Origin of the sequence: Streptomyces calvus (genome assembly GCF_006782915.1) — a bacterium.
Taxonomy (GTDB): Bacteria; Actinomycetota; Actinomycetes; order Streptomycetales; family Streptomycetaceae; genus Streptomyces; species Streptomyces calvus.
This window is the reverse complement of sequence record NZ_VCNP01000006.1, coordinates 1-56,360: the sequence shown is the minus strand read 5'-3', so window position 1 is coordinate 56,360 and position 56,360 is coordinate 1. Positions and strand designations below refer to the sequence as shown.

The window sequence follows — 56,360 nt, the reverse complement described above, 5'->3', positions numbered from 1 at the left end:
GGGCCCGCGCCTCCAGTTCCTGCCGGGCCTGCTCGATCTGCAGGTTCTTCGCCTCGATGTCCCGGTTCTGCGCCGCCAGCAGCGCCGCCTTGTCCTCCAGTTCGGCGTTGGAGTGCCGCAGTTCCTCCTGCTGCGACTGCAACTCCGCCGAACGGGCCTGCAGTTCGGCGGTGAGCCGCTGCGACTCGGCCAGCAGCTCGTCGGTGCGCGCGTTGGCCACGATGGTGTTGACGTTGACCCCGATGGTCTCCATCAGCTGGGCCAGGAAGTCCTGGTGGATCGGGGTGAACGGGCTCACCGACGCCAGCTCGATGACACCGAGCACCTGGCCCTCGACCACGATGGGCAGCAGCACCAGCGCGGTCGGCACCACCCGGCCGAGCCCGGAGGAGATGGTCACGTAGTCCGGCGGCAGCTCGTCCACCACGATGGTGCGGCGGCTGCGCGCGGCCTGGCCGACGAGGGTGCGGCCGAAGGGGATGCGGGTGGGCCGGGCCTCGTCGTCGGGGTAGCCGTAGGAGCCGACCAGCCGCAGTTCGGGGCCGCTCTCGCCGTCCTCCGCGAGGTAGAAGGCGCCGTACTGCGCCGACACCAGCGGCACCAGCTCGTCCATGACGAGTTCGGCGACCACCGGCAGGTCGCGGTGGCCCTGCATCAGACCGGAGACCCGGGCCAGGTTGGTCTTGAGCCAGTCCTGCGCCTGGTTGGCCCGGGTGGTCTCGCGCAGGGACTCCACCATCGCGTTGATGTTGTCCTTGAGCTCGGCGACCTCGCCGGACGCCTCCACGTTGACGGAACGGGTCAGGTCGCCCTCGGCGACCGCGCTGGTGACCTCGGCGATCGCCCGGACCTGCCGGGTGAGGTTGCCGGCCAGCTCGTTGACGTTCTCCGTGAGCCGCTTCCAGGTGCCGGAGACACCCTCCACCTCGGCCTGGCCGCCGAGGCGTCCCTCGGTGCCGACCTCGCGGGCGACGCGGGTGACCTCGTCGGCGAAGGCGGAGAGCTGGTCGACCATCGTGTTGATGGTCGTCTTCAGCTCCAGGATCTCGCCGCGCGCGTCGACGTCGATCTTCTTCGACAGGTCGCCCCGGGCCACGGCGGTCGTCACCAGCGCGATGTTGCGGACCTGGCCGGTGAGGTTGTTGGCCATCGAGTTGACGTTGTCGGTGAGGTCCTTCCACGTGCCCGCGACATGGGGCACGTGCGCCTGGCCGCCGAGGCGCCCCTCGGTGCCGACCTCACGGGCCACGCGGGTGACCTCGTCGGCGAAGGCCGACAGCGTGTCGACCATGGTGTTGATCACGTCGGCCAGCGCGGCCACCTCGCCGGCGGCCTCGACCCTGATCCGCTGCGACAGGTCGCCCCGGCCGACGGCCGACGCCACCTGGGCGATGGAGCGGACCTGACCGGTCAGGTTGGACGCCATCACGTTGACGTTGTCCGTGAGGTCCTTCCAGGTGCCCGAGACGCCCCGCACCTGCGCCTGGCCGCCGAGGCGTCCCTCGGTGCCGACCTCGCGGGCGACGCGGGTGACCTCGTCGGCGAAGGCGGAGAGCTGGTCGACCATCGTGTTGATGGTGTTCTTGAGTTCGAGGATCTCGCCGCGTGCGTCCACGGTGATCTTCTGCGACAGGTCGCCCTGTGCGACCGCGGTCGCCACCAGCGCGATGTTGCGGACCTGGCCGGTGAGGTTGCCCGCCATGAGGTTCACCGAGTGGGTCAGGTCGCGCCAGGTGCCCTCCACGCCCTGCACGTCGGCCTGGCCGCCGAGGCGTCCCTCGGTGCCGCCCTCGCGGGCGACGCGGGTGGCCTCGTCGGCGAAGGCGGAGAGCTGGTCGACCCTCGTGTTGATGGGGTTCTTGAGTTCGAGGAGCTCGCCGCGTGCGTCCACGGTGATCTTCTGCGACAGGTCGCCCCGGGCGACCGCCGTCGTCACCTGGGCGACGTTGCGGACCTGCGCGGTGAGGTTGCCCGCCATGGCGTTCACCGAGTCCGTCAGGTCGGCCCAGGTGCCCGAGACCCCCGGCACCTCCGCCTGCCCGCCGAGCGCCCCCTCGGTGCCCACCTCCCGGGCCACGCGCGTCACCTCGGAGGTGAACAGCGACAACTGGTCCACCATGCCGTTGAAGACCGTGGCGATGTCGCCCATGAGCCCGTCGGCGCCGTCCGGCAGCCGGGTGCCGAAGTCTCCGTCCCGCACGGCCGTCAGCCCCGCCAGGAGCTGCCTGAGCTCCTGGTCCCCCGGAGTCGCTTCGGTGCCCTCGGGGCCCTTGCTGGTCATGCGCATCCTCGTTCCGGCAGAAGCAGTGTGCATGTCCGCAGTTCACGGATCTGCAAGATGAGAAAAATACGCCGAAGGCTAACCCATCCGGAGGCCCCGCAACAAAGCCCGGACGAACCGGGCGACCGGCCCGGAACAGGCACGGCCCGCGGTTCGGTCCGTTCCTTTCGAATGCGCTCGCGCCTGCCGGGTATCTGCTGCTGTGGAGCCGGCGGGCACGACCGGGCCCGCTCCGGGATCCGTCGTCCACCGGGAGGCAAGGAGCAGTGCCCATCGACAGCATCTGGTCGTACGCGCCGGACCTCGGCCCCGTCGAGGGCCGGGACCTGACGGGCTACACCGTCGTCGCGCGCGACGGCACCATCGGCCACGTGGACCGGCAGGCCGACCACCACGGCATGCGGCACCTCGTCGTCGACACCGGCGTGTGGGTGTTCGGCCGCAGCCTCCTGGTGCCCGTCGGCCTCGTCGCGTCCGTCGAGGCCGGGGAGCGGAGGCTGACGGTGTCCTGCACCAGGGCCGAGGTCAAGGCGGCCCCCCGCTTCCGCACCGACAGCGAGACCATGGACCCCGCATACCTCACCGCGGTCGGCGACTACTACCACCGACTGCCGCCGCGCGAGAGTACCGCCGGGTGAACGCCGCCCCGACGCAGTGGTCGCCGGCCGCGCACGTGGACAGTGCCGCCGGCGCCCGCGCGCACGCCGAGGCGGTGGTGCGCGCACGCTGGGAGTCCGACGGCCGCACCCCGCACCCCCAGGACATGATCGACCTCTCGCTCGTCGTGTCGGAACTGGTCACCAACGCGATCCGGCACGGCGCCGGACTGGCCGGCTTCGAGACCCGGACGACCGAGGAAGGCGTACGCATCCTCGTCCACGACCACAGCGACGTCGTCCCCGAAGCCGCCACCGGATCCGGCACCCTCCCGCCCGCGGACCGGATCAGCGGCTACGGCTGGCCCCTGGTGATCAGGCTGGCCCGGGACATCGACATCCGCAGGCGCGCCGGGGGCGGCAAGACGATCAGCGTGCTGGTGCCGCTGCGCGAGGCGCCCGCGTCCTGAACGCCCGCCGACGGCTCACCACGGCAGGAAGACGTGGATGTCCTTGCCGTGCTCGTCGGTGACGACGCTGACCTGGTCGCACAGCGTGTGGATCAGATGCCAACCGATGCCGCCCGCGCCGTGGCTCGGATGGAACGGCCGCGGGGCCGGCTCGGTGGTGCTGGTGTCGTGCATCACCACGTGCACACCGTCGAACGTTCTGCGCAGACGCAGCTCGAACGGTCCGGGGGCGTACTGGACCGCGTTGGCCGCCAGCTCCGTGACCACCAGGAGTATGTCGTCCCAGTGCTCCGGGGCCGACGGCGCCGACACGCGGGCCAGGTCGAAGAGGAACTCCTCCGCGACCAGGCGTGCGTCCGTCACGTCGTGCAGCTCCCCCGGGAAGCCGGCAACGCGGCTCGTGATCTCCTCGCCAGCCAGTGTCCTGTCCCTACGCGGCTCGGGTGCCATCTCGCCTTCCGGGCCCCGCCGTCACGGGGCGGTCGTGTCCTGTGCCCTGAACCCCCCTCGAACAGTGGGTTCCCGCGCGCCCGGAGCCTACGCGCCCGCATGCCCGTGCCCGGACGGTGACAAACACCTCACGCACCGGAAGCCGCGCCGGGGTGGTCAGCGGAACACGTTGTCCGCGTCGTCCCAGCCCGACGACGGGTCGGGCTCTGCGGTGCGCCGCGGACGCGGACGCGACTGGTACATCGCGTCGATCTCCAGCGCGTAGCGCCGCACGATCTCGTCCCGGCGCAGCTTCATCGACGGCGTCAACAGCCCGTTGGCCACGTCGAACGGCTCCGGCAGCACCCGGAACACCCGGATCGACTCCGAGGGCGACACACTGCTGTTGGCCGCGGCGACCGCCCGCCCGATCTCCTCGCGCAGCGCGTTCTCCTCCCGTGCCGCCCGGGTCACCGCGTCGCCGGACAGCGACAGCGCCGCCCGCCAGTCCGCCAGGAAGTCGGGGTCCAACGTGATCAGGGCACCCACGCACGGCCGGTTGTCGCCGACGACCACGGCCTGGTGGACCAGCGGATGCATCCGCAGCCGCTGCTCCAGGGCCGCAGGCGCCACCGACTTGCCGCTGCTGGTGATGACCACGTCCTTCTTGCGGCCGGTGATCGTCAGATAGCCCTCGGAGTCCAGCCGGCCGAGATCCCCGGTGGCCAGCCAGCCGCCGTCGAGCGCGGCCCGCGTGGCGGCCGCGTCGCCCACGTAGCCCTGGAACACCGACGGCCCGCGCACCAGGATCTCGCCGTCGTCGGCCACCTTGATCTCGGTGCCCGGCAGCGCCCGCCCGACGGTGCCGGACTTCTCCTGCCCGAACGGCTGCATCGTCACCCCGCCGCTGGTCTCCGTGAGCCCGTAACCGTCGTGCACGTAGATGCCGATGCCCTCGTAGAACAGGCAGAGGTCGCGGCTGAGCGGCGACCCGCCCGACGTGGCCCGGCGCACCCGGCCGCCCAGCGCCGCCCGCAGCTTGCGGTAGACGGTGCGCTCGTACAGCGCGTGCTGCAGCCGCAGGTCGAAACCCGGCCCGGGGCCCAGGCCCAGCCGCTGCCGCTCCTGGGCCGCGGCGAAGTCCCGGGCCGTGCCCGCGGCCCGCTCGAACAGGGCGCCGCGGCCCGACTGCTGCGCCGTCCGCAGAAAGTTCTTGTAGATCTTCTCCAGCAGCGAGGGCACGGCGTACAGATAGGTGGGCCGGAAGGTGCGCAGGGCCGAGGACAGGGCCTCCCCGCCGATGTCCGGCTCGTGCCCCATCAGCAGACCGCCGCGCACGCACAGTCCCTGGATCATCAGGCCGTACACGTGGGAGAACGGGAGGAAGGCCAGGACGGCGCCCTGCTCCCCGGGTTCCGCCACCGTGTGGCCCCAGCCCGCGATCAGCGTGTCGCAGATGAAGGCCAGACCGCGGTGGCTCAGCGCACAGCCCATCGCGTGGCCCGAGGTGCCGGAGGTGTACGCGATGACGGCGGTGGAGTCCGGCAGCACGAGCCGGCGCATCGAGTCCACCGTCGCCGTCGGGATGTACGCACCGCGTTCCACCAGCCGGTCGAGCGCGCCCGCGTCCAACTGCCAGACGTGCCGCAGCAGCGGCAGCGCCGTGCACACCGAGCCGACGGTCATCACGCCCTGCTCGTCCTCCACCAGCACGGCCACGCACCCGGAGTCCCGCAGGATCCACTCCACCTGGTCGCGCGAGGACGTCGGATAGATCGGGACGACCTCGGCGCCCACCGCCCACAGGGCGTGGCACAGGACGGTCCACTCGTACCGGGTGCGCGCCATGACGGCCACCCGCAGGCCCGTCGAGACACCGGACGCGATCAGCCCCTTGGCCAGGTCGACGACCTCGTCCCGGAACTCCGCGGCGGTGACCTGCTCCCAGGTGGCGGAGGCCGGGCCGGCCCGGCGGGCGAGCACCGGCAGGGCCGGGCTCTCGGCCGCCGTCCCGAAGAGGCTGTCGGCGAGGCCGCCGGTCAGGTGCGGGGCGGACGGGGGAGCGAGAGCGAGGTCGCGCATGCACTGCTCCTGACGTGTACGGGCTGTGACTCGGCCGATGGGCACCGTCACCGGCGGTGCCTGAATCTAGCCGAGCCGACGCGCCCCCGCGCCGGGATCGGGCCAAGTGTGTCCGCACCGATGATCCCCGCGCATTCGGGGACCCGGACGGCATGACGTACATCAATCCAGACCCCGAACCGGAACGCAGCACCGGCCTCGAACCGGGAGGCGGTGTCCCCCCGGGCGAGACCCCGCCCGCGGAGAGCAGCATGCCCGAGGCGGGCCCCCGGGAGACCCACAACCCGACCAAGGGCTGGGCCAAGGGACCCCTGACGGCCATCCTCGCCCTGGCGGTGCTGGTCGCGGCGTTCTTCCTGGTCTACGCCCTGATACTCATCTTCTGAGTGCGGTGCGGCTCACGCCTGCGTGTGCCGCACGCACTCCGTCACGACGTCCCTGAGGCTCCCCGAGCGGTCCATCAGGGCCCGCTGCACCTGCGCGCCGTTGCCGTCGCGGAGCAGCCGCGCGCAGCCCTCGCGGGCGCGCTCCAGGTCCCCGTTGGCCTCCAAAGCCCCGGCGGCGTGCTCGAGGAGCGTGCGGACGACCGCCTCGGCGGGCATGCGGCGCATGGTCCGCGGGTCGAGCAGCTCTCCCGTCAGTCCCGAGCGGGCCGCCTGCCAGGCGGCCAGCCGCAGCAGGCTCACCCCGGGGTCCAGCGGCTCACGGCCGTCCCGCCACTCGCCGGCCGCGGTGTCCACCAGCGCGCGGGCGAAGGTGGCGATCAGTGCCGCGGTCTCGGCGTGCAGACAGACGTCGGAGACGCGGATCTCCACCGTGGGGTACCGCTGGGACAGCCGCGCGTCGAAGTAGATCATCCCCTCGTCGAGGATGGTGCCGGTGGCCACCATGTCGGCGACCCGCCGGTGGTAGCACTCGGCAGAGCCGAAGATCTCCGTCGGGCCGGCCGACGGCCAGCGCTGCCAGACCCGGCTGCGGTAGCTGCTGTACCCGGAGTCCTTGCCCTGCCAGTACGGCGAGTTCGCGCTGAGCGCGGCCAGCACCGGCAGCCAGGGCCGCAGCCGGTCCACGACACCGACGCCCTCCTCGTCGGACTCCACGGACACATGGACGTGGCAGCCCAGTACGAGCTGTTCCCGGGTGGCGATGCCGTACTGCTCCTCCATCCACCGGTAGCGCCGGTTCATCCCGATCGCGGGACTGACCGGCAGCGGGGAGGTGGCGAGGGCGGCGACGGTGCAGCCGATCTCCTCGGCGTGGCCCGCGGCCTCCTTGCGGCAGCGGACGATCTCCGCGTGCAGGCTCTCCATCGAGGACTGCGGATGCGTGGCGAACTCCAGCATCTGCTCGTGCAGTTCCTTCTCGAAGACGTCCGGCTCCGCGCCGTCCCGCTCGGCTCGGGCGAGCACCGCGGCGGACATCGCCCGCGGTTCTCCCGTTTCCGGATCCACCAGGAGGAGTTCCTCCTCCACTCCGACGGTGCGCACGTGATGCCGCCTTTCTGTGACCTGCCGCGACGACGCCGGGGGTCCCCGGTCGTACGACCCCGAATGCCCCGCCCGGAGCATCGGACACCTGACGGCGTCGCCTGGCCTCACAGATCCACGGGAGCCAGCCACACGGTCGCGAGCGGAGGCAGCGTGAGGCGGACGAGGCCGTCCTCCGGCTTGACCGGATCCGGGTTCGTCACGTTTCCGCCGCCGTAGTGCGCGGCGTCGGTGTTGAGGATCTCCCGCCAGGCGACCACGTCGTCCCCGACGCCGAGCGCGTAGGCGTGGCGGACCACGGGGGAGAAGTTCGACACCGCGAGCAGCGGCCGGCCCTCCGCGTCGTACCGCAGGAACGCGAACACGTTGTCGTCGGCGGCGTCCACCGCGACCCAGCGGAATCCGGCGGGGTCGGTGTCGCGCTGCCACAGTGCCGGCGTCGCCCGGTAGTGCGCGTTGAGGTCACGGACCAGGTCCCGCACGCCGCGGTGGTCGCCCGCGGAGTGGTATCCGTCGTCGAGCAGCCACCACTCCGGTCCCTGCTCCTCGGACCACTCGGCGCCCTGCGCGAACTCCTGGCCCATGAACAGCAGTTGCTTGCCCGGGTGGGCCCACATGAAGCCGAGGTAGGCGCGGACGTTGGCGCGCCGCTGCCACCAGTCGCCGGGCATCTTCGACACCAGCGCCTGCTTGCCGTGCACCACCTCGTCGTGGGAGATCGGCAGGACGTAGTTCTCGCTGTACGCGTACACCATCGCGAACGTCATCTCGTGGTGGTGGTACTTGCGGTGCACCGGCTCGTGCGCGACGTACTCCAGCGAGTCGTGCATCCAGCCCATGTTCCACTTCAGGCCGAACCCGAGTCCGCCGGTGTCGGTGGGCCGGGTCACCCCGCCCCACGCCGTCGACTCCTCGGCGATGGTCACCACGCCCGGGCAGCGCCGGTACACGGTCGCGTTCATCTCCTGGAGGAACGCCACCGCCGCCAGGTCCTCCCGGCCGCCGTGGGCGTTGGGCTCCCACTGGCCGTCCTCGCGCGAGTAGTCCAGGTAGAGCATGGAGGCGACGGCGTCCACCCGCAGCCCGTCGATGTGGAACTCCTGGCACCAGTACACGGCGTTCGCGACCAGGAAGTTGCGCACCTCGGTGCGCGCGAAGTCGAAGGTGTACGTGCCCCAGTCCGGGTGCTCGGCGCGCCGGGAGTCCCCGGGCTCGTACAGCGGGTCCCCGTCGAACCGGGCCAGCGCCCAGTCGTCCTTCGGGAAGTGCGCCGGCACCCAGTCCATGATCACGCCGATGCCGGCCCGGTGCAGCGCGTCGACCAGGAACTTGAAGTCGTCGGGGCTGCCGAGCCGGGCCGTCGGCGCATAGAAGCCGGTGACCTGGTAGCCCCAGGACGGGCCGAAGGGGTGCTCGGCGACCGGCATCAGCTCCACGTGCGTGAAGCCGAGGTCCTTGACGTACGCGGGGAGCTGCTCGGCCAGCTGACGGTACGTCGATCCCGGCCGCCAGGACGGCAGGTGGACCTCGTACACCGAGAACGGTGCCTCGTGCACCGGCACCTCGGCCCGCCGTTCCAGCCACTCGGCGTCACCCCACACGTAGTCCGAGGACGTCACCACGGACGCCGTGTTCGGCGGCGCCTCCGTGCGGCGGGCCATCGGGTCCGCCTTGAGGAACCGGTGGCCGTAGCGGGAGTGGATCTCGAACTTGTAGCAGGTGCCCTCGCCGACACCCGGCAGGAACAGCTCCCAGACGCCGGACGAACCGAGCGAGCGCATCGGGAACGCCGTGCCGTCCCAGTGGGTGAAGTCCGCCGCGAGCCGCACGCCCTGCGCGTTCGGCGCCCACACGGTGAACCGGGTGCCGGTGACGCCCTGGTGGGTCATCGGGTGCGCGCCGAGCGCCGTCCACAGCTCCTCGTGCCGGCCCTCGCCGATCAGGTGCAGGTCGAACTCGCCGAGCGCGGGCAGGAACCGGTACGGGTCGTGCACCTCGACGGCCGCGTCCTCGCCGTAGGCCACGGCCAGCGTGTACGCGGGGACCGCGTCCAGCGGCAGCAGGCCGGAGAACAGTCCGTCGCCCTCCGAGACGAGCGGGGTGCGCGCGCCGTCGACGACCACGCTCACCTCGCGGGCGAAGGGGCGCAGTGCCCGGAAGGCGATCCCGCCGGGCACCGGGTGCGCGCCGAGCAGCGCGTGCGGATCGTGGTGGGCGCCCGCCAGCAGGCGCCCGCGGTCGGTCGGGTCGAGGGCGGGCGCGGGCGGCGGGGCCGCGTCGGCGGGGGCGGACGGGACGGGCCCGGCCGTCTCGGGAAGCGGGGTGTCACGCAGGGCCACGGCTTCAGTCTCCTCTCACGGCGAGGCGCTCGATCGCCGCCATGGGTACGGGCAGCCAGTCGGGTCGGTGCCGGGCCTCGTACAGCACCTCGTACACGGCCCGGTCCGTTTCGTAGGCGCGGAGCAGGCCGTGCTTCTTGCGCGGGTCCCAGCCGGCGCGGACCGCGTAGCCCGCGCAGTAGGCCTCCCGGCAGCGCCGCGCCCACTCCGGGCGCCAGGGGCGGCGCTGCCGGGCGGCGTAGTCGAAGGAGCGCAGCATCCCGGCGATGTCCCGTACCGGGGAGTGGGCGCTGCGCCGTTCGGTCAGCGGCCGGGACGGCTCGCCCTCGAAGTCGATCACGAACCACTCCCGCCCGGCCCGCAGCACCTGCCCCAGGTGCAGGTCGCCGTGGATGCGCTGGGCGGGCGGTCCGGCGTCGCAGGTGGCCAGCGCGGCGAAGGCGGACCGCAGTCCCGGCACGAACGGCTGGAGCGCGGGGACGGCGTGCGCCGCGGCGGTCAGCCGCTCGGTCATCGCGGCCGCCGTCCGCCCGTTCTCCCCGGGCTCACCGACGGGGAAGGCGGAGGACAGGGCCAGGTGGACGTCCGCGGTGGCCCGGCCCAGGGCGTGCGCCTGCGCGGTGAAGTCGTCACCGGAGGCGAGCGCGTCCAGGGCGAGGGTCCAGCCGTCGGCGGCGTCGCGCAGATACGGCTGGAGCACGCCCAGCGTCGCCTTGAACGGGTGCGTGGTGCGGAACCAGGCGACCGGCGCGGGGACACGGTGGCAGCCCTGGCGGGCCAGCGCGCCCGGCACCTCCAGGTCCGGGTTGACGCCGGGCTGGATGCGCCGGAACAGCTTCAGGATGTACTCGTCGCCGTACACCAGCGAGGAGTTGGACTGCTCGGCGGTCATCAGGCGCGGCACCAGTCCGGAGGGCAGCGACTGGGACGCGTCGTTCTCGAAGCGCAGCGGGCCGGCCGCGCCGGGGCGGCGCAGCCGCTCCAGGAGCAGCTGGGCGGCGCGCGGGTCGTGGAGGGCGTCGTAGACCGTCAGTCCGGCCAGCCGTCCCTCCTGGACCGTGCCGATGAGCGCCTTGCCCAGGCGGGGGGCGGGGCGCTCCCGGACGCCGAGGAGGAGCTGGTAGCAGTCACCGGCCGGCGTGGTGCCGCCCGGGGCGGGCACGCCGCCGTGAGCCGCGTGGACCAGCAGGTGCAGACAGCCGGGGAACAGCTCCGTCATGGACAGCAGGCCGAGGTCGGTGACGGGCCGGTCCTTGCCGGCGAACCAGCGCTGCAGCGGCAGCCACTCGCGCAGCAGCCCCGCGAGCGATTCCATGGGCTCGGCGGGTGCGCTCCGTGGGCGCAGGAATGCGGTCTTCGTCATGGTGACGCCTCCTCTCGCCGGCACACGCTCACAGTCGTCGGCCGATGCGGGATGCGACTCGGGTGAGCCGGAACCAGTAGAAGCCGTGGCCCCCGAGGGTCAGCAGATACGGCAGTTCGCCGATGGCGGGGAAGCGCACTCCGCCGAACAGCTCGACCGGATGGCGTCCGTCGAACTCGCGCAGGTCGAGCTCGGTGGGTTGTGCGAAGCGTGAGAAGTTGTTGACGCAGAGCACGAGGTCGTCCTCGTATTCGCGGAGGAAGGCGAGGACGGCGGGGTTGGAGGAGGGCAGTTCGGTGTAGGTGCCGAGTCCGAAGGCGGGGTTCTGCTTGCGGATCTCGATCATGCGGCGGGTCCAGTGGAGCAGGGAGGAGGGTGAGGCCATGGAGGCCTCGACGTTGGTGACCTGGTAGCCGTAGACGGGGTCCATGATCGTGGGCAGGAAGAGGCGGCCGGGGTCGGAGGAGGAGAAGCCGGCGTTGCGGTCGGGTGTCCACTGCATGGGGGTGCGGACGGCGTCGCGGTCGCCGAGCCAGATGTTGTCGCCCATGCCGATCTCGTCGCCGTAGTAGATGATCGGCGAGCCGGGCAGGGAGAGCAGCAGGGCGGTGAAGAGTTCGATCTGGTTGCGGTCGTTGTCCAGGAGCGGGGCGAGGCGGCGGCGGATGCCGATGTTGGCGCGCATGCGGGGGTCCTTGGCGTACTCGGCCCACATGTAGTCGCGTTCCTCGTCGGTGACCATCTCCAGGGTCAGCTCGTCGTGGTTGCGCAGGAAGATGCCCCATTGGCAGCCGGAGGGGATGGCGGGGGTCTTGGCGAGGATTTCGGAGACCGGGTAGCGGGACTCGCGGCGGACGGCCATGAAGATGCGGGGCATGACGGGGAAGTGGAAGGCCATGTGGCATTCGTCGCCGCCGGCGCGGTAGTCGCCGAAGTAGTCGACGACGTCCTCGGGCCACTGGTTGGCCTCGGCGAGCAGCACGGTGTCCGGGTACTGGGTGTCGATCTCCTTGCGGACCCGCTTCAGGAAGGCGTGCGTCGCCGGCAGGTTCTCGCAGTTGGTGCCCTCGGCCGCGTACAGGTACGGCACGGCGTCCAGCCGGAAGCCGTCGATGCCCAGGTCCAGCCAGAACCGCAGGGCCGCCAGGATCTCCTCCTGCACGCGCGGGTTCTCGTAGTTGAGGTCCGGCTGGTGGGAGAAGAAGCGGTGGAAGTAGTACTGCCCCCGCACCGGGTCGTACGTCCAGTTCGACGCCTCCGTGTCGACGAAGATGATCCGCGCGTCCGGGTAGCCCTTGTCGTCGTCGGCCCAGACGTAGAAGTCGCCGTAGGGGCCGTCGGGGTCCTTGCGGGACTCCTGGAACCACGGGTGTTCGTCGCTGGTGTGGTTCATGACGAAGTCGATGATCACGCGCATGCCGCGCTGGTGCGCCGCGTCCGCGAACTCGACGAAGTCGGCGAGGTCGCCGAAGTCGGGCAGGACGGCGGTGTAGTCGGAGACGTCGTAACCGCCGTCGCGCAGGGGCGACTTGAAGAAGGGCGGCAGCCACAGGCAGTCGACGCCGAGCCATTGCAGGTAGTCGAGTTTCGCGGTCAGGCCCTTGAGGTCGCCGATGCCGTCGCCGTTGCTGTCCTGGAAGGAGCGGACGAGCACCTCGTAGAAGACGGCGCGTTTGAACCACTCCGGGTCCCGGTCCTTGGCGGGCGTGTCCTCGAAGGTGTCCGGCACGGGCTCGTTGACGGTCATGGCGCTCCTGGCCCTCCGTTTCGCGGTGCGGCGGGCGGCCGCTGGACGTGCAGGACATGAGCGGGAGCCCGCCCCGGCTCCAGCCGCACGTAGTTGACGCCGCCCCAGTGGTAGGTGTCGCCGGTGAGCTCGTCGCGCACCGGTACCGACTCGTGCCGGTCCAGGCCGAGTTGCGGCATGTCCAGCGAGACCGTGGCCTCCTGGGTGTGGTGCGGGTCGAGGTTGGCGACCACGAGCACCACGTCGGAGCCGCTGCGCTTGCTGTAGGCGATCACGGAGTCGTTGTCGGTGCCGTGGAAACGCAGGTTCCTGAGGTGGTGCAGCGCGGGGTGCTCGCGACGGATGGTGTTGAGGCGGGTGACGAGGGGCGCGATGGTGCGGCCCTCGCGTGCGGCGGCTTCCCAGTCGCGGGGTTTGAGCTGGTACTTCTCGCTGTCGAGGTATTCCTCGCTGCCCTCGCGCAGCGGAGTGTTCTCGCACAGTTCGTAGCCGCTGTAGATGCCCCAGGTGGGGGAGAGGGTGGCGGCCAGGACGGCGCGGACCTCGAAGGCGGGCCGACCGCCGTGCTGGAGGTAGGCGTGCAGGATGTCCGGGGTGTTGGCGAAGAAGTTGGGCCGCATGTAGGAGGCGGCCTCGCCGGACAGCTCGGTCAGGGACTCGGTGAGTTCCTGCTTGGTGTTGCGCCAGGTGAAGTAGGTGTAGGACTGCGGGAAGCCGAGCTGGGCCAGGGTGTGCATCATCGCGGGGCGGGGGAACGCCTCGGCCAGGAAGATGACGTCGGGGTCGGCGCGGTTGATCTCGCCGATGACCCGCTCCCAGAAGACGACCGGTTTGGTGTGCGGGTTGTCCACGCGGAAGATCCGCACTCCGTGGCCCATCCAGAACCGCAGGACGCGCACGGTCTCGGCGACGAGGCCGTCCATGTCGGCGTCGAAGGCGATCGGGGAGATGTCCTGGTACTTCTTCGGCGGGGTCTCGGCGTGGGCGATGGAGCCGTCGGGGCGGTGGTGGAACCACTCGGGGTGCTTGTGGACCCAGGGATGGTCGGGGGAGCACTGCAGGGCGAAGTCCAGGGCGCCCTCCAGGCCGAGTTCGCCGGCGCGGGCCACGAAGCGGGCGAAGTCCTCCACGGTGCCCAGGTCCGGGTGGACGGCGTCGTGGCCGCCTTCGGGGGAGCCGATGGCCCAGGGCCCGCCGACGTCGTCCGGGCCCGCGTTCCGCGCGTTGTTGGGGCCTTTGCGGAAGGTGGTGTCGATGGGGTGGACGGGTGGGAGGTAGACGACGACGAAGCCCATCGCGGCGATGGCCGGCAGGCGGCGGGGGGCGGGGTCGAAGGGGCCGTGGGGGTGTTCGGGGGGGCCCTCGGAGCGGGGGAAGAACTCGTACCAGGAGCCGAACAGGGCCCGTTCGCGTTCCACCAGCAGCGGCAGCGGGGCACTGCTGGTGACCAGTTCCCGCAGCGGATGACGGGCCAGCACCCGGTCCACCTCCGGCGTCAGCGCCGCCGCCAGCCGGGTGGCACAGGGCAGGGAGTCGTCGCGCAGGGTTTCCGCGGTCGCACGCAGCACGGCCTGCCCCGCGCCCTTCGGCACCCCGGCCGCCGCGCGCTCGAAGAGATCGGCGCCCTCCTCCAGCACCAGCCCGGTGTCGATGCCGGCCGGCACCTTGACCGTGGCGATCCGGCGCCAGGTGGCCACCGGGTCGCCCCACGCCTCCACGCGGTAGGTCCACCGGCCCGGCGCGTCCGCCACGACCTCCGCGCCCCAGCGGTCGGAGCCCGGCGCCAGTTCCCGCATCGGCGTGAACGGCCCCGGACGCCCCTCGGGATCCTTCAGGACGACATTGGCGGCCACCGCGTCGTGCCCCTCCCGGAAGAGGGTCGCGGTGACCTCGAACGTCTCGCCCACGACGGCCTTCGCCGGGCGCCTGCCGCAGTCGACGGACGGCCGGACGTCCCGTACCGGGATACGTCCGATGGTCCGGGTCGTCTTCATGGGGCTGTGCACCTCCGCCGGGCTCGGCGCCCGGGCGGACGCCCGGACGGGGGAAGACATGGCGGCGGGAAGGTCACTGCCTTCCCGCCGGGGACCGCCGCTCCACGGCGGGTGGGCCCCGCCTGACCGTGGCGACCGGACGGGGCCTGTCGGCGTTCTGTTCCTGCAGATAGGTGACGAGGGTGGTGCGCAGGTACCGTTCGGCGGCGTCCGCCGCCTCCCGCGCGCAGCGCTTGCCCATCAGCACGCAGAGCGTGTAGCCCGAGTCCTCGAAGGTGGCCCGGACCGTGTGGTCGGTCGGGGCCGCCAGCATCACGCGTTCCCAGGCCCGGTAGCGGCGCAACTGCCGGGCGACTTCGGCCTTGGCGGGTAGCAGCATGGTGCCGTTCACCTTTCCGGGGCTCGATGGGAGCGCGTTGTCCCGACGGTCGGGCGGAGGCCGTGCGGACGGTGCACGGTCCCGTAACGGCGATCGAGGTCTTACACATCGTGCATGGGTGATGACTCAACGTCTTGTTGGATATTCAACTGACTGTGGCCGTCGCCAGTGGAAGAGGTGAAGCGCGCTGCTCACGTGTCGTCACGGAGGTCTCATCCGTGCGCTCGTGTTGCACGGATGGACCAACGCCCTCACTCTGAAGGTGACTCAGAAGCGATACCCGCTCACGTTCCGTGTCCGGGGGCTCGTCCCGCAGGGGCGAGGAGGAACGCGAGCTTCGCGGTGAGGAGCCGACGACCATGAAGACCGCAGTGCCCTGCTACTACCACCTCGACGTGGAAGTCAGCCCGGAGAAGGTGGGTCAGGTCAGCCGCATACTGGCCGCCCACCTCCGGTTCTGGGACCTGGAGAACCTGGTGGAGCCCGTCTGCGGCGGCGCCGAAATGCTGCTGCGGGCCATCGACGAACACGCCACCGACAAGAACACGTCGATCGAGATGTGGTGGAACGGCCAGCACCTCATCACGGCCATCGGGGACAACGACCGCGCCCTGCGACCCGACCAGGAACTCCGCGGCTGCCTCGAACACATCGCGGCGAGCAGCGACGGCTGGGGCTGCTGCGCCACCGAGACCGGCAGCAAGGTCATCTGGTTCTCCCGGCGCGCCCGCGCCGGTGAGCGCGTCCCGCTGGTGCCGACCGCGCCCGACCCGCGCGAGAGCGAGGGCCTGGACCTGCCCCGCGAGGTCAGCGTCTCCCAGCTGACCGGCCGGGTCCGAACACCGGGCGGCCTCCTGGAGGAGGTCCGGTGACCCGGCGCCAGAACCGGGAAGGGGCGCCCGCCTGGAGCGGGCGCCCCTACCCGCTGGGTGCGTCCTACGACGGCGAGGGCACCAACTTCGCGCTGTTCAGCGAGGTCGCCGAACGCGTCGAACTGGTCCTGGTGGACGACGACGGCCGGCACGGCACCGTACGGCTCACCGAGGTCGACGGCTTCGTCTGGCACGGCTACCTCCCCGGCGTCGGCCCCGGACAGCGCTACGGCTACCGGGTGCACGGACCGTGGGCACCGGCGGCCGGCCACCGCTGCAACCCGGCCAAACTGCTCCTCGACCCCTACGCTACCGCGGTCGACGGACAGATCGACGACCACCCCTCGCTGTACGAGCGCAACCCGCACGGACCCGACCCCGCCGACAGCGCCGGACACACCATGCTCGGCGTGGTGACCGACCCGGCCTTCGACTGGGGCGACGACGCCCGCCCCTGCCGCCCCTACGCGGACACCGTGGTCTACGAGGCCCATGTCAAGGGCCTCACCCGCACCCACCCCGACGTCCCCGACGAACTCCGCGGCACCTACGCCGGGCTGGCGCACCCCTCGGTGGTGGAGCACCTGACCTCGCTCGGCGTCACCGCGGTGGAACTCATGCCGGTGCACCAGTTCGTCCACGACGGCGTGCTCCAGGGCCGCGGCCTGGCCAACTACTGGGGCTACAACACCATCGGCTTCTTCGCCCCGCACAACGCCTACGCCGCCCGCGGCACCCGCGGACAGCAGGTCACCGAGTTCAAGGAGATGGTGAAGACCCTGCACGCCGCCGGGCTCGAAGTGATCCTCGACGTCGTCTACAACCACACCGCCGAGGGCAACGAGAAGGGCCCCACGCTCTCCTTCCGGGGCATCGACAACTCCTCGTACTACCGCCTGGTGGACGGCGACTGGTCGCACTACTACGACACCACGGGCACCGGCAACAGCCTGCTGATGCGCCACCCCTACGTACTCCAGCTGATCATGGACTCGCTGCGGTACTGGGTCACCGAGATGCACGTCGACGGCTTCCGCTTCGACCTGGCGGCCACGCTCGCCCGCCAGTTCCACGAGGTGGACCGGCTGTCGGCGTTCTTCGACCTCATCCAGCAGGACCCGGTGATCAGCCGCGTCAAACTGATCGCCGAACCCTGGGACGTCGGCGAGGGCGGCTACCAGGTGGGCAACTTCCCGCCCCTGTGGTCGGAGTGGAACGGCAAGTACCGCGACGCCGTACGCGACTTCTGGCGCGGCGAGGACCACACCCTCGGCGAGTTCGCCTCCCGCCTGACCGGCTCCTCAGACCTGTACGCGCACAGCAGACGCCGGCCGCGCGCCAGCGTCAACTTCGTCACCGCGCACGACGGTTTCACCCTGCGCGACCTCGTGTCGTACAACGACAAGCACAACGAGGCCAACGGCGAGGGCAACCGGGACGGCGAGAACACCAACCGCTCCTGGAACTGCGGCGCGGAGGGCGACACCGACGACCCGGCCGTCCTCGAACTGCGCGCCCGGCAGCAGCGCAACTTCCTCGCCACCCTGCTGCTGTCCCAGGGCATCCCGATGCTCTCCCACGGCGACGAACTCGGCCGCACCCAGCGCGGCAACAACAACGCCTACTGCCAGGACAACGACCTCAGCTGGATCGACTGGCGGCTCACCGACGAGCAGCGCGGCCTGCTGGAGTTCACCCGCACCCTCATCTCGCTGCGCGTCAGCCACCCGGTGCTGCGCCGCCGCCGCTTCTTCCGCGGCGAGACCGTGCGGCACGCCGACCAGCCGCTGCCCGACCTGGTGTGGCTGCTGCCGGACGCCAGAGAGATGACCGACGACGACTGGCAACGCTCCGACGCGCACTCGGTGGGCGTCTTCCTCAACGGCGACGCCATCGCCGAACCCGGCCCGCGCGGCCGGCCGCTGGTCGACGACTCCTTCCTGCTGCTCCTCAACAGCCACTGGGAGCCGGTCGACTTCCGCCTGCCCGACGCCGCCTACGGCGAGCGCTGGACGACGCTGATCGACACCGCCGACCCGGACGGCACGCCCGACGAGTCGGAGCACAAGGCCCGCACCACCCTCACCGTGGACGCCCGCAGCCTGGTGCTGCTGTCCCGTCCGTCCCGCACCGCGCGGTGACCGGCGCGCGCCCCGGACGGATCACCGTTCGGGGCGCGCCGTCACCGTGAACTGTGCGCCCTCGTTGTCGCGCAGCACCGCCTCGTCGGCGCTCTCCGACAGCACACTGCCGCCGTGCCGCTCGGCGGCACGGGCACAGGCCGCCACGTCCTTCACCGCGAAGTGCACCTGCCAGTGCGGCCGGATCGCCGGGTCGGGAGCCGACTCCGCCGCCCCCGACTCGATGCGCGCCACCACCTGACCGCCGCTGCGCAGCACCACTTCCTCGCCCTCGTAGTGGACTTCGCAGCAGCCGGGCTTGTCGGACGCCCAGTCGAAGACCTCGCCGTAGAAGATCGCGGCGTCGAACGCGTCCCGGGTGTGCAGCCGGATGAACGCCGGCTGGGCACGGCGCCAGGTGGGCCAGTCGGTGAACAGTTCGCCCTCCCAGATCCCGAACGTCGCCCCGTCCCGGTCCGCCAGCAGCGCCGCCCGGCCGGGCGGCAGGGAGATCGGACCCACCGCCGTGGTGCCGCCGCGCTCCTGCACCCGTGCCGCCGCCTCGTCCGCACTGCGCACCGCGAAGTACGGCGTCCACGCCACCGCCATCTGCCACATCGTCGCGACGCCGGCGATCCCGGCCACCGGCGAGCCGTCGGCCAGCGCGATGCGGAACCGGTCGCCGAGCCGGACCGGACGCCACTGCCAGCCCAGGACGGCCCCGTAGAACTCCTCGGTCGTCTTCACGTCGCGGCTGGTCAGACTGACCCAGCACGGTGCCCCGAACACGGAGTGCGTCGAGAAGACGTCCGTCGTGCCGGCAGGGGAGGGCATGTCGTGGTTCATGGCAGTCGCGTCCTGATCTCGTCGGCCGGGCAGCCACCCGGATGGCACCAGTGTCCGCCGGGTACCGGCCCGGGCGCCTGCCGAGTACCCCGGCGGCGGCACCGAAACGGTGGGCCCGGCCACCCCGGCCGTCCCGGTGGCACGGGGCGGCCCGAGTGGTGACGATGGAGGAATCGGACACTGGGTGAAGGCACTCAAGCACTGTGCGAAGGCAGCGCGGGAGCGGCACACCGGACCAGGAGGTGGCCATGCCCACGGACGGGGGCGCCGACCGGATCCTCCGACTGGAGGAAGAGGTGCAGCAGCTCAAGGACGCGGTCGCCTCGCACGCGGTGGTGGACCAGGCGATCGGCATGATCGTCGCCCTCGGCCGGGTCTCGCCCGACCAGGGCTGGGAGGTGCTGAGGGAGGTCTCCCAGCACACGAACATCAAGCTCCGCAACGTCGCCGACATGATCCTCGTCTGGGGACGCACCGGTCTGCTGCCGGCGGAGGTGCGCACGGCGTTGGAGGAGGTGCTCGACCGGCTCGGCCCGACCCAGGTGCCCGGCGCGCCGCCGGTCCCGGCGCTGCGCACCGGCCCGCTCAGCCGGACTCGGCCAGCAGTTCCTCGCGCAGATGGGCGAAACAGCTGCTGAGCAGCCGGGACACGTGCATCTGCGAGATGCCGAGCTGATCGGCGATGGCGCTCTGCGTCATCCCGCCGAAGAACCGCAGGTAGAGGATGAGCCGTTCGCGCTCCGGCAGCGCCTGCAGACAGGGCCGCACCGCCACCCGGTCGACGACCGTGTCGAACGCGGGGTCCGGGCCGCCGATCGCGTCACCGAGCGCGTATCCGTCGGTGCCCGGCATCTCCGCCTCCAGCGACAGCGCGGAGAAGCACTCCAGTGCCTCCATGCCGGTGCGCACCTCGCTCTCGGTCAGCTGGGCGTGCGCGGCGATCTCGGCGACCGTGGGCGCCCGGCCCGGCGTCGTCTGCGCCAGCTCCTTCGCCGCGTGCCGCACCCGGTTGCGCAGGTCCTGGACCCGGCGCGGTACGTGCAGGGTCCACATGTGATCGCGGAAGTGGCGCTTGATCTCACCGGTGACCGTGGGCACCGCGTACGCCTCGAAGGCGTTGCCGCGCCCCGGGTCGTAGTGGTCGACGGCCTTCACCAGACCGAGGGCCGCCACCTGGTAGAGGTCCTCCAGGGCCTCGCCGCGCCCGCGGAACCGGACGGCGATGCGCTCCGCCATGGGCAGCCAGGCCGTGACCAGTTCGTCGCGCAGGGCGCTGCGTTCGGGGCCTTCGGGCAGCCCGGCCAGACGAGCGAAGGCGTCGGCCGTGTCGGGGGAGTCGTCGTGCGGGTGCGGCTTCCTGGGACTGACGGTACGCATCACACGCACCTCCCTGAGCGGGGTGCCGGATGACAGAAATCCGTGGGAAGCGGCGGCTCGGACCACGACAGGCCCGCGGCCGGCGAGCGGTTCCCACGGACGTGCCTCCTGTCCGAAGCACTGACCATCCCATTCCCCGTCCGCCGTCCTTTCAAAACGGTTCAGCGAATTCCGCGGACGTATTCATGGAATGTGCACGTTATGGAATCGGAGGAATTCGTGGTGTGAAATGCGACGACGGCCGGGAGTGCGGCCGGCGGCGGCCGTTCCGTCGGCTGCGGACGGCTCCCGGGGCCGACGGGGTGACCCCGACGGACGTGATGTGCGGCACGCCGGGCCGGCGGGGCGGAGGGCCGGCCGGTGGATTCCTCCAGCGCAGCGCTTGATCGTCGATCACATCGGGCGAACCGCCCGACGACAGCGCATTCTGCTCATTTGACAGTGCGCTGAGCCCGCGGATAGGAAGCAGCGGACGGAGTCGAGAGGTGCAGAGTGTACGAGCCGAACGTGCTGGGCGACTGGCAGGAGTACGACGAGCGTGCCGGTCTGCGGGTCCGCGTCCACCGTCTGGAACCGGGTGAACCCCCGCGCGGACGGGACGACGCCGCCGAGGGGCTGACGTACTTCAGTGTCCGCGTGACCGCCGAGAATCGCGGCGAGCGGCCGTTCTGCATTCATCTCGAGGACGGTCAGATCGATGTGCGGACCGGTCCCGACGGCGAAAGCGCGTTCATCGACTGGCGCAGTTCGCAGTTCATCGAGGGATTCGACGTCTATCCGCTGCGCCGGGCCACCGCCGTGCTCTACGCGGCCGCTCCCGAGGCGTCCCTGACCCATGTCGACGTGCAGGTGCAGGTGCGGGTCGACGAGGAGTGGGCCGGCCGGCGGTTGTGGGCGGGCGGCATCGGTGTGCAGGAGCTGCCCGCCGGGGCGTCCGCGGGCGCCTGCCGCGACAGCCTCGCCCACCAGGTGAGCGTGTTCCTGCAGGAGCAGGCGGAGGAGGGCACCGCCTGATCGGGCGTCAGTGCGGAATGCCGTCGATGATCTCGCGGGCGCCCTGACGCAGCAGCGCCACGGCCACCGAGGTGCCGAGCGTCGCCGGATCCAGCCGCCCCGCCCACTCGTGCGCGTTCAGCCGGGTCTTGCCGTCCGGGGTGAACACACAGGCCCGCAGTGACAGGTCGCCGGTGCGGTGCACCTTCGCTGTTCCGGCGATCGGGCTGTTGCAGTGGCCCTGGAGCACGTGCAGGAACATGCGCTCGGCGTCCGCCTCCCGGTGGGTGTCCGGATCGCCGAGGACGGCGACGGCCTCGATGAGGGCGGTGTCGTCCTCGCGGCACTGCAGGGCCAGGATGCCCGCGCCGACGGGCGGCATCATCGCCTCGGGGGAGAGGATCTCGCTGATCACGTCGGTGCGGCCGATGCGTTCCAGGCCCGAGACGGCCAGCAGCAGCGCGTCCGCCTCACCGGCCGCCAGCTTCTCCAGCCGCCGGTTGGCGTTGCCGCGGAACGGCACGCACCGCAGATGCGGGTGCGTGGCGGCCAGTTGGGCGACCCGGCGCACCGAGGAGGTGCCGATCCGGGTTCCGGGCGCGAGTTCGTCCAGGGTGAGACCGCCCGGGTGCACGAGGGCGTCACGGACGTCGTCCCGCTTCAGGAACGCGGCGAACACGGTGCCCGCGGGCAGCGGCCGGTCGGCCGGCACGTCCTTGACGCAGTGCACGGCGAGATCCGCCTCGCCGGCGAGCAGCGCGGCGTCCACCTCCTTGGTGAACGCGCCCTTGCCCTCCACCTGCGACAGATCGCCCAGCCACTTGTCGCCGGTGGTCTTCACCGGCACCACCTCGGTGCGCACACCGGGATGGGCCGCGGCCAACTCGGAGCGGACGCGCTCCACCTGGGCCAGTGCCATGGGTGAGTCGCGGGAGACGATGCGGATCTGTTCCGGGGCGGACATGCCGACACGATAGACCCTCAGGGCCCCGGCCGTTGCCGGGACACCGTACGGCGCCCCGGCAACGGCCGGTGACGGTCAGGCGTTCGGGTCGAACGGGATGCCCGACGGCTTGGCCGCCGCCAGGTGGGAGTTGAAACTGCCGTCCTTCAGGCCGAAGTTGGCGCTGCCGAAGTCGTAGGAGACGAGCTTCTCGCGCAGCCCCGCCGGGTAGCCGTTCCAGCCGACCAGGGCCGGGTACTGCCAGCTGCCCCTGTGGTTCTCCGGCGGCTCGTCGCCGGAGCCCGCGAGGCGGAAGCAGTGGGTGCTGACGCCGTCCTTGTGGTACACGATCTTCGGGTGCGTCCCGTCGAAGCGGACCGCCGACCGCGCGTGGATCGAGAACGAGCCGTGGGCGGACGTCGAGACGTACTGCACGGTGTTGTCCTGCACCCACACCACGACGTGCTCCCAGTCGTGGCGGTGGCCACCGAGGCTGCTGCCGGGCAGCGCCTGGTCCTTCTCGAAGTACAGGCCGTAGATGACGGCGCACCAGCCGTTGTTGCACTTGGAGCGCGCATAGCCGTTGGTGTTGTCCAGGTCCGAGGCGTCACGGCAGTTGCCGTTGAGCGCGCCGGTCGGGTTCAGGCCGGTGTTGACCGAGCCGTCGGGGCCGATGGCCGGTGTGGGGTAACAGCCGTCGGTGTCGTAGTCGTAGGCGGGCTGGAACGTCTGCTCCAGTGCGTCCGCGTTGGCCGGCAGTGCGGGGGGCGGTGCGGCGAAGGCGGTGGCGGGGAAGGCGATCACCAGGGCGGCCGCGCCGGCCAGGCCGGTCAGCCACCTCCTGCGGTGCGTTCGGGACGTGCTCGGCGACACTGCGTCCTCCTCTTGGTCCGGGCGCAGCCCAACGGCTGTGGGGGGAAAGGGAGTTCATGATCCCGCTCGGGAACACCCGTGCCAAGAGGGCACAGGCGTCCCGGGGATGAAGTGCGGCCCAACTCTCGCGGCGGCCGGCCCCGGATCACACCATGTCGTCCGGAATGTCGGCCGCCGCCTCCTCCGGGGCCAGGTCCGGCCGCAGCCGCAGCCAGGACGGCTGGCGCAGCATCCCCTCCCGGGTGCGGGTGCTGTAGCGGACCTCGCCGACCAGCCGGGGCACCACCCAGCGCGCGCCCGGCACGGCCGGCGCCGGGTCGAAGGGGCAGGTGTCGGTCGCCGCCGCCCGCAACAGGGCGGCCAGATCGGTCCGTTCGGCCTCGCTCCAGCCGGTGCCCACACCGCCCACGTACCGCAGCCGTCCCGCCGCCCGCTGTCCGACCAGGACCGCGCCGGGCAGGCCGGTCAGCCGTCCCTTGCCGGGCAGCCAGCCGCCGACCAGGACGTCCTCGCTGCGCATGTTGCGGATCTTGATCCAGGCGCGGGAGCGCACGCCGGGCTCGTACACCGAGTCCAGCCGCTTGCAGACCAGGCCCTCGAGGCCGTGGTCGAGGGTCGCCCGCAGTGCCTCGGCTCCGTGGCCGACGATCGCCGTCGGCGTGGACCAGGCGGGGCCGTCGAGGCCGAGGCCGAGCAGCGCCTCGCGGCGCGCCGTGTAGGGCAGCCGGACCAGCGACCGCCCGGCCAGGTGCATGACGTCGAAGAGCACCAGGTGCACCGGGACGGCCGCCGCCCGCCGGGCCGCCTTGGCGGGCGCGTGCGCCAGGCCCATCCGCGACTGGAGCAACTGGAAGCTGGCGCGGCCGTGTTCGTCCAGCGCCAGCACCTCGCCGTCCAGCACCGCGGGCGTGGTGCCGAGGGCGGTGGCCAGCGGGCCCAGCTCCGGGTAGGCGCCGGTGATGTCCGTGCCGGAGCGGGCGCGCAGCACGACGGTGCCGTCCCCGGGGAGGTAGACCACGGCCCGCTGCCCGTCCTGCTTCGTCTCGTACGCGTAGCGGGCGTCCGCCGCAGGCGGCGGCAGGGTGCCGGGAGTGGCGAGCATGGGCGGGATCAGTGGCAGGGTCACGGGTGAGGTGTGGACGCCTGCGCGGAGCGGCACGCGCGGGCGGCCCCGGTTTCCCCCGAACGGTGGCCGACGGCACGGCAGCGGACGGCGGCGGACCGTGGCGGCGACGCGGCGGCGGGTCGGGCACGGGAGGCAGGGCGATTGATTGAGTTACGCAATGAGATGGTAAAGTGCGGTGCATGCCCACACCCCCGCCCCCCGACGTCCCCGCATCCCCGGAAGTGGCCGAGATCGAGCGCGCGCTGCACCGCATCACCTACCTGAGCACGCGCGCCCGGCAGCACGAGCGGCTGATGGCCCTGGCAGGTGTGCCGATGGACCGGGCCGCGGTGGCGCTGCTGCGCCGGATGGCCGACGCCGAGCCGATGCGGCCGGGGGAGCTGGCTGCCCGGCTGGGCGTCGAGGCCTCCCATGTCACGCGCACCGTGCAGCAGTTGGAGAAGTCCGGCCATGTCACCCGGGTCCCGGACCCCGACGACCGCCGCGCCCAGCGCATCGAACTCACCGACGCCGGCCGGGAGGCCATCGCCCGCATCCGCGAGACCGGGGTACGGGGCATGCAGGCGGCACTGGCCCACTGGTCGCCCGAGGACCTGCGGCAGCTCGCCACCCTCTTCCACCGCATGGTCGACGACTTCCTCGCCCACGCCACCGACGAGGAACCGGACCGCGCGCCCACCCCCTGACCCGGCCGCCTCACCGCACCTGCGCCTCCGGCCCGGCACCCGCCGGCACCGGCTCCCGCAGCCCCCACAGCAGCAGCCGGGCGACCAGCGGGAGCACGACCAGGGGAAGCAGCGCGGTGCGCAGCGACGTCGCGTCGGCCAGTGCGCCGAGCGCCGGAGCCGCCACGCCACCGACGCTCACCGCCAGCCCCAGCGTGACCCCGCTCGCGGTGCCGACCCGACGGGGCAGGGCGTCCTGGCCGAGCGTGATGTGCAGCGAGAACGGCACGTAGAGCCCGGCCGACGCCAGCGCCACGCACCCGTACACCGCCGGCCCCGGCACCAGCACCACCCCCGCCACGGCGACGACGGCCAGCACGTACGCGCGCCGCACCACCGCGAGCCTGCCGTACCGCTCGGCGAGCCGGCCCCCGGCCACCGTGCCCACCGCGCCACCGGCGTACAGCACGCACAGCGCGGCCGTACCGGCCGCCTCCCCGCCGCCGGCGCGTCCGGGAACGTACAGCGAGACGAACGCGCTCAGCCCGACGAAGACGACCGACCGGCAGGCCACGGCGCCCGACAGGCGCAGGAACGACGGCCAGTCGTCACGGCCGGACGCGGCCGTGACGGCCCCGCCGCCCGCGCGGGACCCCGCCGAGCGGCCGGCCGCCACGCACAGCGCCGCACCCAGCAGCGCCGGCAGCACCAGCAGCGGCGAGGCGCGCAGCCCGCCCACCGCGACCACGGCCGCGACGAGCAGCGGCGCCAGCGCGAAACCCACGTTGCCGCCCAGCGAGAACCGGCCCATCGCCGTGTGGCTGCCGCCGGCCGCGGCGCGCGCCGCGCGGGCCGCCTCCGGGTGGTACGCGGCGACACCGACCCCCGACAGCGCGACCGCCGCCAGCGTCAGCGCGTAGGAACCGGTGACACCGCTGAGCGCGACACCGGCTCCCGCGGCCAGCGCGCCCAGCGGCAGCAGCCAGGGCATCGCCCACCGGTCGGTCAGCGCCCCGAACACCGGTTGCACCAGCGACGACAGCAGCGAGGCGGCCAGTACGACACCCGAGGCGGCGGCATAGGAGTAGGCGCGCTCGGCGACGAAGTACGGCACCAGGGCGGCCACGGCCCCCTGGTACACGTCCACGCACGCGTGCGCGACGGACATCAGCGCGATGGGCCGGCGACGGCCGGCGGAGAGGAATGCGGTGGTCACCCCGCGATCCTCGGCCGCCGCCCGGCCGTCCCGCTTCCGATAATCTGCCCAGTTGTGCCGCACATCCGCCACGACCCCACCGCACCCACCCGCGCACGGCTCCTGACCGCGGGGGAGCGCATCGACGCGCACCGCCACGACGACCACCAGATCGTCTACGCGGCCTCCGGCGTGGTGGAGGTGACCACCGACGCGGGCACCTGGTTCGCCCCGGGCACCCGGGCCATCTGGGTCCCCGCCGGCACCGTGCACGCCCACCGGGCCCACGGCCGGCTCGAGTTGCACCTGGTCGGACTGCCCGCCGACGACAACCCGCCGGCCCTTCACGCGCCGGCCGTGCTCGCCGTCGGGCCGCTGCTGCGCGAACTGATCGTGGCCTACGCCCGCGACCCCGGCGACGACAGCCCCGAGCGCGCCCGCCTGCTCGCCGTCCTCCGCGACCGGCTGCGTGTCTCGCCGCAGCAGCCGCTGCGACTGCCGACGCCCACCGACCCGCGACTGGCCGCGGTGTGCGCGCTCGTCCACGCCGACCCGGCCGACACCCGCACCCTGGCCGCCCTCGGCGCGGCCACCGGCGTCGGCGAACGCACCCTCAGCAGGCTCTTCCGCCGCGAGTTCGGCATGACCTTCCCGCAGTGGCGTACCCAGTCGCGGCTCTACCACGCCCTGCGGATGCTCGCCGACGGACTGCCGGTGACGACCGTCGCGCACCGCTGCGGCTGGGCCTCCGCCAGCGCGTTCATCGACGTCTTCCGCCGCTCGCTCGGCTGCACGCCCGGCAGTCACCGCCGCCGGACCTGACCGGCCCGGCGGCGCCCGCATCCGACTTACTGTCCGGTAATATCGCGCGGCAGGTCACCAGAGGAGGAACCGTGCAACGGTCCGAACGCTCACCCCTGCTGCTCGCCGGCCTGCTGGCCGCCGCGGGCACCGCCCACTTCGCCGCCCCCCGCCAGTTCGACCACATCGTGCCCCGCTCCCTGCCCGGCTCGCCCCGCACCTGGACCTACGCCAGCGGCGCCGCGGAACTCGCGCTGGCCGCCGGAGTGGCGCTGCCCCGCACCCGCAAGGCCGCCGCACTGGCCACGGCGGCCTTCTTCGTCGGCGTGTTCCCCGCCAACGTGAAGATGGCCGTCGACTGGCGGCACCGCCCCGCCCCGCAGAAGGCCGCGGCCCTCGGACGCCTGCCCCTGCAGCTGCCGCTGGTGCTGTGGGCGCGCGCCGTCGCCAAGAGCGCGGAGGGCCGGTCGTGAGCGGGCGGCCGGACAAGGGCGACACGGTCGAGGACTTCGCGCTGCCGGACGAGACCGGCACCGTGCGCCGGCTGTCGGACCTGCTCGCCGACGGGCCGGTGGTGCTGTTCTTCTACCCCGCCGCGCTCACCCCCGGCTGCACCGCCCAGGCCTGCCGCTTCCGTGACCTCGCCGCCGAGTTCGCCGAGGCCGGCGCCCGACCGGTGGGCATCAGCGCGGACGCCGTCGAACGCCAGGCGGAGTTCGCCGGACGGCACACCCTCGGCATGCCCCTGCTGTCCGACGCGGACGGCACGGTCCGCGAGCGGTTCGGCGTGAAGCGGGGGATCGCCCTGGCGCCGACCCGGCGGGCCACGTTCGTCATAGACCGCGACCGCACCGTCCTGGAGGTGGTCCGCAGCGAACTGCGGATGAACGTCCACGCCGACCGCGCGCTCGCCGCGCTCCGCGCCCACCGCGGCTGAGACCACCCGGACGCCCGGCCGCGGTTGAGAAGCGGCGGGCACCGGGACGATCCTGGACCAATGGAGGACGCCTCCGCCGCGGTGGTCGTCGACCCCCGCGGCACCGTCACCGGATGGAGCGAGGAAGCCCGGCGGCTGACCGGACACCCGGCCGAGGAGGCCGTGGGACGGGCCGTACGGCAACTCCTCGCCCCGGACGCCCCGGCCCCTGCCGGCACGCCCCTGCCGTCGGGCCCGGTCGTGCTGCGCCACCGCGACGGCCACCCCGTACCGGTCCTCCTCACGGTCCGGCCGCTGCGGGGCGCGGGCGGCGCCCCGGCCGGGCACGTCATCACCGCCGAGCCGCCCGAGGCGGCCGGCACCTCCCTGACCGCCCGTGCGTTCCAGCAGGCGTCCGTCGCGATGTCCGTCTTCGACACCGACCAGCGTTTCCTGACGCTCAACGACGCCGCCCTGCGGCTCATGGGCGGGAGCGACAGGAACCCGGTCGGGCGCCCCTATCTGGACACCGTGGACTCCGGCGCGGACACCCTCGGCATCGCGCTGTATCTGCGCCGGGTCGCCGAGGAGGGCCGGCCCCTGAACTACGAGACCGTCACCCGGGCACCGTCCGAGGACCGCTCGCACGCCTGGAACATCGAGATGTGGCCGGTCCGCGAACCGACCGGCGAGGTGGCCGGCACCGCCATCGCGGCGTTCGACAGCACCGAGCAGCACCGGGCCCGGCGGCGCCTGGCGCTGCTCAACGCGGCCGCCGCCGGCATCGGCACCACCCTGGACGTCGTGCGCACCGCCGAGGAGTTCGTGGCCGTCCTCACCCCGGCGTTCGCCGACTTCGCCGCCGTCGACCTGCTCGACTGGGTGCTCGGCACCGACGAACCCCCCACCGCCCTGCCGGGCAGTGACGTCGTACTGCGCCGCGTGGCGCACCGCTCCGCCGACCACAAGAGCCCCGGTCCGGCCGTCCACCTGGGCCGGACGGACGTCCACCCGGTGTACTCGCCGCTCGCGCGGGCGCTGCGGGAGGGCAGGGCGGTGCTCGCCCGGGCCGGGGAAGCGGACTTCGACCGGTGGATCGCCGAGCGCGTGCCGCACGGACCGGCCGGCATCCACTCGCTGCTGGCCGTACCGCTGCGCGCCCGCGGCACCACCCTCGGTGTCGCGATCGCCATGCGCAGCCTCCACCCCGACGGGTACGCCGCCGACGACGCGGTGCTGGCCGAGGAACTCGCCAGCCGGGTCGCCGTCTGCGTGGACAACGCCCGCCGCTTCGCCCGCGAGCGCAGCACGGCGCTGACGCTCCAGCACAGCCTGCTGCCACGGGGACTGCCCGGACAGGCGGCCGTCGAGGTCGCCCACCGCTATCTGCCGTCGGTGTCGGCGGCGGGCATCGGCGGCGACTGGTTCGACGTCATCCCGCTGGCCGGCAGCCGAGTGGCCCTGGTCGTGGGGGACGTCGTGGGCCACGGCATCCCCTCCGCGGCGACCATGGGCCGGCTGTGCATGGCCGTACGCACCCTCGCCGACGTGGACCTGCCGCCCGACGAACTCCTCACCCACCTCGACGACCTGGTCACCCATCTCGCCTCCGGGGACCTCGACGAGGTCGCCGAACTCGGCGCCACCTGCCTGTACGCCGTCTACGACCCGGTCTCGGCACGCCTGACGGTGGCGGCCGCCGGGCATCCCGCGCCGGCCGTGGTGCTGCCCGACGGCACGTGCCGGCTCGTCCCGGTGAACGCCGGACCGCCGCTGGGGGTGGGAGGACTGCCCTTCGAGGCGACGGAGGTCGAGTTGCCCGAGGGCTCCCTCGTCGCCCTCTACACCGACGGTCTGATCGAGGACCGCGACCGCGACATCGACCGCGCCACCGACGAGCTGCGCCGCGCCCTGACGGTGCCCGCCGACTCGCTCGACGCGCTCTGCGACAGCGTGCTCAAGCACGTCCTGCCGGAGGAACCGAGCGACGACGTGGCGCTGCTGCTGGCCCGGACCCGGGCCCTCGGCGCCGACCGCGTCGCCACCCGGAACGTGCGCTCGACCCCCGAGGAGGTGGCCGCCGCCCGCCAGTGGGCCATCGACATGCTCACCGCGTGGGGACTGGACGAGATCGCCTTCGTCACCGAACTCGTCGTCAGCGAACTGGTCACCAACGCCATCCGCTACGGGGTGCCGCCGGTGCAGCTGCGGCTGATCAGGGACCGCAGCCTCATCTGCGAGGTCGCCGACGCCAGCAGCACCTCACCGCACCTGCGCCGCGCGCACGCCTTCGACGAGGGCGGCCGCGGACTGCTGCTGGTGGCCCAGATGACCCAGCGCTGGGGCAGCCGCCAGACCGACGCCGGAAAGACCATCTGGGCGGAGCAGACCCTGCCGGACCCGGTCCGGAGCCCGTACGACGACCTCCCACCGTCCGGGTAGACCACGAGCAGCCCTGACGAAGCGTCCTCCGGGCGGTGCCGACGGTGGTCGTCCACGGTCCGGAGGGACTGTCATTCCGGCGGCACCCTCTGCAGCGGTGAGGCCGGCACGGCCGCACGGGCCCCTCGGGCCGCGTCGAGCCGGCGGCACCGCACCCCCGGCTCTCAGCGAGGCCGTTCCCCGTCCTCCGCCGTGACCTGGGCGAGGGTGCGGCCGGTGCGGGCCGAGCGGGCCCGCCGCGGATCGGGGGCGCCGCGGCCGGCGCCCTGCTGGGCCGCCCGGACCAGGAGCCACGCCTCCCCGCCGTCGTCACCGCCGTCGCGGAAGCGGGTCAGGGCGTACTCGCCGCGCAGCTTCGCGCCGCGCAGCCGGAACGTGGCGTGGCCGCGCTCCAGCGACTCCGCGAAGTCCAGCGGCCGGCCCCGGCGGTCGTGGCTCAGCGGCTCGTACGTGCCGTGGTCCCAGACGATCACCGTGCCGCCGCCGTACTCGCCGCGCGGGATCACTCCCTCGAACTCCTCGTACTCCAGCGGATGGTCCTCCGTCGGCACCGCAAGCCGCTTGTCCCGCGGGTCGGCGGACGGGCCCCTCGGAACCGACCAGGACCTGAGCACGTCGCCCACCTGGAGCCGGACGTCGAAGTGCATCCGCCGCGCGTCGTGGATCTGCACGACGAAGCGCGGCTCCGGCCCCGGCGCCGCCCCGGTTCCCCGGGGCTCGCCCGTCCGGTCGAAGTCCCGCTTGCCGTGGTACTCCCGCAACCGGTCCCGCTCGCCCACCGTGCCGCTCCTTCCCGTACGCCGTCACCGCACGCCGCCGGTTCGCGCGGCGCCGTACGCCGTACGCCGCCGGTTCCGTGCGGTGTCGTCCGCCGGCGGCGCACGCGCGGGCCCCGGGTACCCCGGTCAGAACTCCTCGTGCACCTCCGGGTCCCCGCCGAGCCGCCGGTGGGCGCGGTCGGCGAGCGTCCGCATCTGGTCGGCGTCCAGCTCGAAGCCGAAGACGTCGAGGTTCGCGCGCTGCCGGCCCGGGTCGGAGGACTTGGGCACGGGAAGCGCGCCCAGCTGGATGTGCCAGCGCAGCATCGCCTGGGCCGGCGTGACCCCGTGCGCCTCGGCGACCGCGGCCACGGCCGGGTCGTCCAGGAGCTGCGAGCCGCGGCCGAGCGGACTCCAGCTCTCCGTGAGCACGCCCCGGCCCGTGTGGTACGCGTGCAGCTCCTCCTGCGGGAACAGCGGGTGCAGCTCGATCTGGTTGACCGAGGGCAGGACGCCGGTCTCCTTCTCCAGACGTTCGATGTGCGCGGCCGTGAAGTTGGAGACGCCGATCGACCGGACCAGGCCGTCCTCGCGCAGCTTGATCATGGCCTTCCAGGAGTCGACGTACTTGTCGACCCGGGGGAGCGGCCAGTGGAACAGGTACAGGTCGACGTAGTCCAGGCCGAGCCGGGCCCGGGACTCCTCGAAGGAGGCGAGGGTCTCCTCGTAGCCGTGGTGCCGGCCCGGGAGCTTCGTCGTCACGACGATCTCCTCGCGGGGGACGTCCGCCGCGGCCACGGCACGGCCCACACCGGTCTCGTTGCGGTAGTTGGCCGCCGTGTCGACGAGGCGGTAACCCGCGGCGAGGGCCGTGGCCACCGCCCGCTCCGCCTCCGCGTCGTCCATCGGCCAGGTGCCCAGGCCCAGGGCGGGGATCGTGGTGCCGTCGTTGAGGGTGTGGCTCGGGATGCTCGTCACGAGGGGCCCTTCACGTTGACAGTGTCGTCCCCCCAGCCTCGCGGACGGCGGGGCCGGTGATCAACCGGACGGGCGGTCCGCGCGTGAGGCACTGTCGCCAGGCCCGCCCGGCACTGCCACGATCGTCCCGGCGGCCGGCCCGCACGGGACCGGCGGGAACGAGCGACGGAGTGGGGACGCATGACGACGCACAGCGACGGCGTGACGGACGGCAGGGGCGACGCGGCGGTGGACGTCCGCCCGGTCGCCGGGCACATCGGGGCCGAGATCACCGGTGTCGACCTCGCCGGTGACCTCGACGACGCCGTGATCGCCGGCATCAGGGCCGCGGTGCTGCGCCGGAAGGTGGTGTTCTTCCGCGGCCAGCGCCTCGACCACGCCGCACATGTGGCGCTGGCCCGCCGGTTCGGCGAGCCGGTCGTGCTGCCGCGCCGCGGCACCGCCTCCCCGCCGGACTTCCCCGAGATCGAGACGACCGCCGACCGGCTGGAGCTCGGCGGACGTTTCGGCATGGACCACGACGAGTGGCTGCGGCGCCGCCGCCACACCCTGCTGCGCGGCTGGCACTGCGACCACGGCGCCCGCGTCGACCCGCCGGCCGCGACGATCCTGCGCGCCGAGACCGTCCCGCCCTACGGCGGCGACACCACCTGGTCGAACCTGGCCGCGGCGTACGCAGGACTGTCCGCGCCGGTGCGGGAGTTCGCCGACCGGCTGCGCGCCGAGCACCGCCTCGGCGTCGGCTACCAGCCCCGGCCCGGCGACGACGCCTACGTGCGCCACCTGCTGGACCACCAGACCGCCTCCGAACATCCCCTGGTACGCGTCCACCCGGAGACCGGGGAGCGGGTGCTGTTCGTCAACGGCTACTACGTCGAGCAGATCACCGGCCTGTCCCGGCCGGAGAGCGCGGCCGTCCTGGAGATGCTGCTGGAACAGGCGACCAGGCCCGAGTACACCGTGCGGTTCCGCTGGGAGCCGGGCAGCGTGGCGTTCTGGGACAACCGGGCCACCATCCACCTCGCCCCGGGCGACACCGCCCACCTCGACCACCCGCGGATCATGCACCGGGTGATGCTCGCCGGGGACGTCCCGGTCGGCGTGGACGGCCGGCCCTCCCGGCCCCTGACCGGCACCGCGCCCGGACGCTGGTAGCCGGCCGGACGACCGAGCCGATCCGTCCGGGAGGTGACGCGGCGCGGCACGGTGCCCACCGTGCCGCGCCCCGCCCGGCCGCCGCCGCCCCCGGCGGTGTCGCGCCGGGAGCGCGGACACCATGCCGCCGCGGCGGGCCGGCGCGGTGCCCTCACTCGAAGCGCGACACGTCGCCCGCGCCCCGCCGTACGATCTCCGCCTCGCCGCCCGAGAAGTCGATCACCGTGGTCGGCTCGGTGCCGCAGTCACCGGAGTCGAGCACCGCGTCCACCACGTGGTCGAGGCGGTCCTTGATCTCCCAGCCCTGCGTCATCGGCTCCTCCTCGTCGGGCAGCAGCAGGGTGCTGGACAGCAGCGGCTCACCCAGCTCCGCCAGCAGCGCCTGCGTGACGACGTGGTCCGGGATGCGCACGCCCACCGTCTTCTTCTTGGGGTGCTGGAGCATGCGCGGCACCTCCTTCGTCGCGGGCAGGATGAACGTGTAGCTGCCCGGCGTCGACGCCTTGACCGCGCGGAACACGTCGTTGTCGATCCGTACGAACTGGCCGAGCTGCGCGAAGTCCCGGCACACCAGGGTGAAGTGGTGCCGGTCGTCCAGCTTGCGGATGGTGCGGATCCGGTCGATGCCGTCCCGGCTGCCCAGACGGCAGCCGAGCGCGTAGCAGGAGTCCGTCGGGTACGCGATCAGCGCGTCGGAGCGGATGCTGTCGGCGACCTGCGCGATGGTGCGCGGCTGGGGGTTGTCGGGGTGCACGTCGAAGTACTTCGCCATTCACCGAGCTTATGCCGCCGCGCGCGGGGCACCGCACACGCCACCCGCGCCGGAGGCGGCGACGCGCCGGGGTGAGCCGCGCGTCCGGGTGAGGTAACGTCGCCGAACTGGGCCCAAGGCGGCGAACGAACGAGGGGAAGGCCGGCGTGACAGGCCGTACGGACGGAATCCGGCGGACACCGACGGCTGCCGGCGAGCAGCGGTCGTGGGCGCGGGAACTGCTCGATCACCTGCGGCCCGGCGGACGGGACGTGCGCAGGGTCCTGGACTGGCTGGCCGCCACCGCGCGCGCCGAGGTGTCCCTGCAGGACGCCGACGGCACGCTCGTCGCCGGGAGCGGACTGACGCTGGACGCGACCCTCGTCGCCGATCTCTGCTCCGGCCGCATCGCCTCCGCCGCCTGGGAGGGCGAGGGCCGCCACCTGCGTCTGGTGCGGATCGCCCACCCCACCCGGACCTGCGTCCTGGCCGTCTCCCGCGAGGCCCCCTACGACCGGCACACCTCCGACGTCGTCACGCACTCCGCCCAGGTGATCGAACTCCTGCTGACCGCGCACGAGACCACCGAGGCCGGACACCGGCTGCAACGGGCCACCTCCGACCTGCGCCTGGCGATCCTCCAGCTGCTGATGGTCGAGGACACCGTCGCCGCCCGCAGGGTCGCCGCGGGCCTGTGGCCCGGCCTGCTGGACGCCGACACCGCCTGCGTCTACGTCGTCGAGTGCGAGCCCGGCCGGCGCGAACTGCTCCTCGAGGAGTGCCTGGACACCACCCGCGAGGACGCCCTGGTCGTGCGGTGCCCCGCCGTCGACGGACACCTGATCGTCGTCAGCCCGCGCGAGGCGATCTCCGACGCCCTGCGCGTCCTGGTCGGCCGGCACGCGGACACCTTCCTCGGCGGCAGCGTCCGGCAGAGCCTGGCCCGTACCGCCACCGCCTACGCTCAGGCCGTCAGCGCCCTGGCGGTGGCCCGCTTCCGCGCGGACAAGACGGCCGTGTACGCCGAACGCACCCACCCCGAACGGCTGATGGACCCGGCTGCGCTGCGCGTCTGGAGCGCCCGGGTGCTGCGTCCGCTCGACGCGCTGGCGCACCACACCCGCGCCGAACTCCTCGCCACCACCCGCCTCGGTCTGGAGTTCACCGCCGTCAACACCGCCAAGATCCTCGGCGTCAGCCGCAACACCGTGCGCGCCCGCATGGAGCGCGTCGAGACCATGCTCGGCGTCGACTTCGACGACGTCACCGCCCGCGCCGTCGTCCACCTGGCCCTGCACACGCAGATCAACCTCCAGGACGCCAGGACCGGCATCGCCGCCGACGGGCACACCCCGGGCCTCGCCCATCTCCTGGCCGGCCCCGCCCTCGGCGCCTGGGCGCGGGAGCTGCTGGGCCGGCTGGACCTGGACTCCCGCAACGTGCGCCGCACGGTCCGCACCTGGATCGCCGCGGGCGGCAACGCCGAGCGGGCGGCGCAGAGCCTCGGCGTCCACGCGCAGACCGTCCGGGAGCACGTGCGCAGCGCCGAACCGGTCCTCGAACGCCAGCTGTTGGCCGCCGGGACCGACCTGTACGAGGTCGCCCTGGCCCATTTGGCGGTCGGTGACCTGGAGCGACCGCGCCTGTCGGGCGAGTAAACGGGGCGTTTCGGACTCAGTTGTGCACGGATGAGCCCTCGGCCGTCCGCAGCGGGCATCGGCGCGGTACACAGGGCGGGTGATTCCGCATAGTTTCGAACTCTGGCGGGGGCACGACCGGAACGGGGGACCGGTCGCGCCCCCGCCGCCTTTCGCTGTGTGCCTGCGGTGAGGACGGGTACCCGACCGCCGCTGTGGAGGCCCGCCCGCCCGGACCGGCGCGGTCGGGCCGGTAACGAGCACCGCGAAGAGGAGGACCGGATGACCAGTGACACGGAGACCGGCGGCGTCACCGGCACGCAGGACAAGGACTACAACCTCATCTGGTACGTCGAGGCGTGTCTGAGCAACGCGCTGCGCCTGGAGAGCTACATCCAGGACGCCGAGCGCGCCAAGGACACCGAGGTCGCCGACCTGTTCCGCAAGGCCCAGGCGGACAGCCGCAAGGGCGCGGAACTGGGCAAGGAACTGCTGAAGGCACGCCTGAGCGGAGGCTGACGCGCCGCGTCACGGAGCCCGGCCACCGTCGCCGCGGTGGCCGGGCCCGCGCCGCCCCACCCCCCCGTACGGACGCAGCGGGCCGTCCCGAGTCGCCGCACCCGGGGAGGCGGGGCAGCATGGCCCTCGTACGCACGCCCACGGCGGACGTCGATCAGCGCAAGGAGCCCACGATCATGACGGACGTTTCGAACCGGGGCCCCGCTCCGGGCGACGACCGCAAGGTACTCACCAACCGGCAGGGCCATCCCGTCCACGACAACCAGAACCAGCGCACCGTCGGCGCCCGCGGCCCGGCCACGCTGGAGAACTACCAGTTCCTGGAGAAGATCAGCCACTTCGACCGGGAACGCATCCCCGAACGCGTGGTGCACGCCCGCGGCGTCACCGCCTACGGATACTTCGAGGCGTACGGGAAGTGGGGCGACGAGCCCATCTCCCGCTACACCCGCGCCAAGCTCTTCCAGGAGCAGGGCAAGCGCACCGACCTGGCCGTGCGCTTCTCCACCGTCATCGGCGGACGCGACTCCTCCGAGGCCGCCCGCGACCCCCGCGGCTTCGCCGTGAAGTTCTACACCGAGGACGGCAACTGGGACCTCGTCGGCAACAACCTGGGCGTCTTCTTCATCCGGGACGCGATCAAGTTCCCGGACGTCATCCACGCCCTCAAGCCCGACCCGGTCACCTTCGAGCAGCAGCCGCGCCGCATCTTCGACTTCATGTCGCAGACGCCCGAGGCGATGCACATGCTCGTGAACCTGTTCAGCCCGCGCGGCATCCCGGCGGACTACCGCCACATGCAGGGCTTCGGCGTCAACACCTACAAGTGGGTCAACGCCGAGGGCGAGACCAAACTGGTCAAGTACCACTGGATGCCCAAGCAGGGCGTGCGCAGCATGACCGCGGAGGACGCCGCCAACGTCCAGGCGCAGGGCCTCGGCCACGCCACCAAGGACCTGTACGAGGCGGTCGAGCGCGGCGAGTACCCGGAGTGGGAACTGCTCGTCCAGATGATGGACGACCACGACCACCCGGAACTCGACTTCGACCCGCTGGACGACACCAAGACCTGGCCCGAGCAGGACTTCCCGCCGAAGCCGGTGGGCCGCATGGTGCTCAACCGGATGCCGGACAACTTCTTCGCCGAGAACGAGCAGATCTCCTTCGGCACCGGCGTCCTCGTCGACGGCCTGGACTTCTCCGACGACAAGATGCTCGTCGGCCGGACCTTCTCCTACAGCGACACCCAGCGCTACCGAGTCGGCCCCAACTACCTGCAACTGCCCGTCAACCAGGCCAAGAACGCCGACGTGCGCACCAACCAGCGCGACGGCCTGATGACGTACCACGTCGACGGCGGCGGCGAGAACCCGCACGTGAACTACGAGCCGTCGATCACCGGCGGACTGCGGGAGGGCGAGTACCCGACGCACGACGAGCAGGGCCCGGAGATCCGCGGCCGGCTCACCCGCAAGCGCATCCCCCGCACCAACGACTACCTGCAGGCCGGCCAGCGCTACCTGCTGATGGAGGACTGGGAGCGCGACGACCTGGTGAAGAACTTCGTCGACCTGATCTCCCAGTGCGACCGGGAGGTGCAGGAGCGCATGGTGTGGCACTTCCTGCTGGTCGAGAACGACCTCGGCCGCCGGGTCGGCGAGGGCCTCGGCATCGTGCCGGAGGACGTCGCCCACCTGGAACCGCTCGCGAGCCAGGACCTCACGGACGAGGACCGCAAGCGGCTGGCCAACCTCGGTGACAACCCGCCGCGCGACGTGGAGGGACTCACCATGACCCACTGCGTGCCCGACGAACGGCACGTGGTGACCCGGTGAGCGGTCACCCGGCCGGCGCCGGCCCCGCCACGGCGAGGGCCCGCTAGGGTCCGTCGTTTGGATCAGCGCGGCTGCGAGGTGCGGTGCCCTTTCGACCGGCCCGAGCGGGGTCTGGTGCGTGCAGCTGCACGGCGGAGGAGGGCGACAACGCGGTGGGGGTGCCCCCGCGCGAGCGGAGCCGAGCGTGGGGGAGTCGCCAACCGACGTCAACGCCGCAGATGCGCGTGCCGGCCCCCGCGACCCCGGGATGATCCGAACGAGGCCCGGCGGCGACCGAACAGCACGGCGTGCACCGGCAGCGAGACCGGCCGGTGCACGCCGACGCGTGTCCGCCCGCACGCCGGACTCTTCCCCGGCGTGCGGCAAGGGCCGCGCCCCTGTGGCACGGCCCACCGCGACCACGGTCGCCGCCGCCCGTCACGCGGGACGGTGAAATCCCGCCGCACACCGATCGGAACGCGACGCGCCGGGGGACCACTGGATTCATGACGAGTTCCTCCTTCCAGCGCACCCTCACCCTGCCCGCCGCGGTCTGCGAACAGGCCGCCCAGCACCTGGAACAGGCCGCCCGGCGGACGGTCGACGGGGCCGGAATCCCGCTGAAGGCGTTCCGCGCGGCCGCCGACAGCGACTACACCCTGCCCGTCTCGGTGGTGGAGCAGGCGGCGGGCTGCCTGCTGGTCCTGGCCACCGAGACCGCCCAGACCGTACGGCCCTCGGTCCTGCGCACCACCATCGGCGTCGCCCTGTCCCTGCGCGACGCCGTCCAGGCCGTCCACCGGCCCGCCCTCACCACCCGGTTCTGGTGAGGCCGCGCCGAATGCTCCCCACCCCGAGGGGAACCCGGCGAAGGCCCACCACCCACACTCCCAGGAGAAGGCCATGAGTCTGTTGCGCGTCCTCGGCCGTCCCATGCTCGCCTCGATGTTCGTCGCGGGCGGCCTGCAATCCGTCCGCAGCCCCGAGTCCGTCGCGCCGGCCGCCGAGCCCGTCGTGCAGCCCGTCACCGACCGCGTCGCGGTGCTGCCGGACCGCACCGAGGACGCCGTACGCCTCAGCGGTGCCGTCCAGCTCGTGGGCGGACTGCTGCTGGCCACCGGACGCATGTCCCGCCCGGCCGCGCTCGCGATCGCCGCGACGCTCGTGCCCACGACGCTGGCCGGGCACCGCTTCTGGGAGGAGGAGGACCCCGAGCAGCGCGTCCAGCAGCGCATCCACTTCCTGAAGAACCTCTCCATGCTGGGCGGCCTGCTGATCGCCGCCGACGACACCGGCGCCGCCCCGTCGCTGCTGTGGCGGAGCCGGCACGCCGCCCGGGACCTGCGCCGCGACGCCCACCTCGTCCAGCGGTCCGTGCGCGCCGGCGCCCGCCCCGCCGCGGCGGCCGGCCGCATCCGGGCCAAGCTGCCCGGGTGACGCACCCCGCCACCGTGTTAGCCCCCCGGGTGCGAGGGGACCCGTGGGGCGGGGTGGACCCGGCCGGGTGCCACCACGAACCGGAGGTGAGGACATGGGACACGGAGGCAACGTCATCGACGAACTGGTGACCGATCACCGGGAAGTCGAGGAACTCTTCGGCAAGATCGAGGAACTGCCGCCCGGCCACGCGGACCGCAAGGTGTACGCCGACCAGGTCACCATGGAACTGGTCCGGCACTCGGTGGCCGAGGAGGCGTACCTCTACCCGGCCGTGCGCGAGCACGTGCCCGACGGCGACGCCCTCGCGGACCGGGAACTCGAGGACCACGCCACGGCCGAGCGGACCATGAAGGACCTCGAAGCGTGTGACGCGGGCGACCCCGAGTTCGACCGGCTCATCGGCTCACTGATGAGCGAGATCCGCGGACACATCGCCGACGAGGAACAGAACCTGTTCCCGAGGCTGCGCGCCGCCTGCTCCGCGGAGACGCTCGACCAGCTCGGCGAGAAGGTCCGCCAGGCGAAGAAGACGGCCCCGACCAGGCCGCACCCGGCCGCCCCGGACAAGCCCCCGGCGAACAAGCTGCTGGCCCCGGGCGCCGGAATGGTCGACCGGCTGCGCGACGCGATGAGCGGACGCGGCAAGCTCGGCTGAGACGTGGACCACAGGCAGGGGCCCGTCGCCGTCGCGACGGGCCCCTGCGGTGCGCCCACCGTGCTCCCGACGCTGTGATCAACCCCACTCACCGCGCCAAGTCCCCCGCTCCCACCGCTCCTTGACACGTTCGCCCGCTCGGCGCGCGCCCGCCCGGAAACGACTCGGCGGGCCCTTCTGCCACGATGGTCCGCGCCCTGTCCCGGCGACGGGAGCCGCCGCGCAGCGCAGCCGGCGTTCCGCTCTCCGCGCCCCCTCCCGCTGAGCCCCCGGCTCGTCTCCGAGTAGCGCAACGTGTCTTCCTCGCCCACCCCTGCCCAGCCCGTCTCACGCTCCCCCTGGCGGTCCCTGCGACACCGCAGCATGCGCTGGTGGTCCGTCGCGAACTTCGTCTCCAACGCCGGTACGTGGATGCAGCTCACGGTGCAGAACCTGCTGGTGCTGCAGATCACCGGGTCCGCCGCCGCCACGGGCCTGTCGATGTCCGTGCAGGCCGCGCCGGCCCTGCTGATGAGCGTCCTCGGCGGCGCGGCCGTCGACCGCTGGCCGCGCAAGCTGACGGCCGCCGTCAGCCAGGCGCTGCTGGCCGCCATCGCCTTCACCACGGCCCTCCTGGTGGCCCTCGACCGGCTCGACATGACGTCCCTGATGGTGCTGGCCGCCGTGACGGGCGTCGTCGCCACCGTCGACAACCCGGCCTGCGCCCTGCTGGGCAACGACCTCGTGCCCGCCGAGGACGTGCCGTCGGCCATCGGGGTGGGCGCGCTGGTGTTCAACGCGGGCCGGCTCGCGGGCGCTGCGCTCGCCGGTGTGACCGTCGGCTTCCTCGGCACCGCCGCCGCGTACTTCGCCAACGGGTTCTCCTTCCTCTTCGTGACCGCGGTCATCCCCTTCCTGCGCCCGGCGGCCGGTGCTGCCCGGCAGGTCGTGGACAGGTCCGCGCGCCCGCGGAGCGAGATGACCGTCCGTGAAGGGCTGGCGTTCTTCGCCCGCCGACCGCGGCTGCTCGCCCTCGCCGGCGTCACCGGCATCAGCGCGGTCCTCGGCCGCAACTACGGGCTCACGCTCGCCGTGCTGGTCACCGGGCCGCTCGCGGGCGGCGCGGGCGCGTTCGGCACGGTGTCCACCGTCCTCGCCGTCGGCGGGATCCTCGGCGCGGTGCTCGGCGCGCGGCTTCGCAGGCCGACCGTGCGGCTCGTCGGCGCCCTCGCGGCGGCGGGCGCGCTGCTGCAGGTGGTGGCCGGGCTGTCGCCGTCGCTGACCGTGCTGCTGGTGCTGGTCCTGCCGATGGCCGTGGTCGAGTCCGTCTCCGACACCGCGGGCACGGCCGTGCTGCAGACCGACCCGCCCGCCCATCTGCGCGGCCGCGTGCTCGGCGTGTGGGGCAGCATCGGCACCGTGTGGGGCCTGGGCGGCCCGCCCTCGCTCGGCCTCCTCATGGAACTGGCCGGCCCCCGCGGTGCCCTCGTCACCGGCGGCCTGATCATCGCCGCGTCGATCGCCTCGGGCCACCTGCTGCGCACCCGCCGCGGCACCGCCCCGCTCCTGCTGCGCGGCCCGGGCACCGACGCACCGGCCCGCCCCGCCCTCGAAACCGCCGCCTGATCCCGTCCGCCTGATCCCGTCCGGCGGAGCAGGGCCGGCGCGGGACGGGCCCGCCCGGGCCCTGCTCCGCCGGTTCGCCGCCGGCCCGTCCGGCGCGTGCGGACGAGGCCCGTGCGGCGCCGGTCGGTGCGGGCGGCCGCAGACAGGGACTGCCTCGCGCGGCCCGCTCAGCCGTCCGCCGACTTCAGGGCGACCGCCGCCGCGCGGGCCGCGCGGCGGGTCAGCAGGGTGGTGGAGCGGCCGTCCAGGTACGGCAGCACCACCGCCTGGCCGCCCCAGCCGCGCAGCACCTCCGCCTCCGGCAGCGCCTGGACGGAGTAGTCCCCGCCCTTGACCCACACATCGGGCCGCAGCCGGTCCAGCACCGCCTCGGGAGTGTCCTCCTCGAACACCACCACCGCGTCCACGCTGCCCAGCGCGGCCAGCACCCTGGCCCGGTCCGCCGCCGGATTGAGCGGCCGGCCCGGCCCCTTGCGGCGGGTGACGGAGGCGTCGGAGTTGAGGCACACGATCAGGCAGTCGCCGATCCGCCGGGCGCTCTCCAGCAGGCCCACGTGCCCGGCGTGCACCAGGTCGAAGCAGCCGCCGGTGGCCACCACCGTGCCGCCGCGCGCCCGGATCGCCTCCGCCAGCTCGAACGCGTCGGCCGCGGGCGCCCGCGCCGGCCCGGGCACCGCCGGCGTGTGCCACAGGTCCGGGTTCGACGCCCCGCCCGCCGCGACGAACGCCGCGGCCTCGGCGACCGCCCGCTGCAGCGCCTCCTCGGGCAGCAGCCCGTCGGCCAGCGCGGCCACGGTCGTCGCGGCGAAACAGTCCCCCGCGCCGCACGGATCCCCCTCGGCCCGGAACGGCGCCGGGATCAGCATCGGCGTCCCGCCTCCGGGCCGGGTCAGCAGCACCCCGCGCTCACCGAGCGTCACGGCCACACCGGCCGCCCGCCAGCGCTCCGCCAGCTCCGCCCCGCGCTCGGCGAACGCGCCCAGCGACGACCCGGGCGCACCGGCGCACAGGGCGACCGCCTCCGCCGCGTTGGGCGTGGCGATCCGCGTCCCCGGCACCGGCGGGTCGCCCTTGGGATGCGGATCCCAGACCAGCGGGGTACGCCGGGCCGCCTCCTCCAGGTGCGGGCGTACGGCCCCGGCGGTGTGCCGGCCGTAGTCGGCGACGAGGACGGCGTGCGCGGCCGTGAGCGCCTCGCGCACCGCGTCGTCCGGCTCGCCGGGCGTCCCGCCGCCCCGGTCGATGCGCACCACCGGCCGCCCGCCCGCCAGCACCCGGGTCTTCACCGGCAGCGTGCCGTGCAGCGGCAGCTCCAGCAGCCGGACCCGGCCGCTCAGCTCCCGGCGTACGGCCTCACTGGCGGGGTCGTCGCCGAGCGCGGTCACCAGCACCACGTCCCGGCCGCCGCGCGCCGCCAGCGCGGCGGCCAGCCCGGCCCCGCCCGGATGCCGGCGGTCACCGGTGACGTCGACGACCGGCGCGGGCGCGTCCGGCGCCAGCCGGGTGGCGACCCCTTCGATATCCTCGTCGAGCAGCACGTCACCCACCACCACGAGCGGCTTCGGACCGGTCATGACATCCTCCCGGGAACGGCCGCCGCGTCCCGCGCGAGGGGCGCGGCCACGGCGGCGTCGAAACACTCGCAGAGCAGGTGCACGGCGACGAGATGCGTCTCCTGGACTGTCGCGGTGCTGCCCGCCTCCACGCACAGCGCCTCGTGGGCCGCCTCCACCAGCGGGTTCGGGCCGGGCCCGGTGAGCGCCCACACCCGCAGTCCGGCCTGCCGGGCGGCGACCGCCGCGGCGATGAGGTTGGCGCTGCGGCCCGAGGTGGACAGCAGCAGGAGCACGTCCCCGGGCCGCCCGTGGGCGGTCACCTGGCGGGCGTAGACGTGGTCGAAGCCGTAGTCGTTGCCGATGGCGGTGACGCTGGAGGTCTCCGCGTGCAGGGCGAGCGCCGAGTAGGCGCGCCGCTCCCGGCGGTAGCGGCCGACCAGTTCGGCGGTCAGGTGCTGGGCCTGGGCGGCGCTGCCGCCGTTGCCGGCGGCCAGCAGCCGTCCGCCGTCGGTGAGGACGGTGGCGAGCCTGCCGCCCCAGTCGGCGATCCGGGGCAGACCGTGCCGGCGGAAGCGGTCGAGGGCCTCCTGGAGCGACCGGCAGTGCAGATGCGCGGCGTCGAGCGCGGGGTGTTCGGTCATCCTGTTCGGGCGTACCGCCTCGGTGAGGACGGCGGCGGGACCCGCACCTCCTTCCAAACGTCGGACGTCGGCCGGCCGGGGCCGGCGGGTCAGGCGGTTCCGGTCGCGGCCGGTTCCGCGTCGAGGACCTCGCAGTACGCCGCCTCGGTGGCCGCGGCGATGCGCGGCCAGCCGTAGCGGCTGAGCACCCGGCGGCGGCCGGCCGCGCCGCACGCCTCCCGGGCCGCCGGGTCGGCGAGCAGCCCGGCCACGGCGCGGGCCAGCGCCTCGGGGTCACCGGGCGGCACCAGCCGGCCCGTGCCCGGGTCGGCGACCGTGTCGAGCTGGCCGCCGACCGCGCTCGCCACCACCGGACGACCGCACGCCATGGCCTCCAGCGGCACGATGCCGAACGGCTCGTAGTCGGCGGGGCACAGCACCACGTCGGCGGAGCGCAGCAGCGGCGGCACCTCACCGGCGTCCACCCCGCCGGTGAACCGCACCCGGTCGGCGACCCCGGCGTCCCGGGCGATGCCGCGCAGCCGGCGCACCTCCGGGTCGTCGTCGAGGCGGTCCGCGGGAGGCCCGCCGACCACCAGCAGCTCGGTGCCGGGCAGCCGGGCCAGCGCCGCCACCGACACCGCGGCGCCCTTGCGCGGCACCAGCCGGCCCAGCTGCACCAGCCGGTGCCGGTGCGGGCCGCCCGGCGCGGCGGGACCCATCGGCGTGAACCGGTCGGTGTCGACCCCGCACGGCACGACGCCGATCCGGGCGGCGGGCACGCCCATGCGGACCAGCTCGGCGACCTCGTCCCGGCAGGTGGCGACGACGCGGTCGCAGCCCAGCCCCACCTCGATCTCGCAGCCGATCCGCTCCGCGGGGCTGGTGTCGGCGAGCCGCTGGTGCCGGCGCTTGACCGTGCCGAGCGCGTGGAAGGTGTGCAGCAGCGGCAGCCCCAGCTCCCGCGCCGCCCACAGCGAGGCCACACCCGACATCCAGTAGTGCGAGTGCACCACGTCGGGGGTGCGGGCCCGCCACTCCCGCAGCAGCAGCCGCCCGAACTCCTCCATGTACGGCAGCAGCCGGTCCTTGGGCACCGGCTCCGGCGGGCCGGCCGGCACGTGGTGCACCTCGACGCCCTCCCGCAGCGCCACCCGGTCGGGCAGGGCGGGCGCGTCGCGGCGGGTGTGCACGGTGACCCGGTGGCCGCGGTCGGCGAGCGCCCCGGCCAGTGCGGCGACATGGACGTTCTGGCCGCCCGCGTCGACGCCGCCGAGCGTGGCGAGCGGGCTCGCGTGCTCCGAGACCAGCGCGATGTGCAGCACGCCCGGTGCGAGGGGGTCCTCGCCGAGCGGGCCGGCGGGCAGGGGGCCGAGGGGCGGGGTCATGAGCACACCTCCGTGATCAGGCGGTCCCAGTCGTCCAGGAACCGCTTCAGCCCGTACCGTTCGAGAGCGGCCTGCCGGGCCCGCGCCCCGTCGGCGGCGGCCGCCGCGGGGTCCGCCAGATAGCGGCGGGCGGCCCGGGCCAGGACGTCGGGCCGGTTGGACACGGTGCCCGCGCCGGCCGGCACCGCCTCCACCGCCTCGGTGGTGGCCAGCGCCAGGACGGGCATGCCCAGGTGCATGGCCTCCAGCAGGGACAGCCCGAGGGAGGTCCAGCGCACCGGGTGCAGGTACATCCGCCGCTCGGCCATGGCCGCGTGCAGGTCGTGCTGCGGCAGGTCGGCCGTGCGGCACCGGTCCGGCGGCAGCCCCAGATGCGCGGCCAGGCCCTCGGTGCGCATGCCGAACACGTCCAGCGGCACCGTCCGGGCGAACCCGGGCAGCAGGTCCGTACCCGTGTGACGGCCGCGCCGCTCGGGCTCGTTGACGACGACGGCGGCACGCTCCAGCCGCCCGGTGTAGCGGTGGCCCGGGTCCACGACGCCGTGCTCGATCACCTCGGTGCGGGTGGTGCCGCAGTCCCAGAACAACCGGTTGAAGTGCGTCACGTGCACGACGGTCAGATCGGCGCGGTCGGCGCACGGGTGCCGGGTGTCCGGTACGTCGCCGTTGGGGGCGTTGTGCTCCAGGTACACGGCCGGCACGTCCCGGCCGGGACGGCGGCCGCCCAGCCACCGCTCCGCCAGGGCGGCTTCGTGCGGCCGTTGCAGGATCACCAGGTCGAACGGCAGGTGCCGCAGCTCCTCCGGTGCGGCCTCGCGCACCGACGAGGGCCAGGAGAAGGTACGGGCCCGTCCGAGGCCGTCAGGGCCGCGGTCCGGGGTGACGGGGACGACGTAGCGGTGCGGGCCCTGCACGAACGCCGTCGTCCAGGAGCCGTGCACGTGCCACAGCAGGATGTTCATACGGCCTCTCCTCGGTCCGTCCGCTCCCCGCGCGACCCGCCGGACCCGCGGGAGGTCCGCCGGGCGAGCGCGCAGCGCCGCAACCGTGGCGGGCGCATTCCCGGGCGGGTGGAACACGGCACGCGCGGTGTCCCGGCGGGCGGCGCGGGGCCGACCGCCGGGGCCCGGTTGCGGGCGTGGCCGTTCACGAGCCCAGCCGTTCGCCGACCGGCGGACGGTGCGCGGGCGGCGCGCCGCCGGGCCGGTGCGCGGTGCGGCGAGCCGCGGCGCGGTGCACGAGGTGCCCGCGCAGCCAGTGCCAGGCGGCGGCCGGCGGGATGAGCACGCTGGTGACGGCCATGGTGACGATCTCGTCCCGGGTGCGCGGGCCCGGCAGGATCCGCGCGGCCGCGAACTCGCCGGTCCCCGCCAGCCATCCGGCGGCGCACACCGCCGCCGCGCCCGGCCGGCCGGACAGCGCGCAGCCCGCGGCCGCCAGCCCCGCGGCGGTCACCGCGAGATGCCTGCGCAGACGTCCCCGGGGCGCCTCGGCCCGCCGCCACCAGTCGCGTCCGTGCAGCCGGGTCATCAGCACGTCGTCGGCGTTGCCCGCCTGGAGCCGGACCGAGACCCAGCGCCCGGCGGGCCGCACCGGATGCGTGGTGGTGCGACGGCCCGCCGAGAGCGTCCACCCGGCGTCGAGGACCCGCAGGGCGAGGTCGGCGTCCTCCCGGAAGGCCCGCCTGAACCGTTCGTCGAAGCCGCCGACGGCCTCCAGCACCCGACGGCGGTACGCCATGTCGGCGGTGATGAAGCGGGCGCCTGCGAGACCGGCGGTGTTGCGCTCCCAGTCGGTGGGCCGGCGCCCGGCGGGCAGCGGAACCTCGATGCGGGCGGTGATCCCGGCGGTCGCCACGGTCGCTCCGGCCAGGTCGAGTGCGAGGTCGTCGGCCCAGGTGGGGCCGGGCACCACGTCGTCGTCCAGGAAGACGACCCACGGCACGTCCCCGGCGGCCCGCCACCCGGTGTTGCGCGCTGCGGCCGGGCCCCGTCCGCCGCCGGGCACGACGAGGGTGCGCGAGCGCAGCGACGGCGGGACGGCGGCGGTCAGCGCCACGCCGGCGGGACCCGGGCGGTCGTCGACCACCACGACCCGCGCCGGGCCCGGCCCCTCCGCCTCGGCCAGCGCCCGCAGGCACACGCCCAGGCTCGGCCGGCCCAGGGTCGGCACCACCACGGCGTACTCGCCGCCCGGAGCGGCGGGCCCGGTCACCGCAGCCCCCCGTCATCGGAACGGAAGAAGCCGTTCCGACGGATCGCGTACGGGCCGATGGCCAGCAGGTCGACGGGTGAGGAGCCGAAGCACTCCAGGGCGTCGCGCGGGTCGTCCACCATCGGCCGGCCCGCCGTGTTGAGGCTGGTGTTGACGACCACGGGCAGCCCCGTCAGCCGTTCGAACTCGCCCAGCATCCGCGCCACCAGGGGCTCGCGCGCCGGATCGACGGTCTGGATGCGGGCGGTGCCGTCGACGTGCACCACGGCCGGGATGCGCTCCCGCCACTCCGGCGCCACGTCGTGCACGAACAGCATGTACGGGCTGGGCAGCGGCCCGTCGAAGATGCCGGCGGCCCGGTCGGCGAGCACCATCGGCGCGACCGGCCGGAACTGCTCGCGGCCCTTGACGTCGTTGAGCCGCTCCAGGTTGCCCGCGTGCCCGGGGTGCGCCAGCAGCGAGCGGTGGCCGAGCGCCCGGGGCCCGTACTCGCTGCGGCCCTGGAACCAGGCGACGATGCCGTTGTCGGCCAGCGCCCGGGCCACGGTGGCGGCGATGTCCGGCGGCCGTTCGAACGGCACGGCGGCGGTCTTCAGCCAGGCGCCGAGTTCCGCGTCGCTCCAGTCCCGGCCGAGGTCGGCGCCGGGCATCGGCTCCGGCTCGTCGCCGGCGCCGGCGGACAGCAGCAGCGCGCCGCCGAGGGCGGTGCCCGCGTCACCGGCGGCCGGCTGCACCCACACCCGGGAGAACGGACCCTCGCGGGCGATGCGGGAGTTGGCGACGCAGTTCAGCGCCACGCCCCCGGCGAGGGTGAGCACCCGGTCGTGGGTACGGCCGTGCAGCCAGCGCACCAGGTCCAGCAGCGTCTCCTCCAGTACGGCCTGCGCACTGGCGGCGACATCGGCGTGGTCCCGGGTCCACGGTTCGTCCGGTCCGCGCGGCGCGCACAGCTCGTGCCAGGGCACGCCGGTGGCGTGGAAGCCGCCGTCGCCCGTCGCGTACACGTACCGGCGCAGTTCCTCCAGCAGGCGTGGGCGGCCGTGGGAGGCGAGGGCCATCACCTTGAACTCGTCGGAGGAGCGCAGGAAGCCGAGGTGCTCGGTGAGTTCCTCGTAGACCAGGCCGAGCGAGTGGGGCAGGTCCTGCGCGTAGAGGGGTTCGAGCCGGTCGCCGACGCGCCGGGCGGCCAGGTGGGAGGCGCGTTCGCCGCGGCCGTCCAGCACGAGGACGGAGGAGTCGCCGGCGTCCGGTGCGGCGAACGCGCCGGAGGCGGCGTGCGCCATGTGGTGCGGCACGAAGCGGACCAGTCCCGGGTCCAGACCGGGCAGCGCGGTGCGCAGGAAGCCGGGGGCCTCGCGCGCGTAGGTGAGCCGCAGGTGGTCCCACGGGTCGTCCAGGCCCATCGCGTCGGCGGGGCGGGCGAGCGCCGGATCGAAGGAGTAGGCGACCGCGTCCAGGTCCTGCGGACGCAGGCCGGCCCGTTTCAGGCACCAGGCGGCGGCCTTCTCCGGCAGCTCCCAGGCGGAGAACGGCAGTGGCCGCTTGCCGTGCTTGCGCCGGGAGAAGCGTTCCTCCTCGGCGGCGGCGACGGTCCGTCCGTCGATCACCAGGGCGGCGGCGGGGTCGTGGAACAGGGCGTTGATTCCGAGGATGCGCATGGCGGGCGGGCCTTTCGCGGATCGGGGCGGTGGGCGGGGCCGCGGTGTCCTGGGCCGGAGCGGACGGCCGCGCTCAGCGACCGGCCTCGGCGCGGAACCAGGCGATGGTGCGGCGCAGCCCCTCCTCGGCGCCCACCCGCGGCTCCCAGCCGAGCTTGTCGCGGGCCAGGGTGATGTCGGGGCAGCGCACGGCCGGGTCGTCCACCGGGCGTTCGATGTAGCGGATTGGCGAGCCGGAACCGGTGAGTTCGACGACGAGCCGGGCCAGGTCCAGCATGGTGATCTCGCCCGGGTTGCCGATGTTGACCGGACCGCGCATGCCGTGCGCGGCGGCCGCGAGGACGCCGGCCACCGTGTCGTCGACGTAGCACAGCGAGCGGGTCTGCCGGCCGTCCCCGGTCACCGTGAGCGGTTCTCCGGCCAGGGCCTGCCGTACGAACGTCGGCACCGCCCGTCCGTCGTGGCCGCGCATCCGGGGGCCGTAGGTGTTGAACAGCCGCACGATGCAGGTGTCGGTGCCGTGGGTCTCGGCGTGGGCGGTGGTCAGCGCCTCGCCGAAGCGCTTGGCCTCGTCGTAGACGCTGCGCGGGCCGACCGGGTTGACGTTGCCCCAGTAGCGCTCGTCCTGCGGGTTCTGCTGCGGGTCGCCGTACACCTCCGAGGTGGAGGCGAGGACGAAGCGGGCTCCGGAGTCCTGGGCGAGGCGCAGGGCGTTGCGGGTGCCGAGGCTGCCGGTCTCCATGGTGTGCAGCGGCAGCCGCAGGTAGTCGGCGGGGGAGGCCGGGGAGGCGAAGTGCAGTACGAGGTCGCACGGCCGGCCGACCGGCAGTTCCTCGGCGACGTCGGCCTGGACGAGCGTGAACCCGGGCCGGTCGAGCAGCGGCGTGACGTTCTCCGGCCGGCCGGTGCTGAAGTCGTCCACGCAGGTGACGGCGGCGCCCGCGTCCAGCAGGGCGGCGCACAGATGGGAGCCGACGAAGCCCGCGCCGCCGGTGACGACGGCGTGCTCCCACTTCCGGGATGTGGCGCTGGTCATGTCGCTCAGCCCTCCGTCGCAGGTGTCGGTGGCCGGGGCCGACCGGTGGCTACGGCGCCGGGCCGGGCCGTCGACCCCGGGAACCAGCCTGGGCCGCGCCCACACGGGTGGCACGGTCGCTTACTGCAAACCGGTGAAAGACGGAGCGTGAGAACACCGCGGTGCCTGCCGTTTCCGCAGGTCACGGCCGCGTGGAAGGGGCGTCAGGGGACCAGGGTGGCGTCCGGGTCCAGGCGGGCGAGCAGGGCCGGCCGGTGGAGCGAGGCCACGGGGGAGAGGAGGTCGGGGTGGCGCAGCAGGGCCCCGGCGCGCAGATCGCCCTCGTCGGGGTCGAGCAGGCGGCGGAACTCGGTGGACGGATGCCCGAGCGCGGTCGCCGCGACCGACGCGAGCCCCGGCTCGGCGAGCAGGCAGGCGGCCCAGCTGGCGACGACCTCGTCGACCCAGGTGCGCCACGGCTGCCGGCCGGCGTCCCCGGTGCCGGTGACCCGGTCGAGCCGCGCCGAACCGCCCGGGCCGGCCAGGCCGACCAGTGCCGCGTCCATCGCCGTCGGGTACCGCAACCGGGCGGCGAGCGTCGCCGCCTGCCGGGCCTGGGCCTCGCACAGCGCGGTGGCGAGCGCGCCGCCGGGCGCGGGGTAGGAACGTGTCAGCCACTGCGCGGTCGCCGCGATGACCGGGGAGAGATCTGCTTGCACTGCCGGGCCGTCCGAACCGAGGGGGAGAGGGACCGCACCGAACGGTAGCCGTCGTGGCACCCGCCCCGGCGTGACCCGGGCCTCGTTCGAGGCGTGGCCCCGGACACATCCGTGCCGCCGACGCACCCGTCCGGCCGCGTGTCCGCGGGACACCGCGGGGGCACCCGGCGGCCATGGACGTTCTCGGCCGCCCCCTCGTCGACCGCACCCTGCCGCTGCTGGCGGAGGGCTACGCCTGGCTGCCCAACCGGATGCGCGACACCCCGGGCCCCGTGGTGCGCACCCGCATCCTCGGCCGCCCGGCGCTCGCCCTGCGCGGGCCGGAAGCGGTGCGCTTCTTCTACGACGAACGCAATGTGCACCGGCACCGCGCCGTCCCCGAACCCGTGCTCGGCACGCTGTTCGGCCACGGGGCCGTGCACACCCTCGACGGCGCCGCCCACCGCGCCCGCAAGTCCCTGTTCCTGCCGCTGCTGGCGCCCGAGCGGGTGGCCGGCCTCGTCGACCACGTCACCGCCGCGTGGGACGACGCCGTACCCGACTGGAGCGGGCGCGGCGCCGTCGTGCTGTTCGACGAGGCGGCCACCGTGCTCACCGCCGGTGTCCACCGCTGGGCGGGGATACCGCTGGACGTCTGTGAGGAGCGGGCGACGGCCCGCGACCTGATCGCCATGGTCGACGGCTTCGCCACCGCCGGACCCCGCCACCTGCGGGCCCGGCGCGCCCGCGCCCGGCAGGAGGCCCGGCTGGTGCGCCACGTTCGTACCGGCGGGGCCTCGGCGCCCGCGGACTCGGTGCTCGACCTGGTGTGCCGGCACCGGGAGGCCGACGGGGCGCCGCTCGACGGGAGGACGGCCGCGGTGGAACTGCTCAACGTGGTGCGTCCGACGGCCGCCGTCGCCTGGTTCGTCGCCTTCACGGCGCACGCCCTGCACCGGTGGCCCGGACACCGGGCCCGGCTGGCGGACGGGGACGTCCCCTTCGTCACCGCCTTCGCGCACGAGGTCCGGCGCTTCTACCCGTTCGTGCCGTTCCTCGGCGGTCTGGCCGCCCGGGACCTGTACTGGCGGGGCGAGTGGGTGCCGGCCGGGGGACTGGTGGTGCTGGACGTGTACGGCCAGAACCACGACGAGTCGCTGTGGGGCGATCCGTACGCGTTCCGGCCGGAGCGCTTCCTCGGACGGCCCGTCGGGCGCGACGAACTGATCCCGCAGGGCGGCGGCGACCCCGCCACGGGCCACCGCTGTCCCGGCGAGGGCATCACCGTCGGCGTGCTGGAGGCGCTCGCCGTGCGGCTCGCCCGTATGGAGTACACGGTGCCGCAGCAGAACCTCACGATCCCGCTGCACCGCGTCCCGACCCGCCCGCACAGCGGCGTCCTGCTCGCCGCCATCCGCTGAACGCCCGTCAGCGGCGGCGCACCGGCGGCTTCCGGACGCACACCGCCGGTGCTCCCGCAGTGCCTGCCCGTCCTCCCCGCCACACCCGGTCTGTTGAAGAAGTGACCAAAGTGAGTCATGGGAAAAGTGGCATGAATTGTCCGATTGGGGTGATTCTGAGAGTGAAGGTACTCGCTACACCTCAGGGAGATGGTGTTATGCGTCCCGAAGAAACGGTCCGCGAAGTCACCGGAATCCAGAGCGCCGACATCGAGGCGGCTCTCGACCCGGTAGAGGCCGACGGTGTGTACCGCGACAGCCGCCAGTGCGCCGCCCTGGCCCTCCTCTCCGGCTCGACCAAGCTGCTGCTGTCGCCCCCGACCCCGCGTCCGAAGAAGGGCTGAACGGATCGACGGGAGTAGTCACATGGAGCAGTCGGGCACTTCGACCCTCTTGCAGGGCGCAGTGCAGGACATCGCTTCCGGCGTGGTCTCCGCCCTTCGGGGCGGAGACCACGCGCGAGCGGTCCCCCCGGCGGGGACCGACGGGGAAGCCGGAGAACTCGCGCTCGCCGCCGTACGCGTCCTCGGATCCGACGCGCTGCTGCCGGACCTGCTGCTGCGCACCCCGACCGACCCGGCGCAGGTGGCCCTCTTCCGCAAGGCGGTCGAGGCGTACCCGCCGCGCGCGGACGCGGCGCCCACCGTGCGATGGAGCCACTGGGGCATGGCCCGCACGCTCCGCAGGGTCGACCCCTCCTACACCGCCGGACCACCGGACGAGCCCGGCACCGGCTGGCTCGACGACGCCACCTGGCAGTTCCTCACCCATCAACTCGCCGTCCTGGCCCCGCTCGCGCTGCCCGGCGAGGACTGCGCGCTCGGCCGCCTCGCCGGCCGCCGGCCCGTGGACGTCGCCCGCGGCTTCGTGCGGGCCGTGCGCCGCCGGGACTGGCGGCAGGCCGCGGGCGCAGGTCGTTGGCTGACCCTGCTGTCCGGCGTACCGGACACCGTGGGCCTCGAGGCCGGCCTGGACTTCGTGGAGCTGATGGGCGGCCAGGACCCGCTCGTCGCCCTGCACGTACAGGCCGCGCGGCGGATGCGGGCCGGAGCGCTCGTGTGACCCCGCCCGAGGACACCCCCGACGTCCGGAGGATCGCCGAGGACGCCCTCGCCTGGGCCGACATCCGCCGCGACGGCTTCGCCCTCGGCGAGGACGCGCTCGCCGTCGACGGCGACGTCGACAGCAGCTGGAAGCCACTGGGCGAACTGGCCCAGGTCTGCGCGACCGTCGCCCACCACACCGCCCCCGCGGACCCCGTCCACCGGCGCGCCCGCGCGCTGCTGGAGTTCGCCTGGCAGGAGACCGGAGGAGGCGAACTCCTCCGGCGGCTGCAACGCCTGGAGCCCTTCGCCACCTATCCCCTCGAGGTGTACGCGGCCCTCGCCTCCGCCGGATTCCGGCACCCCGCCTTCGAGGAGACCGCCGCCGTGGTGGCCCGCACCCGCGGATGGCGGCTCACCGAACAGGACCCCACCCGCCGGCTGGGCGTGCTGCGCGCCGAGGAGCGCTGCGGCATCCACCGGCCCGCGCAGACACCGCAGTTGCTGTCGCGCACCTGGCTCGGCGGACTGCCGGAACCGTGGACCTTCGAGCGCGACGCCGGATACGCCCTGACCCACGTGGTCTTCCACCTCACCGACTGGGGACGCGAGCCGGAGGGCCTGCCGCCGGACCTCGTCTCCTACCTCGCCGACTGGCTGCCGCCCTGGCTCGACACCTGCCTGGAGGCGCGGATGTGGGACCTGAGCGGTGAACTGCTCGCCGTGGCCGCCGTCGTCGCCCGCCGCACCGGCGATCCGCCACCCCTGGACGCCTGGCAGCGGCTCGCCGCCGCCCGCCGCCCCTCCGGCGAGATCCCCCTCGAAGGCCGTGCCGCCGACTCCACCGCATCCGAAGTCACCGACGGCGAACGGTACTTCCTCCACCACTACCACTCCACCCTCATGGCCGCCTTCGCGGCGGTACTGACCGGCGCCCGCCCGGCCGGGCCGCCCGTCGGCGCCGGCGCGCGGCCCCGGCACGGCGGACAAGGAGCGCAGGCATGACCGACACCCGCATCGTCCACACCGTCGGAGTCGGCGCCATGGAATGGCTGTGGGCCCACCGCGACGGCTTCCGGCTGGAGCCCGACGCGGACCCCGAGGTCGGCTTCCTGGAACGCTTCAAACCCGTCGGCGAACTCGCCCTGGTCTGCAAGGTGCTGTTCCGCGAAGGCGTCGCGGGCTCCCGCCAGGCCGACCTCGCCCGCCGGCTGCTCGACCACGTCTGGCGCGAAACCCTGGACGGCGGCACCATGCTGGTGCGCGGACAGCGCACCGAGCCCGCCTCACCCATCCCGTTCGAGGTGTACCTGCCGTTCCGGGAACTCGGCTACAGCCAGCCCGAGGTGGAGCGCGCCGTCGTCCTGAACCACCGGCTGGACAGCTGGCGGGCCTTCGAGGCCACGCCCACCCGGCGGCTCGGACTCTCCGCCTTCCAGCGCCGCTTCGGACTCACCCCCCGGCCCGCCGAGGACGAGGCCCTGCGCGCCACCTGGCTGGCCCACACCCCGGAACCCTGGACCGTCGAGGGCCACATCGCCTACGACATCACCCACTGCGTGTTCCACCTGACCGACTGGGGCGAGAACCCCGCCGGCCTGCCCGCGGACATCGCCGACTACCTTGCCACCTGGCTGCCCGCCTGGATCGACGACTGGCTGGACCTGGAGCGCTGGGACCTGCTCGGCGAACTCCTCGTCGTCGACGCCTGCCTGCCCCGCCCCACCCTGGACGAGCCGGCCTGGCGCGCCTTCGCCGCCGCACAGCAGCCCGACGGCGCCATGCCCGCGATCCGCGTGATGCCCGAGGGCGACGAGGAGGCGGTCTTCGACATCGTGTACCACTCGACGCTGGTCGCCGCCTTCGCCTCCGTACTGGCCACCTCCCGCGCCCTGACCGAGCTGGCCCGGGCCTCGTGACGACGGCGTACCGCACCTGGCCGGGCGAGCCGCCCGACCAGGAGGACCGGCCCGCCGCCCGCCCGGACCCGGCGCCGGACGACGAACACCGGGACGAACGGCTCACGGACGCCGTCGCCGCCGCCGACGCCCCCGACGTCGTCCTCGCCCTCTCCCGCCACGGCCGGCGCACCGTACGCACCGGCGGCACCGCCCCGCCCCCGCCGCACCCCCGCGACACCCTGCGCTACGAGATCGGCTCGGCCACCAAGACCTTCACCGCGCTGCTGCTGGCCCGGCTGGTCGACAGCGGCCGGCTGCACGGCGGGGAACCGGCCGCCACCCTCCTCGACCGCGGCCGCCCGCCGGGCACGGCACCCGTCACCCTCGCCCACCTCGTCACCCACACCGCCGGACTGCCGGTCCTCCCGCCCGGCTTCTACGTCCGCGCCCTGCCCGCCTGGCGCAGCAACCCCTACGCCCGCTACGGCGACGCGCGCGTCGTCGACGCCTTCCTGCGCCACCGCCCCCGGCACCGGCCCGGCACCCGCTGGCGCTACTCCAACTTCGGCGTCGCCGTTCTCGGCCACGCCCTCGCCGCCGCCACCGGCACCCCGTGGCAGGACCTCGTCACCGGTCAGCTGCTCGAACCGCTCGCGCTGCACGACACGACCCTGCGGGCCGGCACCGACGGGCGCGACGCCACCGGGCACACCAAGGACGGCGGCAGGCCCGTGCCCGCCTTCGATGCGGGCGGCTTCCAGGCGGCCGGCGCCGTCCGCGCCACCCCGCACGACCTGCTCACCTTCCTCGAGGCCCACCTCGACCCGGGCGCCTCACCGGCGCTGGCCGGCGCGCTGAACGCCGTACGCACCCCCGTGCTGCGGCGCGGGCTGGGACACCGGCACGTCCACACCGTCGGCTGGTTCCGGCACCCGACGGACGCCGGTCCGATGTACTTCCACAGCGGCGCGACGCTCGGCCAGCAGACGTTCCTCGGCTTCCGGCCCGGCACCGGCACGGCCCTGGCCGCCGTGTGCACCCGCCGCTTCCGCGCCCGCGACCCGTTCCTGGCGACCGCCTACGCCCTGCTCGCGCAGGAGTGACCCGGGCCGCCAGGACACGGGTACGGCGCCGACCACGGCCCTCGCGGGCCGCCGTC

Annotated in this window: 52 protein-coding genes (1 of these 52 running past the window's edge); 26 read left to right on the top strand and 26 right to left on the bottom strand. The window is 73.7% G+C overall.

The annotated features are described in order from the left end of the window. A protein-coding gene (locus FGW31_RS02200) for a HAMP domain-containing protein (RefSeq protein ID WP_142191582.1) crosses the window boundary here: on the bottom strand, positions 1-2,281 show its 5' portion. The gene continues 1,724 nt to the left of window position 1, outside the view; the window shows 2,281 of its 4,005 coding nt (coding positions 1-2,281); its start codon is at positions 2,279-2,281; its stop codon lies off the left edge, out of view. Between the two features lie 266 nt (positions 2,282-2,547). On the opposite strand from FGW31_RS02200, the gene FGW31_RS02195 reads away from it, so the two are divergent. After that, positions 2,548-2,919 carry a PRC-barrel domain-containing protein gene (locus FGW31_RS02195; RefSeq protein ID WP_142191581.1) on the top strand — a complete coding sequence of 124 codons (372 nt, stop codon included), beginning with the start codon at positions 2,548-2,550 and terminating at the stop codon, positions 2,917-2,919. Next, a complete protein-coding gene (locus FGW31_RS02190; protein WP_142191580.1) occupies positions 2,916-3,347 on the top strand; it encodes an ATP-binding protein in 432 nt (143 codons plus the stop codon). The genes FGW31_RS02195 and FGW31_RS02190 overlap by 4 nt, the downstream gene beginning before the upstream one ends. Positions 3,348-3,362: 15 nt before the next feature. Here FGW31_RS02190 and FGW31_RS02185 read toward each other — a convergent pair whose 3' ends face one another. Then, entirely contained in the window at positions 3,363-3,797 is a 435-nt protein-coding gene (locus FGW31_RS02185; RefSeq protein ID WP_142191579.1) for an ATP-binding protein, read from the bottom strand. Between the two features lie 156 nt (positions 3,798-3,953). Beyond that, positions 3,954-5,858 (bottom strand): AMP-dependent synthetase/ligase, encoded by a 1,905-nt coding sequence (locus FGW31_RS02180; RefSeq protein WP_142191578.1) that lies wholly within the window; start codon positions 5,856-5,858, stop codon positions 3,954-3,956. A gap of 152 nt (positions 5,859-6,010) precedes the next feature. Between FGW31_RS02180 and FGW31_RS02175 the strand changes: the two genes are divergently transcribed. Next, a complete protein-coding gene (locus tag FGW31_RS02175) occupies positions 6,011-6,244 on the top strand; it encodes a DUF6480 family protein (protein ID WP_142191577.1) in 234 nt (77 codons plus the stop codon). Positions 6,245-6,256: 12 nt separating this feature from the next. Here FGW31_RS02175 and FGW31_RS02170 read toward each other — a convergent pair whose 3' ends face one another. From FGW31_RS02170 to FGW31_RS02145, 6 genes are all read right to left on the bottom strand, one after another. After that, a complete protein-coding gene (locus tag FGW31_RS02170; protein WP_142191576.1) occupies positions 6,257-7,345 on the bottom strand; it encodes a glutamate--cysteine ligase 2 in 1,089 nt (362 codons plus the stop codon). Between the two features lie 107 nt (positions 7,346-7,452). After that, positions 7,453-9,684: a 1,4-alpha-glucan branching enzyme gene (gene glgB / locus FGW31_RS02165; RefSeq protein ID WP_142191575.1), complete on the bottom strand. Its 2,232-nt coding sequence runs from the start codon at positions 9,682-9,684 to the stop codon at positions 7,453-7,455. 4 nt (positions 9,685-9,688) lie between these two features. Continuing rightward, complete coding sequence (locus FGW31_RS02160; RefSeq protein WP_142191574.1) at positions 9,689-11,047, bottom strand: maltokinase N-terminal cap-like domain-containing protein; 1,359 nt, start codon at positions 11,045-11,047, stop codon at positions 9,689-9,691. A 28-nt stretch (positions 11,048-11,075) separates the two neighbouring features. Next, positions 11,076-12,794: a maltose alpha-D-glucosyltransferase gene (treS, locus tag FGW31_RS02155; RefSeq protein WP_142191573.1), complete on the bottom strand. Its 1,719-nt coding sequence runs from the start codon at positions 12,792-12,794 to the stop codon at positions 11,076-11,078. Next, complete coding sequence (locus FGW31_RS02150) at positions 12,791-14,788, bottom strand: alpha-1,4-glucan--maltose-1-phosphate maltosyltransferase (RefSeq protein ID WP_142191572.1); 1,998 nt, start codon at positions 14,786-14,788, stop codon at positions 12,791-12,793. The genes treS and FGW31_RS02150 overlap by 4 nt, the downstream gene beginning before the upstream one ends. A 73-nt stretch (positions 14,789-14,861) precedes the next feature. Next, complete coding sequence (locus FGW31_RS02145; protein ID WP_142191571.1) at positions 14,862-15,167, bottom strand: DUF5133 domain-containing protein; 306 nt, start codon at positions 15,165-15,167, stop codon at positions 14,862-14,864. A gap of 359 nt (positions 15,168-15,526) precedes the next feature. Here FGW31_RS02145 and FGW31_RS02140 point away from each other — a divergent pair, with 359 nt between their 5' ends. Continuing rightward, positions 15,527-16,039 (top strand): pep a2, encoded by a 513-nt coding sequence (locus FGW31_RS02140; protein WP_142191570.1) that lies wholly within the window; start codon positions 15,527-15,529, stop codon positions 16,037-16,039. Further along, positions 16,036-18,180: a glycogen debranching protein GlgX gene (glgX, locus tag FGW31_RS02135; RefSeq protein ID WP_142191569.1), complete on the top strand. Its 2,145-nt coding sequence runs from the start codon at positions 16,036-16,038 to the stop codon at positions 18,178-18,180. Before FGW31_RS02140 ends, glgX begins: the two co-directional genes overlap by 4 nt. Positions 18,181-18,201: 21 nt before the next feature. Here glgX and FGW31_RS02130 read toward each other — a convergent pair whose 3' ends face one another. Further along, positions 18,202-19,005, bottom strand: a complete 804-nt coding sequence (locus FGW31_RS02130; protein WP_142191568.1) for a VOC family protein — start codon at positions 19,003-19,005, stop codon at positions 18,202-18,204. A 248-nt stretch (positions 19,006-19,253) separates the two neighbouring features. Here FGW31_RS02130 and FGW31_RS02125 point away from each other — a divergent pair, with 248 nt between their 5' ends. Beyond that, entirely contained in the window at positions 19,254-19,643 is a 390-nt protein-coding gene (locus FGW31_RS02125) for an ANTAR domain-containing protein (RefSeq protein WP_182675315.1), read from the top strand. Here FGW31_RS02125 and FGW31_RS02120 read toward each other — a convergent pair. Further along, positions 19,591-20,382 (bottom strand): RNA polymerase sigma factor SigF, encoded by a 792-nt coding sequence (locus FGW31_RS02120; protein ID WP_142191567.1) that lies wholly within the window; start codon positions 20,380-20,382, stop codon positions 19,591-19,593. The two genes, FGW31_RS02125 and FGW31_RS02120, sit on opposite strands and share 53 nt — an antisense overlap. A gap of 492 nt (positions 20,383-20,874) precedes the next feature. Between FGW31_RS02120 and FGW31_RS02115 the strand changes: the two genes are divergently transcribed. After that, entirely contained in the window at positions 20,875-21,396 is a 522-nt protein-coding gene (locus FGW31_RS02115; RefSeq protein ID WP_142191566.1) for a hypothetical protein, read from the top strand. Positions 21,397-21,403: 7 nt separating this feature from the next. Here the strand turns inward: FGW31_RS02115 and hemC are convergent, their stop codons facing one another. The 3 genes from hemC to FGW31_RS02100 form a co-directional block, all read right to left on the bottom strand. Beyond that, positions 21,404-22,339, bottom strand: a complete 936-nt coding sequence (hemC, locus tag FGW31_RS02110; RefSeq protein ID WP_142191565.1) for a hydroxymethylbilane synthase — start codon at positions 22,337-22,339, stop codon at positions 21,404-21,406. A gap of 75 nt (positions 22,340-22,414) precedes the next feature. Beyond that, entirely contained in the window at positions 22,415-23,191 is a 777-nt protein-coding gene (locus tag FGW31_RS02105) for an NPP1 family protein (RefSeq protein ID WP_142191564.1), read from the bottom strand. A 145-nt stretch (positions 23,192-23,336) separates the two neighbouring features. Beyond that, on the bottom strand, positions 23,337-24,317 hold the full coding sequence (locus FGW31_RS02100) for an ATP-dependent DNA ligase (RefSeq protein WP_142191563.1): 981 nt from the start codon (positions 24,315-24,317) through the stop codon (positions 23,337-23,339). A gap of 179 nt (positions 24,318-24,496) precedes the next feature. Between FGW31_RS02100 and FGW31_RS02095 the strand changes: the two genes are divergently transcribed. Beyond that, entirely contained in the window at positions 24,497-25,003 is a 507-nt protein-coding gene (locus FGW31_RS02095) for a MarR family winged helix-turn-helix transcriptional regulator (protein WP_142191562.1), read from the top strand. Positions 25,004-25,013: 10 nt separating this feature from the next. Here the strand turns inward: FGW31_RS02095 and FGW31_RS02090 are convergent, their stop codons facing one another. Further along, the gene (locus FGW31_RS02090; protein WP_142191622.1) at positions 25,014-26,150 is read right to left on the bottom strand and encodes an MFS transporter; all 1,137 of its coding nucleotides are present in this window, start codon (positions 26,148-26,150) and stop codon (positions 25,014-25,016) included. A gap of 102 nt (positions 26,151-26,252) precedes the next feature. Here FGW31_RS02090 and FGW31_RS02085 point away from each other — a divergent pair, with 102 nt between their 5' ends. The 4 genes from FGW31_RS02085 (at position 26,253) to FGW31_RS02070 (ending at position 30,336) form a co-directional block, all read left to right on the top strand. Then, positions 26,253-26,999 (top strand): AraC family transcriptional regulator, encoded by a 747-nt coding sequence (locus tag FGW31_RS02085; RefSeq protein WP_142191561.1) that lies wholly within the window; start codon positions 26,253-26,255, stop codon positions 26,997-26,999. 71 nt (positions 27,000-27,070) lie between these two features. Further along, positions 27,071-27,451 carry a DoxX family protein gene (locus FGW31_RS02080; protein WP_142191560.1) on the top strand — a complete coding sequence of 127 codons (381 nt, stop codon included), beginning with the start codon at positions 27,071-27,073 and terminating at the stop codon, positions 27,449-27,451. Next, on the top strand, positions 27,448-27,915 hold the full coding sequence (locus FGW31_RS02075) for a peroxiredoxin (RefSeq protein ID WP_142191559.1): 468 nt from the start codon (positions 27,448-27,450) through the stop codon (positions 27,913-27,915). The genes FGW31_RS02080 and FGW31_RS02075 overlap by 4 nt, the downstream gene beginning before the upstream one ends. A gap of 60 nt (positions 27,916-27,975) precedes the next feature. Continuing rightward, entirely contained in the window at positions 27,976-30,336 is a 2,361-nt protein-coding gene (locus tag FGW31_RS02070) for a SpoIIE family protein phosphatase (protein ID WP_142191558.1), read from the top strand. Positions 30,337-30,500: 164 nt separating this feature from the next. On the opposite strand, the gene FGW31_RS02065 is transcribed toward FGW31_RS02070, so the two are convergent. Next, positions 30,501-31,115, bottom strand: coding sequence for a DNA polymerase ligase N-terminal domain-containing protein (locus FGW31_RS02065; RefSeq protein ID WP_142191557.1), 615 nt, complete (start codon positions 31,113-31,115; stop codon positions 30,501-30,503). A 126-nt stretch (positions 31,116-31,241) separates the two neighbouring features. Further along, complete coding sequence (locus FGW31_RS02060; protein ID WP_142191556.1) at positions 31,242-32,072, bottom strand: aldo/keto reductase; 831 nt, start codon at positions 32,070-32,072, stop codon at positions 31,242-31,244. A gap of 180 nt (positions 32,073-32,252) precedes the next feature. Here FGW31_RS02060 and FGW31_RS02055 point away from each other — a divergent pair, with 180 nt between their 5' ends. Beyond that, positions 32,253-33,227, top strand: a complete 975-nt coding sequence (locus FGW31_RS02055; protein ID WP_142191555.1) for a TauD/TfdA dioxygenase family protein — start codon at positions 32,253-32,255, stop codon at positions 33,225-33,227. Between the two features lie 151 nt (positions 33,228-33,378). On the opposite strand, the gene FGW31_RS02050 is transcribed toward FGW31_RS02055, so the two are convergent. Then, positions 33,379-33,999, bottom strand: a complete 621-nt coding sequence (locus tag FGW31_RS02050; protein WP_161174369.1) for an L-threonylcarbamoyladenylate synthase — start codon at positions 33,997-33,999, stop codon at positions 33,379-33,381. 146 nt (positions 34,000-34,145) lie between these two features. Between FGW31_RS02050 and FGW31_RS02045 the strand changes: the two genes are divergently transcribed. The 7 genes from FGW31_RS02045 (at position 34,146) to FGW31_RS02015 (ending at position 41,648) form a co-directional block, all read left to right on the top strand. Further along, complete coding sequence (locus tag FGW31_RS02045) at positions 34,146-35,636, top strand: helix-turn-helix domain-containing protein (RefSeq protein ID WP_142191554.1); 1,491 nt, start codon at positions 34,146-34,148, stop codon at positions 35,634-35,636. 261 nt (positions 35,637-35,897) lie between these two features. After that, positions 35,898-36,134, top strand: a complete 237-nt coding sequence (locus tag FGW31_RS02040) for a hypothetical protein (RefSeq protein WP_142191553.1) — start codon at positions 35,898-35,900, stop codon at positions 36,132-36,134. 176 nt (positions 36,135-36,310) lie between these two features. Next, complete coding sequence (locus FGW31_RS02035; RefSeq protein WP_142191552.1) at positions 36,311-37,969, top strand: catalase; 1,659 nt, start codon at positions 36,311-36,313, stop codon at positions 37,967-37,969. A 485-nt stretch (positions 37,970-38,454) separates the two neighbouring features. Next, entirely contained in the window at positions 38,455-38,778 is a 324-nt protein-coding gene (locus FGW31_RS02030; RefSeq protein WP_142191551.1) for a hypothetical protein, read from the top strand. A 73-nt stretch (positions 38,779-38,851) separates the two neighbouring features. Further along, a complete protein-coding gene (locus FGW31_RS02025; RefSeq protein WP_142191550.1) occupies positions 38,852-39,385 on the top strand; it encodes a DoxX family protein in 534 nt (177 codons plus the stop codon). A 94-nt stretch (positions 39,386-39,479) separates the two neighbouring features. Next, the gene (locus FGW31_RS02020; RefSeq protein WP_142191549.1) at positions 39,480-40,043 is read left to right on the top strand and encodes a hemerythrin domain-containing protein; all 564 of its coding nucleotides are present in this window, start codon (positions 39,480-39,482) and stop codon (positions 40,041-40,043) included. 363 nt (positions 40,044-40,406) lie between these two features. Continuing rightward, on the top strand, positions 40,407-41,648 hold the full coding sequence (locus FGW31_RS02015) for an MFS transporter (protein WP_220511429.1): 1,242 nt from the start codon (positions 40,407-40,409) through the stop codon (positions 41,646-41,648). A gap of 167 nt (positions 41,649-41,815) precedes the next feature. Here FGW31_RS02015 and rfaE2 read toward each other — a convergent pair whose 3' ends face one another. The 8 genes from rfaE2 to FGW31_RS01975 form a co-directional block, all read right to left on the bottom strand. Continuing rightward, a complete protein-coding gene (gene rfaE2 / locus FGW31_RS02010; RefSeq protein ID WP_142191547.1) occupies positions 41,816-43,222 on the bottom strand; it encodes a D-glycero-beta-D-manno-heptose 1-phosphate adenylyltransferase in 1,407 nt (468 codons plus the stop codon). Further along, positions 43,219-43,845, bottom strand: coding sequence for a D-sedoheptulose-7-phosphate isomerase (locus FGW31_RS02005; RefSeq protein ID WP_142191546.1), 627 nt, complete (start codon positions 43,843-43,845; stop codon positions 43,219-43,221). The genes rfaE2 and FGW31_RS02005 overlap by 4 nt, the downstream gene beginning before the upstream one ends. A gap of 89 nt (positions 43,846-43,934) precedes the next feature. Beyond that, entirely contained in the window at positions 43,935-45,212 is a 1,278-nt protein-coding gene (locus tag FGW31_RS02000; RefSeq protein ID WP_142191545.1) for a glycosyltransferase, read from the bottom strand. Next, positions 45,209-46,174, bottom strand: a complete 966-nt coding sequence (locus tag FGW31_RS01995; protein ID WP_142191544.1) for a glycosyltransferase — start codon at positions 46,172-46,174, stop codon at positions 45,209-45,211. The genes FGW31_RS02000 and FGW31_RS01995 overlap by 4 nt, the downstream gene beginning before the upstream one ends. Positions 46,175-46,358: 184 nt before the next feature. Further along, positions 46,359-47,426, bottom strand: coding sequence for a glycosyltransferase family 2 protein (locus FGW31_RS01990; RefSeq protein ID WP_142191543.1), 1,068 nt, complete (start codon positions 47,424-47,426; stop codon positions 46,359-46,361). Next, positions 47,423-49,084 (bottom strand): carbamoyltransferase family protein, encoded by a 1,662-nt coding sequence (locus FGW31_RS01985; protein WP_142191542.1) that lies wholly within the window; start codon positions 49,082-49,084, stop codon positions 47,423-47,425. Before FGW31_RS01985 ends, FGW31_RS01990 begins: the two co-directional genes overlap by 4 nt. Positions 49,085-49,157: 73 nt before the next feature. Beyond that, positions 49,158-50,120 carry an NAD-dependent epimerase/dehydratase family protein gene (locus tag FGW31_RS01980; protein ID WP_142191541.1) on the bottom strand — a complete coding sequence of 321 codons (963 nt, stop codon included), beginning with the start codon at positions 50,118-50,120 and terminating at the stop codon, positions 49,158-49,160. Between the two features lie 203 nt (positions 50,121-50,323). Continuing rightward, the gene (locus tag FGW31_RS01975) at positions 50,324-50,818 is read right to left on the bottom strand and encodes a hypothetical protein (RefSeq protein WP_142191540.1); all 495 of its coding nucleotides are present in this window, start codon (positions 50,816-50,818) and stop codon (positions 50,324-50,326) included. 173 nt (positions 50,819-50,991) lie between these two features. On the opposite strand from FGW31_RS01975, the gene FGW31_RS01970 reads away from it, so the two are divergent. The 6 genes from FGW31_RS01970 to FGW31_RS35450 all read left to right on the top strand — a co-directional run bounded on the left by FGW31_RS01970 (position 50,992) and on the right by FGW31_RS35450 (position 56,304). Beyond that, positions 50,992-52,218: a cytochrome P450 gene (locus FGW31_RS01970; protein ID WP_142191539.1), complete on the top strand. Its 1,227-nt coding sequence runs from the start codon at positions 50,992-50,994 to the stop codon at positions 52,216-52,218. 197 nt (positions 52,219-52,415) lie between these two features. Beyond that, the gene (locus tag FGW31_RS01965) at positions 52,416-52,601 is read left to right on the top strand and encodes a hypothetical protein (protein WP_142191538.1); all 186 of its coding nucleotides are present in this window, start codon (positions 52,416-52,418) and stop codon (positions 52,599-52,601) included. 22 nt (positions 52,602-52,623) lie between these two features. Further along, positions 52,624-53,319 (top strand): hypothetical protein, encoded by a 696-nt coding sequence (locus FGW31_RS01960; RefSeq protein ID WP_142191537.1) that lies wholly within the window; start codon positions 52,624-52,626, stop codon positions 53,317-53,319. Further along, complete coding sequence (locus FGW31_RS01955) at positions 53,316-54,305, top strand: DUF6895 family protein (RefSeq protein WP_142191536.1); 990 nt, start codon at positions 53,316-53,318, stop codon at positions 54,303-54,305. Before FGW31_RS01960 ends, FGW31_RS01955 begins: the two co-directional genes overlap by 4 nt. Continuing rightward, positions 54,302-55,219, top strand: coding sequence for a DUF6895 family protein (locus tag FGW31_RS35455; protein ID WP_233288500.1), 918 nt, complete (start codon positions 54,302-54,304; stop codon positions 55,217-55,219). Before FGW31_RS01955 ends, FGW31_RS35455 begins: the two co-directional genes overlap by 4 nt. Beyond that, a complete protein-coding gene (locus FGW31_RS35450; protein WP_233452350.1) occupies positions 55,216-56,304 on the top strand; it encodes a serine hydrolase domain-containing protein in 1,089 nt (362 codons plus the stop codon). The genes FGW31_RS35455 and FGW31_RS35450 overlap by 4 nt, the downstream gene beginning before the upstream one ends. The last annotated feature ends 56 nt before the right edge of the window (positions 56,305-56,360 follow it).

What these genes read in the sequence shown, in the direction of transcription:
- FGW31_RS02040 (WP_142191553.1), top strand. Translation starts at nt 35,898, where the DNA reads ATGACCAGTGACACGGAGACCGGCGGCGTCACCGGCACGCAGGACAAG.
- FGW31_RS01985 (WP_142191542.1), bottom strand. Translation starts at nt 49,084, where the DNA reads ATGCGCATCCTCGGAATCAACGCCCTGTTCCACGACCCCGCCGCCGCC.
- FGW31_RS01995 (WP_142191544.1), bottom strand. Translation starts at nt 46,174, where the DNA reads ATGAACATCCTGCTGTGGCACGTGCACGGCTCCTGGACGACGGCGTTC.
- rfaE2 (WP_142191547.1), bottom strand. Translation starts at nt 43,222, where the DNA reads ATGACCGGTCCGAAGCCGCTCGTGGTGGTGGGTGACGTGCTGCTCGAC.
- FGW31_RS02130 (WP_142191568.1), bottom strand. Translation starts at nt 19,005, where the DNA reads ATGAACCACGACATGCCCTCCCCTGCCGGCACGACGGACGTCTTCTCG.
- FGW31_RS02025 (WP_142191550.1), top strand. Translation starts at nt 38,852, where the DNA reads ATGAGTCTGTTGCGCGTCCTCGGCCGTCCCATGCTCGCCTCGATGTTC.
- FGW31_RS02030 (WP_142191551.1), top strand. Translation starts at nt 38,455, where the DNA reads ATGACGAGTTCCTCCTTCCAGCGCACCCTCACCCTGCCCGCCGCGGTC.
- FGW31_RS02095 (WP_142191562.1), top strand. Translation starts at nt 24,497, where the DNA reads ATGCCCACACCCCCGCCCCCCGACGTCCCCGCATCCCCGGAAGTGGCC.
- FGW31_RS02145 (WP_142191571.1), bottom strand. Translation starts at nt 15,167, where the DNA reads ATGCTGCTACCCGCCAAGGCCGAAGTCGCCCGGCAGTTGCGCCGCTAC.
- FGW31_RS02175 (WP_142191577.1), top strand. Translation starts at nt 6,011, where the DNA reads ATGACGTACATCAATCCAGACCCCGAACCGGAACGCAGCACCGGCCTC.
- FGW31_RS02055 (WP_142191555.1), top strand. Translation starts at nt 32,253, where the DNA reads ATGACGACGCACAGCGACGGCGTGACGGACGGCAGGGGCGACGCGGCG.
- treS (WP_142191573.1), bottom strand. Translation starts at nt 12,794, where the DNA reads ATGACCGTCAACGAGCCCGTGCCGGACACCTTCGAGGACACGCCCGCC.
- FGW31_RS01980 (WP_142191541.1), bottom strand. Translation starts at nt 50,120, where the DNA reads ATGACCAGCGCCACATCCCGGAAGTGGGAGCACGCCGTCGTCACCGGC.
- FGW31_RS02005 (WP_142191546.1), bottom strand. Translation starts at nt 43,845, where the DNA reads ATGACCGAACACCCCGCGCTCGACGCCGCGCATCTGCACTGCCGGTCG.
- FGW31_RS02160 (WP_142191574.1), bottom strand. Translation starts at nt 11,047, where the DNA reads ATGACGAAGACCGCATTCCTGCGCCCACGGAGCGCACCCGCCGAGCCC.
- FGW31_RS35455 (WP_233288500.1), top strand. Translation starts at nt 54,302, where the DNA reads ATGACCGACACCCGCATCGTCCACACCGTCGGAGTCGGCGCCATGGAA.
- FGW31_RS02090 (WP_142191622.1), bottom strand. Translation starts at nt 26,150, where the DNA reads ATGTCCGTCGCGCACGCGTGCGTGGACGTGTACCAGGGGGCCGTGGCC.
- FGW31_RS02020 (WP_142191549.1), top strand. Translation starts at nt 39,480, where the DNA reads ATGGGACACGGAGGCAACGTCATCGACGAACTGGTGACCGATCACCGG.
- hemC (WP_142191565.1), bottom strand. Translation starts at nt 22,339, where the DNA reads ATGTCCGCCCCGGAACAGATCCGCATCGTCTCCCGCGACTCACCCATG.
- FGW31_RS02015 (WP_220511429.1), top strand. Translation starts at nt 40,407, where the DNA reads ATGCGCTGGTGGTCCGTCGCGAACTTCGTCTCCAACGCCGGTACGTGG.
- FGW31_RS02180 (WP_142191578.1), bottom strand. Translation starts at nt 5,858, where the DNA reads ATGCGCGACCTCGCTCTCGCTCCCCCGTCCGCCCCGCACCTGACCGGC.
- FGW31_RS02125 (WP_182675315.1), top strand. Translation starts at nt 19,254, where the DNA reads ATGCCCACGGACGGGGGCGCCGACCGGATCCTCCGACTGGAGGAAGAG.
- FGW31_RS01965 (WP_142191538.1), top strand. Translation starts at nt 52,416, where the DNA reads ATGCGTCCCGAAGAAACGGTCCGCGAAGTCACCGGAATCCAGAGCGCC.
- FGW31_RS02140 (WP_142191570.1), top strand. Translation starts at nt 15,527, where the DNA reads ATGAAGACCGCAGTGCCCTGCTACTACCACCTCGACGTGGAAGTCAGC.
- FGW31_RS02000 (WP_142191545.1), bottom strand. Translation starts at nt 45,212, where the DNA reads ATGACCCCGCCCCTCGGCCCCCTGCCCGCCGGCCCGCTCGGCGAGGAC.
- FGW31_RS02150 (WP_142191572.1), bottom strand. Translation starts at nt 14,788, where the DNA reads ATGAAGACGACCCGGACCATCGGACGTATCCCGGTACGGGACGTCCGG.
- FGW31_RS02050 (WP_161174369.1), bottom strand. Translation starts at nt 33,999, where the DNA reads ATGGCGAAGTACTTCGACGTGCACCCCGACAACCCCCAGCCGCGCACC.
- FGW31_RS01960 (WP_142191537.1), top strand. Translation starts at nt 52,624, where the DNA reads ATGGAGCAGTCGGGCACTTCGACCCTCTTGCAGGGCGCAGTGCAGGAC.
- FGW31_RS02120 (WP_142191567.1), bottom strand. Translation starts at nt 20,382, where the DNA reads ATGCGTACCGTCAGTCCCAGGAAGCCGCACCCGCACGACGACTCCCCC.
- FGW31_RS02070 (WP_142191558.1), top strand. Translation starts at nt 27,976, where the DNA reads ATGGAGGACGCCTCCGCCGCGGTGGTCGTCGACCCCCGCGGCACCGTC.
- FGW31_RS01970 (WP_142191539.1), top strand. Translation starts at nt 50,992, where the DNA reads ATGGACGTTCTCGGCCGCCCCCTCGTCGACCGCACCCTGCCGCTGCTG.
- FGW31_RS02035 (WP_142191552.1), top strand. Translation starts at nt 36,311, where the DNA reads ATGACGGACGTTTCGAACCGGGGCCCCGCTCCGGGCGACGACCGCAAG.
- FGW31_RS02185 (WP_142191579.1), bottom strand. Translation starts at nt 3,797, where the DNA reads ATGGCACCCGAGCCGCGTAGGGACAGGACACTGGCTGGCGAGGAGATC.